This is a genomic window from Orbus hercynius, from assembly GCF_003634275.1.
In the GTDB taxonomy this organism is placed as follows: Bacteria; Pseudomonadota; Gammaproteobacteria; order Enterobacterales; family Orbaceae; genus Orbus; species Orbus hercynius.
In genome coordinates this window covers 230,686-288,356 of sequence record NZ_RBWY01000003.1, presented here as the reverse complement: position 1 = coordinate 288,356, position 57,671 = coordinate 230,686, and the positions used below count along the sequence as shown (strand labels likewise).

Annotated in this window: 55 protein-coding genes, 3 pseudogenes, 1 riboswitch and 1 other annotated feature (1 of these 60 running past the window's edge); of the genes and pseudogenes, 19 read left to right on the top strand and 39 right to left on the bottom strand. The window is 40.2% G+C overall.

Going from position 1 to position 57,671, the window contains the following annotated elements; genetic code table 11:
* Positions 1-175, bottom strand: the beginning of a protein-coding gene (gene recO / locus DES39_RS08970) for a DNA repair protein RecO (RefSeq protein ID WP_121145437.1). The gene continues 518 nt to the left of window position 1, outside the view; the window shows 175 of its 693 coding nt (coding positions 1-175); its start codon is at positions 173-175; its stop codon lies off the left edge, out of view.
* A 153-nt stretch (positions 176-328) separates the two neighbouring features.
* Between recO and DES39_RS08965 the strand changes: the two genes are divergently transcribed.
* Complete coding sequence (locus DES39_RS08965) at positions 329-1,969, top strand: Na+/H+ antiporter (RefSeq protein ID WP_121145436.1); 1,641 nt, start codon at positions 329-331, stop codon at positions 1,967-1,969.
* A gap of 47 nt (positions 1,970-2,016) precedes the next feature.
* The gene (ubiT, locus tag DES39_RS08960; RefSeq protein WP_121145435.1) at positions 2,017-2,508 is read left to right on the top strand and encodes a ubiquinone anaerobic biosynthesis accessory factor UbiT; all 492 of its coding nucleotides are present in this window, start codon (positions 2,017-2,019) and stop codon (positions 2,506-2,508) included.
* A gap of 64 nt (positions 2,509-2,572) precedes the next feature.
* On the opposite strand, the gene DES39_RS08955 is transcribed toward ubiT, so the two are convergent.
* The 4 genes from DES39_RS08955 to DES39_RS08940 all read right to left on the bottom strand — a co-directional run bounded on the left by DES39_RS08955 (position 2,573) and on the right by DES39_RS08940 (position 6,286).
* A complete protein-coding gene (locus DES39_RS08955) occupies positions 2,573-2,836 on the bottom strand; it encodes an SWEET family sugar transporter (protein ID WP_245959590.1) in 264 nt (87 codons plus the stop codon).
* 152 nt (positions 2,837-2,988) lie between these two features.
* Positions 2,989-4,371 carry a heavy metal sensor histidine kinase gene (locus DES39_RS08950; protein ID WP_121145433.1) on the bottom strand — a complete coding sequence of 461 codons (1,383 nt, stop codon included), beginning with the start codon at positions 4,369-4,371 and terminating at the stop codon, positions 2,989-2,991.
* Positions 4,368-5,048: a heavy metal response regulator transcription factor gene (locus DES39_RS08945; protein WP_121145432.1), complete on the bottom strand. Its 681-nt coding sequence runs from the start codon at positions 5,046-5,048 to the stop codon at positions 4,368-4,370. The genes DES39_RS08950 and DES39_RS08945 overlap by 4 nt, the downstream gene beginning before the upstream one ends.
* 116 nt (positions 5,049-5,164) lie before the next feature.
* Positions 5,165-6,286, bottom strand: coding sequence for a multidrug effflux MFS transporter (locus DES39_RS08940; RefSeq protein WP_121145431.1), 1,122 nt, complete (start codon positions 6,284-6,286; stop codon positions 5,165-5,167).
* Positions 6,287-6,392: 106 nt separating this feature from the next.
* Between DES39_RS08940 and DES39_RS08935 the strand changes: the two genes are divergently transcribed.
* Positions 6,393-7,169: an AraC family transcriptional regulator gene (locus tag DES39_RS08935; protein ID WP_121145430.1), complete on the top strand. Its 777-nt coding sequence runs from the start codon at positions 6,393-6,395 to the stop codon at positions 7,167-7,169.
* Between the two features lie 623 nt (positions 7,170-7,792).
* Positions 7,793-9,424, top strand: a complete 1,632-nt coding sequence (locus tag DES39_RS08925) for a GIY-YIG nuclease family protein (protein ID WP_121145428.1) — start codon at positions 7,793-7,795, stop codon at positions 9,422-9,424.
* Between the two features lie 71 nt (positions 9,425-9,495).
* Here DES39_RS08925 and DES39_RS08920 read toward each other — a convergent pair whose 3' ends face one another.
* Together DES39_RS08920 and DES39_RS08915 are read right to left on the bottom strand one after the other, a co-directional pair.
* A complete protein-coding gene (locus tag DES39_RS08920) occupies positions 9,496-10,560 on the bottom strand; it encodes a GTP pyrophosphokinase (RefSeq protein ID WP_121145427.1) in 1,065 nt (354 codons plus the stop codon).
* 311 nt (positions 10,561-10,871) lie between these two features.
* Positions 10,872-11,591 (bottom strand): JAB domain-containing protein, encoded by a 720-nt coding sequence (locus DES39_RS08915; RefSeq protein ID WP_121145426.1) that lies wholly within the window; start codon positions 11,589-11,591, stop codon positions 10,872-10,874.
* A gap of 439 nt (positions 11,592-12,030) precedes the next feature.
* On the opposite strand from DES39_RS08915, the gene DES39_RS08910 reads away from it, so the two are divergent.
* Positions 12,031-12,600, top strand: a complete 570-nt coding sequence (locus DES39_RS08910) for a MarR family winged helix-turn-helix transcriptional regulator (RefSeq protein ID WP_121145425.1) — start codon at positions 12,031-12,033, stop codon at positions 12,598-12,600.
* Positions 12,601-12,792: 192 nt separating this feature from the next.
* Here the strand turns inward: DES39_RS08910 and DES39_RS08900 are convergent, their stop codons facing one another.
* Together DES39_RS08900 and DES39_RS08895 are read right to left on the bottom strand one after the other, a co-directional pair.
* The gene (locus tag DES39_RS08900) at positions 12,793-13,242 is read right to left on the bottom strand and encodes a hypothetical protein (protein WP_147405432.1); all 450 of its coding nucleotides are present in this window, start codon (positions 13,240-13,242) and stop codon (positions 12,793-12,795) included.
* A gap of 81 nt (positions 13,243-13,323) precedes the next feature.
* Positions 13,324-13,845 carry a DUF6630 family protein gene (locus tag DES39_RS08895; RefSeq protein WP_121145422.1) on the bottom strand — a complete coding sequence of 174 codons (522 nt, stop codon included), beginning with the start codon at positions 13,843-13,845 and terminating at the stop codon, positions 13,324-13,326.
* Between the two features lie 215 nt (positions 13,846-14,060).
* Between DES39_RS08895 and DES39_RS08890 the strand changes: the two genes are divergently transcribed.
* The 3 genes and pseudogenes from DES39_RS08890 to DES39_RS11245 form a co-directional block, all read left to right on the top strand.
* Positions 14,061-14,780, top strand: a complete 720-nt coding sequence (locus DES39_RS08890) for a JAB domain-containing protein (protein ID WP_121145421.1) — start codon at positions 14,061-14,063, stop codon at positions 14,778-14,780.
* A 246-nt stretch (positions 14,781-15,026) separates the two neighbouring features.
* Positions 15,027-15,986 carry a hypothetical protein gene (locus tag DES39_RS08885; protein ID WP_147405431.1) on the top strand — a complete coding sequence of 320 codons (960 nt, stop codon included), beginning with the start codon at positions 15,027-15,029 and terminating at the stop codon, positions 15,984-15,986.
* A 1,120-nt stretch (positions 15,987-17,106) separates the two neighbouring features.
* Positions 17,107-17,250, top strand: a pseudogene (locus tag DES39_RS11245) (RtcB family protein); the annotation flags it as partial.
* A gap of 445 nt (positions 17,251-17,695) precedes the next feature.
* On the opposite strand, the gene DES39_RS08870 reads toward DES39_RS11245, so the two are convergent.
* The 6 genes from DES39_RS08870 to DES39_RS08845 all read right to left on the bottom strand — a co-directional run bounded on the left by DES39_RS08870 (position 17,696) and on the right by DES39_RS08845 (position 26,185).
* Positions 17,696-18,043, bottom strand: a complete 348-nt coding sequence (locus DES39_RS08870) for an immunity 8 family protein (protein ID WP_121145418.1) — start codon at positions 18,041-18,043, stop codon at positions 17,696-17,698.
* A gap of 2 nt (positions 18,044-18,045) precedes the next feature.
* On the bottom strand, positions 18,046-19,638 hold the full coding sequence (locus tag DES39_RS11015; protein WP_211324672.1) for a hypothetical protein: 1,593 nt from the start codon (positions 19,636-19,638) through the stop codon (positions 18,046-18,048).
* A 339-nt stretch (positions 19,639-19,977) separates the two neighbouring features.
* A complete protein-coding gene (locus DES39_RS08860; RefSeq protein WP_121145417.1) occupies positions 19,978-23,133 on the bottom strand; it encodes an efflux RND transporter permease subunit in 3,156 nt (1,051 codons plus the stop codon).
* Complete coding sequence (locus DES39_RS08855) at positions 23,130-24,395, bottom strand: efflux RND transporter periplasmic adaptor subunit (protein ID WP_425463990.1); 1,266 nt, start codon at positions 24,393-24,395, stop codon at positions 23,130-23,132. Before DES39_RS08855 ends, DES39_RS08860 begins: the two co-directional genes overlap by 4 nt.
* Positions 24,396-24,448: 53 nt before the next feature.
* A complete protein-coding gene (locus DES39_RS08850) occupies positions 24,449-24,793 on the bottom strand; it encodes a copper-binding protein (protein ID WP_121145415.1) in 345 nt (114 codons plus the stop codon).
* A gap of 27 nt (positions 24,794-24,820) precedes the next feature.
* Positions 24,821-26,185, bottom strand: a complete 1,365-nt coding sequence (locus tag DES39_RS08845; RefSeq protein WP_121145414.1) for an efflux transporter outer membrane subunit — start codon at positions 26,183-26,185, stop codon at positions 24,821-24,823.
* Positions 26,186-26,392: 207 nt separating this feature from the next.
* On the opposite strand from DES39_RS08845, the gene DES39_RS08840 reads away from it, so the two are divergent.
* On the top strand, positions 26,393-27,028 hold the full coding sequence (locus DES39_RS08840) for a DUF421 domain-containing protein (RefSeq protein WP_121145413.1): 636 nt from the start codon (positions 26,393-26,395) through the stop codon (positions 27,026-27,028).
* A gap of 98 nt (positions 27,029-27,126) precedes the next feature.
* On the opposite strand, the gene aroD is transcribed toward DES39_RS08840, so the two are convergent.
* From aroD to cmk, 8 genes are all read right to left on the bottom strand, one after another.
* Positions 27,127-27,891 (bottom strand): type I 3-dehydroquinate dehydratase, encoded by a 765-nt coding sequence (gene aroD, locus DES39_RS08835; RefSeq protein ID WP_121145455.1) that lies wholly within the window; start codon positions 27,889-27,891, stop codon positions 27,127-27,129.
* 102 nt (positions 27,892-27,993) lie between these two features.
* Positions 27,994-28,866 carry a shikimate dehydrogenase gene (locus DES39_RS08830; RefSeq protein ID WP_121145412.1) on the bottom strand — a complete coding sequence of 291 codons (873 nt, stop codon included), beginning with the start codon at positions 28,864-28,866 and terminating at the stop codon, positions 27,994-27,996.
* A gap of 90 nt (positions 28,867-28,956) precedes the next feature.
* Positions 28,957-30,153 (bottom strand): MFS transporter, encoded by a 1,197-nt coding sequence (locus DES39_RS08825; RefSeq protein WP_121145411.1) that lies wholly within the window; start codon positions 30,151-30,153, stop codon positions 28,957-28,959.
* A 303-nt stretch (positions 30,154-30,456) separates the two neighbouring features.
* Positions 30,457-30,972, bottom strand: coding sequence for a shikimate kinase AroL (gene aroL / locus DES39_RS08820; protein WP_121145410.1), 516 nt, complete (start codon positions 30,970-30,972; stop codon positions 30,457-30,459).
* Positions 30,973-31,255: 283 nt separating this feature from the next.
* Positions 31,256-32,086: a shikimate dehydrogenase gene (aroE, locus tag DES39_RS08815; protein WP_121145409.1), complete on the bottom strand. Its 831-nt coding sequence runs from the start codon at positions 32,084-32,086 to the stop codon at positions 31,256-31,258.
* Between the two features lie 449 nt (positions 32,087-32,535).
* Positions 32,536-32,820: an integration host factor subunit beta gene (locus DES39_RS08805; protein WP_121145407.1), complete on the bottom strand. Its 285-nt coding sequence runs from the start codon at positions 32,818-32,820 to the stop codon at positions 32,536-32,538.
* A 142-nt stretch (positions 32,821-32,962) separates the two neighbouring features.
* The gene (gene rpsA / locus DES39_RS08800) at positions 32,963-34,645 is read right to left on the bottom strand and encodes a 30S ribosomal protein S1 (protein WP_121145406.1); all 1,683 of its coding nucleotides are present in this window, start codon (positions 34,643-34,645) and stop codon (positions 32,963-32,965) included.
* Positions 34,646-34,742: 97 nt separating this feature from the next.
* On the bottom strand, positions 34,743-35,429 hold the full coding sequence (gene cmk, locus DES39_RS08795; RefSeq protein WP_121145405.1) for a (d)CMP kinase: 687 nt from the start codon (positions 35,427-35,429) through the stop codon (positions 34,743-34,745).
* 475 nt (positions 35,430-35,904) lie between these two features.
* Here cmk and dusB point away from each other — a divergent pair, with 475 nt between their 5' ends.
* Together dusB and fis are read left to right on the top strand one after the other, a co-directional pair.
* The gene (dusB, locus tag DES39_RS08790) at positions 35,905-36,855 is read left to right on the top strand and encodes a tRNA dihydrouridine synthase DusB (protein WP_281271088.1); all 951 of its coding nucleotides are present in this window, start codon (positions 35,905-35,907) and stop codon (positions 36,853-36,855) included.
* Positions 36,856-36,879: 24 nt separating this feature from the next.
* Positions 36,880-37,176, top strand: a complete 297-nt coding sequence (gene fis, locus DES39_RS08785) for a DNA-binding transcriptional regulator Fis (protein WP_121145404.1) — start codon at positions 36,880-36,882, stop codon at positions 37,174-37,176.
* A 52-nt stretch (positions 37,177-37,228) separates the two neighbouring features.
* Here fis and DES39_RS08780 read toward each other — a convergent pair whose 3' ends face one another.
* From DES39_RS08780 to thrS, 10 genes are all read right to left on the bottom strand, one after another.
* Positions 37,229-37,882, bottom strand: coding sequence for a 7-cyano-7-deazaguanine/7-aminomethyl-7-deazaguanine transporter (locus tag DES39_RS08780; protein ID WP_121145403.1), 654 nt, complete (start codon positions 37,880-37,882; stop codon positions 37,229-37,231).
* Between the two features lie 52 nt (positions 37,883-37,934).
* Positions 37,935-38,603, bottom strand: a complete 669-nt coding sequence (gene queC, locus DES39_RS08775) for a 7-cyano-7-deazaguanine synthase QueC (protein ID WP_121145453.1) — start codon at positions 38,601-38,603, stop codon at positions 37,935-37,937.
* A 25-nt stretch (positions 38,604-38,628) separates the two neighbouring features.
* Positions 38,629-39,111, bottom strand: a complete 483-nt coding sequence (queF, locus tag DES39_RS08770) for a preQ(1) synthase (protein ID WP_121145402.1) — start codon at positions 39,109-39,111, stop codon at positions 38,629-38,631.
* A gap of 2 nt (positions 39,112-39,113) precedes the next feature.
* Positions 39,114-39,158, bottom strand: a riboswitch (PreQ1 riboswitch).
* A 47-nt stretch (positions 39,159-39,205) separates the two neighbouring features.
* Positions 39,206-39,499, bottom strand: coding sequence for an integration host factor subunit alpha (locus tag DES39_RS08765; protein WP_121145401.1), 294 nt, complete (start codon positions 39,497-39,499; stop codon positions 39,206-39,208).
* A gap of 5 nt (positions 39,500-39,504) precedes the next feature.
* Positions 39,505-41,892, bottom strand: a complete 2,388-nt coding sequence (gene pheT / locus DES39_RS08760) for a phenylalanine--tRNA ligase subunit beta (protein ID WP_121145400.1) — start codon at positions 41,890-41,892, stop codon at positions 39,505-39,507.
* 16 nt (positions 41,893-41,908) lie between these two features.
* A complete protein-coding gene (pheS, locus tag DES39_RS08755; protein ID WP_121145399.1) occupies positions 41,909-42,892 on the bottom strand; it encodes a phenylalanine--tRNA ligase subunit alpha in 984 nt (327 codons plus the stop codon).
* 85 nt (positions 42,893-42,977) lie between these two features.
* Positions 42,978-43,094: a sequence feature (Phe leader region), on the bottom strand.
* A 64-nt stretch (positions 43,095-43,158) separates the two neighbouring features.
* Positions 43,159-43,512, bottom strand: coding sequence for a 50S ribosomal protein L20 (rplT, locus tag DES39_RS08750; protein WP_024496189.1), 354 nt, complete (start codon positions 43,510-43,512; stop codon positions 43,159-43,161).
* Positions 43,513-43,534: 22 nt separating this feature from the next.
* Complete coding sequence (rpmI, locus tag DES39_RS08745; protein WP_039104146.1) at positions 43,535-43,732, bottom strand: 50S ribosomal protein L35; 198 nt, start codon at positions 43,730-43,732, stop codon at positions 43,535-43,537.
* Between the two features lie 89 nt (positions 43,733-43,821).
* On the bottom strand, positions 43,822-44,361 hold the full coding sequence (gene infC, locus DES39_RS08740) for a translation initiation factor IF-3 (RefSeq protein WP_121145452.1): 540 nt from the start codon (positions 44,359-44,361) through the stop codon (positions 43,822-43,824).
* A 44-nt stretch (positions 44,362-44,405) separates the two neighbouring features.
* Positions 44,406-46,334 (bottom strand): threonine--tRNA ligase, encoded by a 1,929-nt coding sequence (gene thrS / locus DES39_RS08735; RefSeq protein WP_121145398.1) that lies wholly within the window; start codon positions 46,332-46,334, stop codon positions 44,406-44,408.
* A gap of 326 nt (positions 46,335-46,660) precedes the next feature.
* Between thrS and DES39_RS11230 the strand changes: the two are divergent.
* The 6 genes and pseudogenes from DES39_RS11230 to manA form a co-directional block, all read left to right on the top strand.
* Positions 46,661-47,039 (top strand): annotated as a pseudogene (locus DES39_RS11230) (PTS sugar transporter subunit IIA); the annotation flags it as partial.
* Positions 47,040-47,104: 65 nt separating this feature from the next.
* A pseudogene (locus tag DES39_RS11225) lies at positions 47,105-47,635 on the top strand (PTS sugar transporter subunit IIB); the annotation flags it as partial.
* Between the two features lie 15 nt (positions 47,636-47,650).
* Complete coding sequence (locus tag DES39_RS08725) at positions 47,651-48,451, top strand: PTS mannose/fructose/sorbose transporter subunit IIC (RefSeq protein WP_121145396.1); 801 nt, start codon at positions 47,651-47,653, stop codon at positions 48,449-48,451.
* Positions 48,452-48,468: 17 nt separating this feature from the next.
* Positions 48,469-49,380: a PTS system mannose/fructose/sorbose family transporter subunit IID gene (locus tag DES39_RS08720; protein ID WP_121145395.1), complete on the top strand. Its 912-nt coding sequence runs from the start codon at positions 48,469-48,471 to the stop codon at positions 49,378-49,380.
* Positions 49,381-49,456: 76 nt separating this feature from the next.
* Positions 49,457-49,831 carry a DUF956 family protein gene (locus DES39_RS08715; protein WP_121145394.1) on the top strand — a complete coding sequence of 125 codons (375 nt, stop codon included), beginning with the start codon at positions 49,457-49,459 and terminating at the stop codon, positions 49,829-49,831.
* 39 nt (positions 49,832-49,870) lie between these two features.
* Positions 49,871-51,067, top strand: coding sequence for a mannose-6-phosphate isomerase, class I (manA, locus tag DES39_RS08710; RefSeq protein WP_121145393.1), 1,197 nt, complete (start codon positions 49,871-49,873; stop codon positions 51,065-51,067).
* Positions 51,068-51,127: 60 nt separating this feature from the next.
* Here manA and DES39_RS08705 read toward each other — a convergent pair whose 3' ends face one another.
* Both DES39_RS08705 and DES39_RS08700 read right to left on the bottom strand, forming a co-directional pair.
* Positions 51,128-51,484 carry a succinate dehydrogenase/fumarate reductase transmembrane subunit gene (locus DES39_RS08705; protein ID WP_121145392.1) on the bottom strand — a complete coding sequence of 119 codons (357 nt, stop codon included), beginning with the start codon at positions 51,482-51,484 and terminating at the stop codon, positions 51,128-51,130.
* A gap of 9 nt (positions 51,485-51,493) precedes the next feature.
* On the bottom strand, positions 51,494-51,952 hold the full coding sequence (locus DES39_RS08700) for a succinate dehydrogenase/fumarate reductase transmembrane subunit (RefSeq protein ID WP_121145391.1): 459 nt from the start codon (positions 51,950-51,952) through the stop codon (positions 51,494-51,496).
* A gap of 249 nt (positions 51,953-52,201) precedes the next feature.
* Between DES39_RS08700 and dapD the strand changes: the two genes are divergently transcribed.
* Positions 52,202-53,026 carry a 2,3,4,5-tetrahydropyridine-2,6-dicarboxylate N-succinyltransferase gene (gene dapD / locus DES39_RS08695; RefSeq protein WP_121145390.1) on the top strand — a complete coding sequence of 275 codons (825 nt, stop codon included), beginning with the start codon at positions 52,202-52,204 and terminating at the stop codon, positions 53,024-53,026.
* 56 nt (positions 53,027-53,082) lie between these two features.
* On the top strand, positions 53,083-53,574 hold the full coding sequence (locus tag DES39_RS08690) for a YajQ family cyclic di-GMP-binding protein (protein WP_121145389.1): 492 nt from the start codon (positions 53,083-53,085) through the stop codon (positions 53,572-53,574).
* 77 nt (positions 53,575-53,651) lie between these two features.
* Here DES39_RS08690 and DES39_RS08685 read toward each other — a convergent pair whose 3' ends face one another.
* Genes DES39_RS08685 through dppB form a run of 4 tightly spaced genes read right to left on the bottom strand, consistent with a single transcriptional unit; the run spans position 53,652 to position 57,587 of the window.
* Positions 53,652-54,647: a peptide ABC transporter ATP-binding protein gene (locus DES39_RS08685; protein WP_121145388.1), complete on the bottom strand. Its 996-nt coding sequence runs from the start codon at positions 54,645-54,647 to the stop codon at positions 53,652-53,654.
* On the bottom strand, positions 54,640-55,614 hold the full coding sequence (gene dppD, locus DES39_RS08680; RefSeq protein ID WP_121145387.1) for a dipeptide ABC transporter ATP-binding protein: 975 nt from the start codon (positions 55,612-55,614) through the stop codon (positions 54,640-54,642). Before dppD ends, DES39_RS08685 begins: the two co-directional genes overlap by 8 nt.
* 12 nt (positions 55,615-55,626) lie before the next feature.
* Positions 55,627-56,553, bottom strand: a complete 927-nt coding sequence (gene dppC, locus DES39_RS08675) for a dipeptide ABC transporter permease DppC (protein WP_121145451.1) — start codon at positions 56,551-56,553, stop codon at positions 55,627-55,629.
* A 14-nt stretch (positions 56,554-56,567) separates the two neighbouring features.
* Positions 56,568-57,587 carry a dipeptide ABC transporter permease DppB gene (dppB, locus tag DES39_RS08670; protein WP_121145386.1) on the bottom strand — a complete coding sequence of 340 codons (1,020 nt, stop codon included), beginning with the start codon at positions 57,585-57,587 and terminating at the stop codon, positions 56,568-56,570.
* Between the last annotated feature and the right edge of the window lie 84 nt (positions 57,588-57,671).

The following is a 57,671-nucleotide window of genomic DNA, read 5'->3' as shown; positions in this document are numbered from 1 at the left end:
GAATAATCAATGGTGTAAAGGGTTGCAAAATACCTTTTAATGATGAACGCTTACGCCTTGCACCTTTAGCAATTGTAGTCACTTTCCCTTTCGACTCAATAAAGAGATCAACGAGTAAACTTGTCTCACTGTATGCCCGATTATGCAAAACAAATGCACGCTGCCAATTTTTCATGTAATAACTATTTATGATTTAAGTTAAAAATATTTTATCGAAAGATAAATTTTATTTAAAAAAGAGCATTAATTTCAACAAATTCGACTGAATTAGATAAATAATTAAGCTATAATGACCAGATCCTAATATATAAAGTATAAATTCGAAATCATGGAATTATTCTCAACTATCCTTATCCTTATTTTACTTGTTTCCATTTCCGGAATCTTTGTAAAACTGTTTCCGTTTCAGATTCCTTTGCCACTGATGCAAATCTTACTGGGATGTATTTTAGCAGCTTTTCATGTTTATGAAGAGCGATTTGATCCCAATTTGTTCTTGCTATTATTTATTCCGCCACTACTCTTTGATGATGGGCGAAAAACGGCAATTAAGGACTTTGTGCACAATGTCCGCGAGATTGTCGGCTTAGCGTTAGTATTGGTCATTATTACCGTTGTGGCATTAGGCTATATCCTGCATTGGATTTTACCTAATGTATCACTTCCAGCAGCCATGGCGCTTGCCGCCGTCTTATCACCAACCGATGCCGTGGCATTAAGTGGTATTGTTGGTAAAGGGCGCATTGAAAAGAGTAAAATGGAAATTATTGAAGGTGAAGCATTAATGAATGATGCTTCAGGCCTTGTCAGCTTAAAATTTGCCATTGCCATTGCCATTGGCGCAATGGAATTTAATATGCTAAATATCTCGTTAGCATTCTTTGTTTCAGCGATTGGCGGCCTTGCTGTGGGTGCAATTTTTACTTGGGGTTATACTCGAGTACTGCGTAAAATCAATAAGCTGACCAATAACGATTCAGCTATCCAAATTGTATTGCTCTTTTTACTGCCATTTGCGGTTTACCTAATTGCAGAACATTTTTTTCATGCATCAGGAATTTTAGCAGCAGTCAGTGCGGGTATGACAGTCAAGCAATCAGGGATTATGAGAAATGCCCCGCTAACGACCCGCTTACAATCAGAAAGTACTTGGTCAATGCTAACATTCGTCTTTAACGGTGTGATTTTCACCTTATTAGGGCTGCAATTACCAACCATTATCACCGATACCTACGTCACTAACCAAACCGATACCTCAATTGAACTTTGGCAATTAATATTAGTAGTCTTTTTTGTCTTTGCCGTCTTAATGGCAACGCGGTTTTTATGGTTATGGGTGATGAAACATTTACCTTCATTACCGTTTGGTGCCAAAAGGCCATTAGCCTTTAAAAGCTATACCACTCGTGATCTGTTAATTGCAACCTTTGCTGGCGTGCGCGGAGCGATCACATTAGCCGGTGTATTATCCATTCCAATCACGACCCAAATACCAGGGCGTTATGAACTTGTTTTTATCGCAACAGGCGTAATATTAGTCTCGTTAATTACGGCGGTATTCATTTTACCCCTGTTACTAAAAGGTAAAGTCATCTTAGAAAACAGCGCGATTAATAACGAAGCGTTATACGCCAAAGGTTACATGGCTGAAGAAGCAATCAGTAGCTTAGAAAAGATGCAAGGCAACTTATTATTAGACACCACCGATGGCATCGATGCGGATATTGTTAATGAAGTGGGTTCACGCGTTATCGGCTCTTTAAGGCGCAGAACAGGTCTTAAAGATCTGGAGAAGAAATCGCTTGAGGCTGAAAGATTAGAAAGGCGTATGCGTTTAGTGGCAATTGGTAGTGAACGTGCCGCGCTTTATCAACTCAAAACGCGAAATGAGATCTCAGATGAAATATTTGATCGTTTAAGTACCGATCTTGATATTTACGAAACCTTGCTATCAGATGAGCATCAATAACGTATAACAAATATTAGTATCGAAATCATAACGAAAAGAGAGTAATTATGTTAAGTAAAATGCATTCAATGCTAGTTGCTAAAACACCGATGGTTTTAAGTAAACCATTACAATGTGTGCCATTTTCATTAAAAAAGAAAATCATTGAACAGCTATTGCAAGCACAATTTGAACGTTCTCTGGCCGATGGTGATCTGGATTTTTTAGAGAATCGTTGGCTCAAAATTGAAGTTCGAGATTTACAACTCGTTTGGTTTATTAGCAACGTCAATAATAAACTGGTTGTCAGTCGAGTCCAAATCCCCGATGTCAGTTTTAGTGGCGATACCAATGATTTGATCTTAATTGCCACGAGAAGGCAAGATCCCGATACGCTATTTTTTCAGCGTCGATTGATTGTTGAAGGTGATACGGAATTAGGGCTATGTGTTAAAAATTTAATGGACTCGATTGATCTCGACTCCATGCCAAAATTCATTCGCCTTGGCCTTGAAAATTTAGCCAATTTTATCGAATCCAGTCCGCAAGAGACATTATAATCGATTAGGATTAGCAATACTGAATCAGCCAAATAGGCCTTCAGTATTGCCATTCTGATTATTGTTATAATGCGCTAAAAAAGGCAATCAGCCCAAATACCACGCCCGGCGAGTTTGCAATGGCAATTGGCCAGTCTTTTTCTTCCTTCAATAACCCATAACATACCCATAAAAAGCAGTTAATCGCCGCGGTAATTGGCTGAGTAGGATTAGTCTTTATACCATTAAGGTTATCAAGAATCTGTGGAATATAAGAAACATACATCAAAAATGCAGTAAATGTTGCGATCCACCCCAAATAATGTATGTGCTTTTTAGTCGAATTCACGTTTACCCTCCTTGTTGCCTCCATAAATGAGACTTAATCATAGCAAAAAAGCGCTGAATTGTAACTTTTTGGGGTAAATAGCGCTTAAGAGCGATCAATAACCATCAAGGTTCACCACCGATTTAGGCTATCGGTGGTCAATACTGTGCGCTTTAAGATTGGTTTAATATAATGGTGAAGCACGTTACATGATGCTGTGATGATGCCGTAATTGTGCCTTGATGCGCAGCAATAATTGCTGCAGTAATCGCCAGTCCTAGCCCAACCCCATCGCTAAAGTGTGTTCTGGCCGTATCGACCCGATAAAAACGTTCAAAGATATGTGGCAAGTGCTTTGGATCGATGGTCTCGCCTTGGTTTTGTACCACAATATGAACTTGCTCACCTTGCTGCGCCACCCGAATGTTAACAGCAGAGTTCGCATAACCATAATGAATGGCATTAGCAATTAAGTTACTTAGTGCTCGGCGTAACAACGTGCGATCAGCCGTAATTTGTGCCTCACCTTCTTGGTGAAGTGTTACGGCTTTTTCTTGCGCAATATAACCATAAAAATCAAATAGACTACTGATTTCATCTGCGATGGCAAAGGTTTGCATTTGCGGGCTCATTAAACCATTTTCCGATTTAGCAATAAACAGCAGGTCCGTCACCATACGAATGAGATGATCAAGCTCCTCGGCGCTTTCAACTAACGCTTGCTGATACTCCTCAACACTACGCGCGCGCGACAAAATCACTTGATACTGCATCTTAATTGTCGTTAATGGCGTACGCAGCTCGTGCGCCAAGTCTGACGAAAAACCGCTTAAACGGTTAAATGCTTGATTCAAACGATCGAGCATGGCATTAAACGTTAACGTCAGTTGATTGATTTCCGAATACGTATTCACCATCGGCAGGCGAGTATCAAGATTATCTACCGTAATATTCTCGCTCTGGGCGACTAAAGTATGCAATGGCCGCAGTCCATGATTAGCTGCCAAACACGCACCAATCCCCATGATTAAAGCGGCTATGGCAATAATTAGCCACATGGAATAATGAAACGAAGTTAAAAAGCTTTCATGATGCTCAATATTTAAGGCAATAATAAGCACGCCATTTGGCGCAATCGGCATATCAACTGGCTGAATCAATACGCGATAATGGTAGTCCCCTTCATACAAGGTGATTAAGGTTTTTTTGCTCACCTGGCTAATATTCATCAACGCCTTTTCTAACGCGAAATCGCTTTGGCTATCATATAGCGGTTGATGATTATTTAAAAGCAACACCACACTACCATGCTCTCCGGTCATATTATGCGATAAAGACTGCATCTGCTGATGCAATTCATCCATATTCGCCACATCACCAAGGGCATGCACAAGGTGCCCGCTCTGCGCGTTAAGCACCATACGATCTTGCGCAATAAAATGCTGATTAACCGCATAAACCACCACAAACCCGAGCAATAACAACACAAGCATCGACGATAGCGAAAACATCAACGCTAAGCGAAACGCCAGTGAGCGGAAAAAGTGTGTTATCATCCACGATCCTCTAACACATAGCCCATGCCGCGGATCGTATGCAGCAGCTTTTTAGCAAAATCATCATCCACTTTGGCCCGCAAGCGGCGCATCGCAACATCAATCACATTGGTATCGCTATCAAAATTCATATCCCAAACTTGCGAGGCAATTAACGAGCGTGATAACACTTCCCCCTGCCGATACATTAATAATTCCAGTAACGAAAACTCTTTTGCCGTTAAATCAATGCGCCGACCGGCTCGCATCGCATAGCGTTTTTTACTGTCTAGCTCTAAGTCATCAATCTTCATCATCGACGATTCACTCACGTGTTGTAGCGAGCGGCGTAATAATGTTCGAATCCTGGCCAGTAATTCTGAAAAGTCGAAGGGTTTCACTAAATAATCATCAGCGCCCATCTCTAAGCCATTCACCCGATCGGCCACTTGGTCACGCGCCGATAATAGTAAAATAGGCATCTCTTTATTGGCATGGCGAACCGCTTGTAAAATCGCCAATCCATCAAGCTTAGGTAACATAATATCAAGAATTAACAAATCATAATCCGCACTTAACGCATAGTGCAAACCATCCACCCCATCATGCGCTAAATCAATCGTATAGCCTGACTCTGTTAAGCCTTTTTTCAAGTAATCGGCAATTTTTAAGTTATCTTCAATAATGAGTAGTTTCATTGCTGCCTGTATTTATTGTTATAAAAAGATGCATACGGCAAATTGTATCACAGTCACCGCAAATATAATCAATTGCGTTAATCACTTAACCAACAATGACCTGCATTGCGTATGATTTACCCCCGCCCCCTTATCCCCCAAGCAATCAGGGCAAAGGCGGTGAGGGTTGGGCCGAGTTGTTGTATGAGTGCGGCGATGCCTAGGAGGAGCCCTAGGAGTAAATAATAGCTTAAGCCAAATAGTGCGCTGGCGGTGCCGGCGTGGCATTGGTAATGCCGTAGGGCTTGGCTTAGGATGTTGGGGATGGCAATGGTGTAGGCGATGGCAATGCCCGCAATGGCAACGAGAATCCAAGGTGAATGTTGTAATCCCCATGCCAGTAATCCCGACAACAGCGCGAGCAGGCAGGCATAATGGACCAGTCGCTCAGGCTGAACGCCTCGCCCAAGTAAGCGGCGATTTAGCAAACTGGCAAATAATGAAGCGGCGGCAATGAGCCCACCGGTCCAGCCAAACGCGCTGGCGTCCCAATCGAAGCTGGCAAATAAAAATGGTGCTAAACTGTAATAACTAAACAGCATGCCGTTAAATAAAGCGATCAGCAGCGCATGACGCCACAGCGCCCCATCGCGCCCCATGCGCCAGGCAAGCGGGCCAATTTTTGACTGCGTCGCTGGGGTCGGCCGAGTTTCCGGCAGGCAGCGCATGGTTAGCAGCATCAGCAACCCCGCCAATCCAGTAAGGGTGATAAAAACCCCTTGCTGACCGTACTGGCTGACTAAGCCGCCGCCAATCACTAAACCAAATACCGGACTGACCGAAAGCGCGGCCCCCATGATCGAAAAAACCGCTGCCAGCTTAATCGACTGATAGCTATCCCGCAGCATAGTTTGCACCACCACCGAGCCGGCCGCCGCGCCCAGTGCGGCAATCATGCGCGCTACTAACAGCCCATTAAAATCGCGCGTTACTAGCGCCATCACGCTGCCCAGTGCATAACACAACAAGCCGGCTAACATCGCCGGTCGCCGGCCAATCTGGTCACTTAACCGACCCCATAATGCCACGCCAAAGGCAAAAGCGACAAAATAGACCGACAGCGTTTGCGCCGCTTGCTCGTGGCTGACCTTAAACGACGCGGCAATATCCGGCAGCGCCGGACTGTAAATGGTTTCGACCAACTGAGGAAACATGATCAATAAGACCAATAACCACAACGGCGGGATTTTGTTATTCATGATAATCCTTCATTTAATATCACTGACAATGGGCGCCATTATTGCTCAATTCAGCCTGTTTGATTACAATGATTATGACTAAATATATCAAATATCGGACAACATAATGGAAATTACGCCAGACCAAGCGTTTAATGCGGATGACTTTAGCGCGCCGGTGGTCGGTATCGCCGCTAAAATGGGGCAGCATGATTCGGGACGGCACAGCCACCAGCGTCACCAATTGCTGTTTGCCGCATCGGGTTGTATCACCATTGAACTGGCAGACACCTTGTGCTTATTGCCGCCGAGCCGCGCCGCGTGGATCCCAGCGAACACCATGCACCGCGCCATGATGCGAGGGGTGATGGACTACCGCTCGTTATATTTTACTCCCTCGTTGCCATTGTCGGCGTTACCGCTGCACATTGCAGCGGTTAATCCGCTGCTGTTTGCGGTGATTGAGCGCATGGCGTTTTGGCCTTGGGATATGCCCGCTGATCAGCAGCAGAGCCTGCTGACGGTATTCACCCAAGAGATACAACAGGCAAGGCATGAAAACTGGCGCTTATCTTACCCACGCGATCGCCGTCTACAAGGCTGGCTCATTAACGTACACCAAGGCGGACTGCCGCCACGGTTACAGCAACTGGCGCAAAAAATCGGCGCCAGCGAACGCACCATTAGCCGTATTTTTATTCAAGAAACTGGCATGAATTACCAAAGCTGGCGTCAACAATGGCGTTTACTCAAAGCCATTGAACTGCTTGCCGATGGTGCGGCGATCCATCACGTGGCGCAGCAGCTGGAGTTCATTAGTGACAGTGCTTTTATCTGTTTTTTTCGCCAACACACCGGCGTCACGCCAATGCACTATGCGCGCGAACACTTAAGCATCCGTTAATCCGCACAGCGGTAGCTCAGCTGTTTTGATTGAAATGGGGAGTATTTCTGCAAGAAATTTGCAGGGATTTAATGATAATGTTGGTGATGATTCGGTCGCTGAAGCATCACGGCGTTGGGCTTGAGATCGTTGCCTGCGCCCGGCCAAGGGAATGCCGCATTCCCTTGGCAATCCCGCTCCTGACCTGAAAAAACGGATGACGTCGTCATTCCCCGCCTCACGCCGTCGTCGGCCGTTTTTAACGGTCGAGGTAAGGTCAAGTGAGGTGGTTTTGCGAGATGTCTTACAAGATTATGATAAAGAAAAAGTTTAATTGCGAGCTGTCTCACAAATTTAGCTTAAATATTGCCGATAGTGATAAATATGGATACTGGATTGCCAGGTTATAAGATAGTTAGGAGCAAGTACAAAATAAATGGATATGTCCTAATCCTGTACTCAAGAATCACTTCAATTTTCCCTCCTTTTGGTTAAAACTAATTGTACTAATGTGAAAGCCAAAAATGGGATAGATTCTAAGAAAAATATAAATCTGTAACGGTGATATATATAAAAAGAACAGAATATATTTAAAATAGCGATACAATAATGCTAAGTCTAATTTTTTTGAGGAAAAAACTATCATGAATACTCATTATAATAGAATGAAAACTATTGGTTCAATGGCTATTCCACCTAAAGGCACTTATGCTAGAGAGATCTATGAAAAAATAGTATCTTCTCGAATGGAAGATACTGCGATTAAAAAGAAAATTGATAAAATCATTAAGAAAGCTTATGCATTATTAGAAATACAACAAAAAAATGGCTCAGAATTACCTATAGATAAACAAATACGAGAGTTTAATCTTGAATACAACGGCAGAATATTTAATGGTGGTTTATATGATATGCCTACATCGTTTAATGTTGTTGAGGCATTCAATCAATTTATTCCAGAAACTTCCACATTTAAAATTAGAGATGAATTAGATTATATATTTTCTTTTGATGATTTTATTGATTATATTACAGCTAACAATGTTAAAGATGAATTTGAATTTCTTGAAGAAAGGAAAATATATTCTTTTACCTCTGATGATATATCAAATCAAATTGACTTCACAACTTCTAACAAGAAAAAATATGAATTTTCAGCAATATCAATGATTAAATTTGGCAAAGAAGTAAGTATTATTCTATTTGCTGGACAAAAATGTAATATTGAAGAAGAAACGGTAAAAATAAAAAAAACATTTTTGGATAAGTTTAATTATGAAATAGCCCCAGGAAGAGAACATATACAACCTGATAAAAAAAGAGAATTACGAGCCGAACCTTTATATGAAGGAGATAACAGTTTATGGAAAACAATAATTCTTGTTCGCTTTGACCTAAAGACCAAAACGATAGATGCTCGATACGTTTTACAGGATCACGGGAAGTCCTATGTGATCATAACTGATAATGTAGATTCCTATCTAAATAATGATGGTGAATTTATAAATGATAAATTTAAGTCAGCGTATGAAAATAATAGGAAAAAAATTGAATCCTATTCTGCTCTTTTTGAATTATGTAAAAATTGTCTTCTAATTCCCTCTTATATGAAAAAATTTGAAGATGATATAGTTATTGAAAGACACCCAACTCAATATTTAGAATTTCAGAAACAATTAAAAAACCGTAAAATAATATCGGAAGTAGATTCTAAATACCTCATAAGCTATCGTAATATATCAAGAATACCAAGTAGAAATAAACAATCTTCAGAAGACATTGTTTTATTGTCGCCGGATTATAAAATTGAAACAAGCGGTTACTGGAAAAAATTAGATCATAGAGGTGTAGGTAGAGATAAAAATGGACAACCAATACATGGTAGAACATGGATTAATCAAACATTATCATGGTTTGAGGAAAAAGAAGAAAATAATTACTTAAATGTCAAAAGAGAAAATATAAATAAAAATCAAGGGACTATATATATAATGCGCTCTGCTGCGCATGATAAAAATATTTTTAAGATAGGTCTTACAAAGAGAAATACAACTATTAGGGCTTTAGAACTATCAAGAACTACCAGCTCACCAGATAAATTTTTAATTGCTCATGAGCGAGAAACAAAAGACTGTATACTTGCAGAAAAACTTATCCACGAAAAATTGTCTGCATACAGAATTAATCCTAAAAGAGAATATTTTAAAATGCCATATAGTGAAATTTTATCCGTTGTAGAGTCTGTTATAAATAACATAGAAAATATAAATACATAAAATGTACTGCACGCATTGAAATATATTAACACATACTTAGACTCTGTTTATTCTGGCAGATGATTAGTGTATTAGCTATTCTGCCACGATTCAAATCTTTGTTTAGCCTCATTTGTTAGTATATTTTCAAATACCTGTTTGTTGCCAAGAAACAGACAATGCCGTATTATGGTGTATGGGTTTAGTGTGTCATTTGGATTTGCTTGTTCAAAATACCGTTGATAGCTCTTAATCTTAGATATATTTTCTTTCATATAAAAATTAAATTCACCCCTACTAATGTTTGGTTTCATGCCGACTACTTCCTGTGTGAATCCATCGACTTTATGTGGTTCAAATTCAAAATCATTAAAAAAATGATTTGCGATTTTCAGAAAACTAAAAGCATTTAGCTTTGACACTAGGGACTTTTTACCTTCTTGCTGACTTTGACTATCATTAGTTTCTTGTGAAAGTATATCGTCTGAAATCTCCTCTTTTTTAATTTCTTCAAATGTTGAATCTCTAATATTACGAAATTCTTGATCTGCAAGCTCAAACAGAGCTGCGAGTGTATTTATGCGACGTTTTAACCTAGTGGGAATTGACTTTTTATATTTGATCTTATGATCTAGCACACTCCAAGAATCCTGAATAATTGTTCGGACCTGGATCTCGAATCTAAATTCAGAATATTTAGTGTATTCCGGTAAATTCATTCTCTGTTCGTTCAGCCGTAGATCCAGATGAAGTCCTTTGTAACCAAAATGATCTTCAGTATTTTCTATCTGTGCAGTTTTGTCCGTTTTATCAATTATTTCAAAATGTTCAGATAGACATTTCTCGATTTTATTTATGTCATCTTCATACAAACATACAACTCTTAGCCCTATAAGATCAGTGATGTACTCTCGGATACTATAAGCTGTTGAATTTGATTCAAGATTTGTTCGGTATTTGAGATTAAATTTTTTAATACACTCGGCTTTCTCTTTAACACGACCATCAATTTTTGCAATAGCTATAGAACCAACATGAATCAATAATGCGTTTGTAAGAGCAACAAAAGAATCCTTTGCATCCTCAAGTAACTTATGCTTTAAAGCATAAAAGTCTAAGAATTGTGCCTTTTCTTCTTCATAATTTAAAGATGCCATGAATACCTCTTGTGTAGTAGTTAGTGCTATAAATCAAACAGCAAGCGAAATATTTAACGGGTTAATTTTTTATCAGTTCTTCTTGTTAGAGGCTAAAACATTTATCCACGCAACATTCTGAAAAATTTTCATTGCTCCCTAGACAACATAAATCATTTTAACCAGATTTTATAAATTATATTTATATGCATTCAGATTATCGTTTTAAACTTGTGAAATTTTCATTCAATTCTGCGCGTTACCTCGCAAAATACCAAATTGAAAACATAAAAAATGCGAGCAAGCTCGCATTTTTTGAAACTGGTTACTCATTACTCTTTAGCTTTGGCCGTTTTCTTCCTCAGAATCTTCTGCACAGCTTTAACGTCAATTTCCATAATTTTAGCAATCGTTTCAACATCAACACCTTTGTTGAGTAAGGCGGTTGCTAATGCTTTGGCTTGTGCTAATGCAGCTTCTTTTTGTTCTTTCTCTGCCCTTGCCTTTTCCTCAGCCGTCTTGGTTTTGCCCTTCTCCACCGCCAATTTCTCTTTAGCAATCGCTTTTTCTTCTTTTCGAATTTGCGCAACCACTTGGTAGGTTGGCACGTATTTTAGGCTTTGTTCAAGCTCGTTCATCAGTTCGATTTGGCGAAAGCTGAGGTAGTGTTCGGGGGTGATGATGAGGTGGTCAATCAGGGCGATGTTTAAGATGCGTCCGACTTGGATCAGGCGGTCGGTGATGTCTTTGTCGGCGTCCGACGGGATCAAGCTGCCAGCGGGGTGATTATGCACGGCAATCACGCGGGTGGCGTTTTTCATCACCGCTACGCGGAAAATATTCATCGGTTCAATCGGCACACTGCGCACCGTGCCAAGGGCAATCAGCTCGATATAGAGGATAAAACCGGCTTCGTTCATGCCGATGATCCAAAAATGTTCTTTATCGCGGTCGATTTTGTTTTCGCGCAGTAAGATGCGCTGCATAATACTAAACACGTCGTCGGTGCCTTCGATATATTTTTTATCATTTTTGCCGAGTTTAATATCCATCTGCTCACCTAACCGTTGTTGATTGACAGCAAAATATAGCACAATTCCCACTTAAATTAAAACGTAAACCGATAAACTGCGCCGATTTTTGTTGATGAATTTTCAAGATGTTAGCATTGTTAAATTGCATTATTTTTTGCGAGGCAGATCGCAAAATTGACCGATAGCGGTTGACTTGATTTGTTTAAAAATCATGCAGTCAGTTTGACTTCTTACCGCGCAATTCATGCGCGCAAACTGAACTTTATGGCAAGTCAGCCTGTACTCATCAGGCTTTGCGGCCCGATTCCCGTCAGGATAAATTGGTCATTTGCCTTGAAATTAATAAGGTACCTAAATAACTTGACAAAGATAATAAGGTACCTTATCATTCGTTTCCATTAGGATCCTAATCTTATTAATTCATTATTGTTATAGGATATTTTTATAAGGAGTGATTATGACAACCCATTTTTCCGGTAAACTTTACCACCAATTACATTACTGCACCAACCTACTGCAACGCGGTCATGGCGCAAAAAAAAATCAGCGTCAGCCAGATATGCATCGCGGGCAAGGTCGCACCCTGTCGTTAGTCAATCAAAATAATGGCATTAGCCAACGTGCGTTAGCGGAGTTATTGCACATCCGCCCACCGTCACTCGGCGAACTGTTAACCAAGCTCGAAGCCAATCAGTTGATTGAACGCCGTCCACACGACACCGATCGTCGCATCAGTAACGTGTTTATCACCGAGGCAGGCCGTGCTTCCGTTGCCGAAGTGGAAGCCCTGCGACAAAGCTACGTTGATGCACTATTTGCCGGCTTATCAAGCGAGGAACAGCAAACCTTATCGGGTTTACTCGATAAATTGCTCGACACCCTGAAAAGCAATCTCGGTGAACTTGACGACGATGAAAGCCATGATGATGACCATGGGCACCGCCGCCGCCATCATCATTACGAAAAGCATGGCAGAGGCGAGCGCAGAGCAAGGCACCGTGATGAGCGGCAAAAAAGTGATGTTTAAGGCACACCTATTCAAATTCAATCTTAACAGACAAGCTTGGATTCCTAACGGCGCTAGCATCTGTAAAAGCGGCATGAAGCCGCTTGGATTGAAATTGGTAATGTTTCTTAAAAGAAGTTCACTGGTTGAAATAGCAATAAGATCAATTTATCGCCATAGCAATATTAAGTGATTTGACAAAGATCAGCATAACTAGTACGCGACACAATTATTACCTTCATACTTGTAGCTCACTACGCGATCATGTTCAAGCCTAAATGTTGTTAAACACGAAAACGTCGTTGTTGATTGGGGTTGAAAATCATATGTTAGCGAATTGTTACTCACCTGCTTAATGGTAAGCTTTGCCGGCTGATTAAAATTAGTATGCTGATAATAGTTCATAATGGTCTCAGCTTTTTGTAATAACTTGCCCTGACTATACACTTGCTTATGCGCAAACTCGGTTACCGGTTCCCCCCATTCATCGATCAACTGTTGCTTTGACATTCCGACAGAGCGCTGTAATTTTCGCTGATAACCCGCTTCAGTCACACAGCCGGCAAGTAACCCTATCAAACTAACAAGTACCACAATTTTAATTTTGACCGCATCAACCCGATTGCCTACATTGATATATTGACGCGATTTAAAAAATATCATACTCACCATTACCCTCATCAATTTAGTTAACATGCGTTTTTAGTAAAGTCTATCTGCAATAATGAATCAATGATAATAAAACTAGGCAAGTTCGGCGCCCAATTGACTCATTAACTGTTCGACTTGGCTGTGTGCAGTGGTTGGGTAGACGATGATCCAAACATTATCATCACCCGAGATAATATTAGCCAGATTAAAGCCTTGTTTTTTCAGTTCTCGATTAAAATCGCCTAACACTCGTTCATCGGCAATCGTCGTACGGTTATCGTAATGGCGCATATTGGGGAATGATGCCCGATTGACCCCAAAATTGCTGAGTAACAGATCTTCAATCCCGGCTTCAAGCTGGTCAACGCCTTCGTTCCAATCGATTTGCAGCATAAATTCCGGTTGTAAGAGGTCACCGATGATCTCAACTTGGCGAAACGCGATCAGCTCTTCGTCACTGACTGGATACGCCGGTTCAAATTCATCGTGCTCAGCATCATTCCATTGGTAATGATCAATCATCTCATTCATCCATTGCAAATCAGGACGATTAGTCAACAGCGCCACCAATTGTTTTAAATCTTGCCTAAACGCATCCGTCATCACCCACTGCATACACTGCTCCTTACTGTTTTGATTGGTTTTTTATGATTAAAATCACCGCGGTTATCATAAAGGAAATCACCTAAAATGAGAATGCTTAACGGCTAGAATTCGTGCCAACCAATATCGATTTTGTGCAGTCTCTCGCATTATCGGTTTGATTAACTACTGCCAAGCGCAGGCGGAATATGCTATAGTGTTTTCGGGTACGATGACAGGGTGAAAAGATGGATATTAAGCTAGGCAAAAATGATAAACGCTATATTGAAGGCACGGATGATGTGTACAGCATTATGCAGCGCATCTTGCTGCGCGAAAATAAAATCGACCGCGATAAAGAACATTTTTGGATCATCGGCATGAACGAAGCCGGTTTTATTTTGTATATCGAACTGATTGCCCTTGGCACGGTGCGCAGCGTGCCGATTGAACCGATGAACATTTTCCGCGTCGCGGTGATGAAAAACGCCACCCGCGTCATTGCCGTACACAACCACCCCGCTGGCAGCTTGATCCCCTCAGACGCCGACAAAGACATCACCGACCGCCTGATTCAAGTTGGCCGCATCTTAAATATCGACCTCATCGACCACTTCATCATCACCCCCGAACACTACCTCAGCTTTCGCCAAATCGAACTCATGCAACAGCTCGAGCAAAGCCTAAAATACGTGCCAACCTACCAAGTGGTTGAACAAATTCGCAAAGAAGAAAAAGCCATTGCCAAAGAGAAATTGGCAGTTGCGAACGATAAAGTAAAAACTGCTGAGGAAAAAGCTAGAACTGCAAAACTGGTCGCAAAACAAGAGCGAGAGCAAAAAGAAAGGTTAGTACATGCACTATCTCAAAAAGATATTTCCATTGAACAAATAGCCACAATTATGGAAATTGATGCTAAAGAAGTACAAAAGATTCTGAAAAAGAAAACGGTGAAAGCTCAAGAGTAATAAGTATCAAAAATGCGAGCAAGATCTCATTTTTGATGTTTTAAATCTTATTAAAATGATATTTATCCAAAAATTGATAATGGATTAAAAAAATCAATGCCAAAAAATTGCAAGAAAAAAAATTGTATTGTTGACATAGAACTGATCTATCGTTTTCGTTCAACGATCAATGCTAATCAGAATTTTTTCTTTTCACAATATTCTTATCGTAACAATAAAAATCAATGGAATCTAATTTGTAGTTGTATGGATTGGATCACTGTTGCTGTTAATTATATAAATGAATTTCCACCACTTTCGAAAAATATTAATGTTAAATGTATGCAAATTTATTCATATATTTCATCAATAGACATAATTTATGAAGGTGTAAAACAATTACACCGCAGCATAAATGACTCTAAAAATAGAAAATCACCATTTGAGAATGAAAATCAAATATTTAAAAGTGGTTGTGATGATAAATATTTTAAAGAAATTAGAGCTCGTTTTGGAGCACATCCAGTTAACCTTGATGGACAGAGTGGTGAAAAATTATATGCCAGTTGGCCATATGAAGATCGATTTGGCGATTATGATTTGAAAATAAGATTATACAGTAACCTTGTTGAAAAAGAAGATACTACGTTTAAAATAAAATTGAGTGAATTAAACGAATATCTCATTGTTCGATATAATTATTTAGAAATTTTAATCGAGAAACTGAATGATCAATATCAACAATTTTGTTGTGAGCAAATTAATCGAGAAATTGAAACATCGGATAATATTAATCAACAATTACAAATATTATTAAAAGAATCAAAATTACGAATATTTGAAGAGTATACTCATATAATTGAAACACTAATCATTATATTTAATACTACGACAGGAATTGAATCACTTAAAATAGAAGAGGAAAATTTTAAAATCTATCTTTTTCCTTTAATTAATGAAATTAGAAATAATTTACAAAATATGTCACTAGCTGATTTAAATAACAATATTAGATTACAATCAAATAAACTAAATAAAGAATTTTCATATGAATTACCAAAATTGAATATTTGGATATTTACAGATAATGGAGATCCATTAGTAGAGTTCTATTTAAAAAGATTGAATGAGTATAGTAACTTTAAATATCAGTTTGATGTAAAAAATAATAAGAAGGTTATTTTATTAAAACTACAGTTATTGTTTTATTTCTTCAATAATGAGTAGTTTTAATAAAATAACTGTAACTATCCTCAGTAGATAAACATAGGTGAGACATTGCTATTGAGTACCTCACAATTTAGTCGAATATTTTGTAAAGGCTAAATATGAGAGTAACTTCTGGTATATTTAGATAGTTAAGGCATTAAATAGTTATAACAACTCATAATTTATAGTGAGGTAATAGAAACAGTTAGGGAAATTTTGACTCTAAGATGAATGTAAAATATTTACTATACTACGTATGATTTTTTAGATAATGTTTACAAACACAATATTCGCGTAGATTTAACAAAAAATCAGTAATAAGTTCATCAGCTACGCTATATATATTATGTAACTCTTCCATCGTATATCTCTCGCCTACCACTGAAGAACTTTCACCTCCATGGGCTACTGCATTTCGCCTTTCTCTTAGTGTGTTAATTCGAACAATGGATACTTTAGATACAGTAAAATTGCTTGCACCAAAAAGCTTTAGGACCCAAGACATCGTATTAGCATCAACATTTTGTAAACTACCTGCTAGTTCCCCTTAGAGTGCCATCACTCAATGTGGCTTGAAATAAGGACACTGATTTATCAAATATTTTATTCTTTCCACATTCATTTATAGATTTAATTTCATTAGAGTGAAATATACTATGAAGAGATACAATACAATCTATGCTTCGACTATTAGCCTATCAATGCACTAAAATACAATAAATCAGCCAAATATCCGCCCTACGCCCCACGCGCAGTGGAACGGGGAGCCGGAGGGGTTGGTTGGAACCCCTCGGTCGCCTAAGCACCTAATGTGATAGATTCCCCCACACGTTTAAAGGCGAAACCGATGGCACTAGCATATAAAAAACTTACAGATATCTTTACTATAACCTATCCATTACATAAAAATCTGCGAGCCACCTCGCAAAAATCACCACTTCTGAACCTTTACACGAAACTCATGTCATTAGCATATCAATGCACTAAAATACGATAAATCAGCCAAATACCCGCCCTACGCCCCACGCGCAGTGGAACGGGGAGCCGGATGGGTTGGCTTGACCCCTCGGTCGCCTGAGCACCTGATAATGCGAGCTAAAAACTTAACCACCGATAAGGCGCATTTACCTTGGCAGTGTGCATTACCTTGAAAGAGGAACGTTTGCAAGAAGAAGCACCGGTGGCCTACAAAACCATTACGCCCGTGATTTAAGCCCAAGAAAAAGCGAACTTGATTCAATCGGTCGTCAGACTGAAACTGTGGATCACCTTTAAAGCTTAATGTCATCAATAGCACAAACCAACATTTGTGTTATTGATATCTAGACAGGAATATATGGAAAAACTTAGGCATCAAAACAGGTAAATATTATGATTCAATAAACTGCTCATATTTAAAGTCGATAGTAATTTTAGCGTTTTCAATATCGACAGTAATAATACAACCAATCCAAGCTGGTAGCCCGTTTATTAAATTATTATCAATACTGCCTGAGTTCTTTTACTGTATCACTTAAAGGGTTTGTAATATTACTATTAGGTAAACACCACTCTAATTCATTATTTTTATAATAAAAATCAAATAGAAAGGTTGAAAAATCCATTTCTAGTGTACATTCTAACTGAGCTATTATTTTTTGCTCCATCAGGAGAAGATTTAAAAATTAATTGCCCAATTTTAGCATTTCACTCATCATATGTTTTGGTCATTTTACCTAATCTAATTCCTATACCGAGTAGTCCTCAAATTCCCATGCAAAATAGCGTGAAAGTTTTTCGGCGGTTTCCATCCATGTATCACAATGACATTTTTCAATATAACTATTTATCGTTTCGGTGATCTCATCTAAATCGTATTTTCTAACAATCAATGTATGGCGTAGTATTTCAGGAATCCATTGATGTTGACACAGCCACTCAGGGCTACACACAAATAAATCAAAGTAGTCAGCACCATTGCTTTGAGATGAACCTATAGATAAAGTCAAAGCTATGGAAAACGCTTTTTTATCTTCAGGGATATATGTTTTAGGGTCATGATCAATTGATCCAATTGATTTTAATACAGCTTTCATTATTAATCCTTAATATTCAAATGAGCATTACCTATTTTAAATTTCTTTCCAAGCTCATTAAATTGATATGTTTCAAAATTAGCTTGGATGCCTGTTTCAGCAAATAGACTGTCTTTATCTGAAGGGAAACGATATCCTCTAGTCCTATCAGCACTTATTAACCCGCCATGGCTATCGACAAGATAACCATCCCCAACCCATATTTTGCCTAGCCTATTAGCTTCTTCACTCGTTGCCGTTCCAACGCCATAGTTAATTTTTCCATTATCACCTTTAACAACTTTTGCGAGTATTGGCTCGTTCCAAGACATATTACTTACATTTTGATTTTCAAGTTGTTTAAGTAATTTATCATAATTAGCCGCATTATGATTTTCATAATAAGCAGCCTTAAGCTGATAATGAACTTTGGTTTTAACCTCGGGCACCATCCATTTAATTTTAGCATATTTTAAAGCACGTAATGAGTGAGCAAAGGGTTCAACAAGTGCGCCAAGCAGTAATCCTTCTAAGGCGTTTTTTAACCGTCCTTCCGCTGCACTGTCATCTGGGCTTGCCTGCAAATATGCAGTTACCGGATTTTGCAATTCATCAAATGATTGAACAAGATTTGATAATCGCTCTTCATGGGGCGCAAAGACCGCAAAATCAGCCACACCACCGGCAATCATGTTTTGGGCGAGTCTGCCCATTTTCTTGATGGGTTTGATAAATTTGAGTGCTTTAGCGGCAGGAATAAAACCAACTAAAAACTGACTTATACCATGCGTAAGTGCGCCGGGTATGGTGTCGGCGGCGGCGACTTTTGCCAATTGAACGGGATTGGCCACTTCGATGTCAAAGTCGCGCCGAATGGTTTGTTTAATCGGCGTGGCATCCCAAACTAAATCAAGCACCGATTGACCCGCATCACGCATACCGGCAAGCATCTGTAATGGCATGTCATAATACCATGGCCGATACGCTTGCTGGTTATCAAAGACAATATCGACATACTGCGCGTTAACCGGTAAATCAACATAAGCATAGCCGTTATTATCTAAGTGGCCCTGCTTAACGATTTTTTGGCTACCATGATTAAAGAGGGTAAAGGGCTGATTGGGTAAATCGTTTACGGTGATTTCAATCCAGTTTTTTTCGTTACCATACCTTGCAAGTTCGCAAGCTGTAACTTCATCAGGGGTTAACCTACGCGCTATTTTATTGTTCGGTAATGTTAAAAAGTCGCTTTGTGGCGGAAGCATTCCCGAGCAAGGCTCAACGGGCATTTCAATTAATATCGCGCGCTGCGATGTTAAGGCTTCTTTTAGTGCCGCACTGAATTTAATATCATCTTTATGATAGGTATTGTTGCCATAATATAAACCGAGCTGTTCAAGGGTTGAATATAGATTTTTACACGTATCTTGATATTTCACGCAGTGCTGAATAATCTCATCCATCTGATGGCTGTAGTGATAGCGGACGGGTTGCAACTTAGCATAATCAACCACACTTTGTGGCATGAAAGGACTACGAGGGAAGAACGCATTATCATCAAGCGGTTGTTGTAACGCTTGCCACTGCCTTGTGGTCACTAATAGATAATATTTCACCAGTATTTATTATTGTTATTTTATGAGCGGTAACGATAATCTATTTAATAAGAAATAACAAGATTTATAGCATTATGCGATAGGATTTTAGCGTGGGATGAAGAAAAGCGTTATCAATTCTTATCTATTAATCGAGAATAGTTTATTAAAGCTGACACAGGGACTTATTATGATGAAGAGAGTTTATTGAGTTTTTTTGCTATAAAATTAGAATATTATTTAAAGTTCAATGAAAGTAAAACAATAGTGATATAAAAAAGCTAGCAATCCCCATCAATCGATGATGACAGGTTTTGCCAGCTACCATTTTGCAACACGCTTGCTTTTCGCTAGTCTACGTTACTCCTGCTCAATCTTTGGATGTTTAAATCGCCGACGCTGAATCAATTTATAGGCAGCCGGGATCACAAACATCGACAGCAGTGGCGCGGTGATCATGCCGCCGACCATAGGCGCGGCGATGCGGCTCATCACTTCGGAGCCGGTGCCGGTGCCAAGTAAAATCGGCACTAACCCGGCAATAATCACCGCCACCGTCATCGCTTTGGGTCTGACCCGCAGCACAGCGCCGTGGAAAATCGCTTCATCGAGTTCGTCATCAGTCAGCTCAGTTTTGCCCAATTGCTGTTGGCACTCTTCGATCGCGTGGCGCAAGTACAGCAGCATCACCACACCAAATTCTGCCGAGACGCCGGCCAGCGCAATAAAGCCGGTGCCGGTCGCCACCGATAAGTGATAGCCTTCAAAGTAGAGGAACCAAAAGCCACCAATTAAGGCAAACGGAATACTGGTAATAATCAGTAGCGCTTCATCAATGCGGCGAAAGGCGATATACAGTAAGGTGAAGATAATGAATATCGTCATTGGGATCATCATCTGTAAACGGGCACTGGCGCGCTCAAGCAGTTCAAACTGACCGGTATACGACACGCTAATGCCGGCACTGAGTTTGACGTCTTTATTAATTGCCGTTTGCAAATCATGCACCACCGACACCATGTCGCGGCCACGGGCATCAATGTAGACCCAGCTGGCCGGCCGGGCGTTTTCGGTTTTGAGCATCGGCGCGCCCGGTTTTACCGCGACATCAGCCACGTCCGCCAGTGTAATGTACTGGCCTTTTGGCGTTAAGATCGGCAAACGGCGTAAGCTGTCGACATTATTGCGGTAATCTTGCGGATAACGCAGGCTGATCGGGTAGGTTTCAATCCCCTCGATAGTGTCGCCAATCATCTGGCCACCAATCGCGGCAGAGACAAAAAGCTGCACATCATCAATGTTCATGCCATAACGGGCGCTTTTTTGCCGGTCGATATCAATATCGATATAACGGCCACCGGTTAAGCGCTCAGCTAAAGCCGAGACCACGCCCGGCACGGTTTTGGCGATCCCTTCGATTTGCTCGGCATACTGATCAATTTCGGCCAGATTGGTGCCCGACACTTTAATACCAATGGCACTTTTCACCCCGGTTGATAACATATCGATGCGGTTACGAATCGGTGGTACCCATAAGTTAGCCAGTCCCGGTAAGCGTACGGTCGCATCAAGCTCGTCAATGATTTTATCCAGCGTCATGCCCTTGCGCCACTCCGATTCCGGTTTTAAGCGAATGGTGGTTTCGATCATCTCCATCGGCGCCGAATCGGTGGCGGTTTCGGCTTTGCCGACTTTACCAAATACGGTGTCGACTTCCGGCACGGTTTTGATCAGTTTGTCGGTCACTTGTAAAATATGCGACACCTGCCCTGACGAGACGCCCGGTAAGGTCGATGGCATATACAGCAAGTCACCTTCATTAATGCGCGGTAAAAACTCGCCACCAATGCGGCTTAACGGCCAAACCAGTGACGCTAATAGCACCACGGCAATCACTAAGGTCAGTTTGGCATGTTTTAACACAATGTGAATCAAGGGGCTGTAAATATGGATCAAAAAGCGATTAAGCGGATTGGCTTCTTCTTTAGGGATTTTACCGCGGATCCAAAAGCCCATTAAGATCGGGATCACCACAATCGATAAGGCGGCGGCACCGGCCATGGCGTAAGTTTTGGTAAAGGCGAGTGGCGCAAACAGTTTGCCCTCTTGCCCTTCTAAGGTAAACACCGGAATAAAGGATAAGGTAATAATTAACAGGCTGATAAACAGCGCCGGCCCGACTTCCACCGAGGCCTCGGTAATCACCTGCCAGCGGATCTTGCCGGTCATGGTTTGCGCGGGGTGATGATGTTGCCACTGTTCAAGCTTTTTATGGGCGTTTTCAATCATCACCACCGCGGCATCGACCATCGCACCAATGGCAATGGCGATGCCGCCAAGTGACATAATATTGGCATTGATGCCTTGGTAATACATCATAATAAAGGCGATAAATAAGCCCAGCGGCAGTGAAATAATCGCAACGAGTGCCGAGCGAACGTGCCATAAAAATACCACGCACACCAGCGCGACCACGATAAACTCTTCCAGTAATTTGCCGGTTAAGTTATCTATCGCGCGATCAATCAGTTGGCTGCGATCATAGGTGGTGACAATTTCGACCCCCTCTGGCAGGCTATTTTGTAAGGTGGCCAGTTTGTCTTTGACTTGGCTAATCACCTCTCTGGCATTTTCACCCGAGCGCAAAATAATCACGCCGCCGACCACTTCGCCTTCGCCATTGAGCTCAGCAACCCCGCGGCGCATTTCGGGGCCTAATTGCACGCGTGCCACATCTTTTAGGTAGACCGGCGTGGCATTATCATCGGTTTTTAATACGATGTGATTAAAATCGTCAATCGACTGTAAGTAACCGGTGGCGCGCACCATGTATTCGGCTTCGGCCAGCTCGACCACCGAGCCGCCCATCTCTTTATTGCCGTTACTGACCGCTTGTTTAATTTGCGACAGGGAGATGTTGTATTGCGCTAACTTAAGTGGATCGACCACGATTTGGTACGCTTTCACCACGCCGCCAACGGTGGCCACTTCCGCCACATTGGGGATGGTCTTGAGTTCAAATTTTAAAAACCAATCTTGTAATGAGCGCAATTGGGCAAGATCGTGTTTACCGCTGCGGTCAACTAACGCGTATTCATAGATCCAGCCAACCCCGGTCGCATCTGGCCCGAGCATCGGCACCACGCCGGACGGCAATTTGTTTTGTACCTGATTTAAATACTCTAACACCCGCGAACGCGCCCAATATAAGTCGGTTTTGTCATCAAAGATAATATAGACATACGATTCACCAAATGATGAGAAGCCGCGCACCGTTTTTGCGCCCGGCACCGATAACATGGTGGTGGTGAGCGGATAGGTCACTTGGTTTTCGACAATTTGCGGCGCCTGACCAGCATAGTTGGTGCGAATAATCACTTGCACATCGGACAGATCCGGCAGCGCATCAATTGGCGTTTTATAAGTAGTCCACGCGCCCCATACCGACAGGAGTAATACCCCCATCATCACCAATAATCGATTGGCGACTGATTTTTGAATAATCCATTTAATCATTGCGCCGCCCCTTGATCGGTTGCCATGTTACTGTGTTCGGCAGGCTGCTCACGCATCCGCTCCAGTGCGCCGTTGATATTGGCCTCGGAATCAATCAAAAACAGCCCCGATGTGACCACTTTGTCACCGGCTTGCAGTCCGGATAACAGCGCGGTTTTGCCACTGGCTTCGGCATAAATTTTCACTTGTTTTGGAATAAAACGTCCCTGACCATCTTGCGTGATAACGCGCTGCTCATCGCCGGTATTGATAATCGCTTGTGACGGGATCAACAAATAAGGCTGACTCTTGGTTGCCAGGCTCACGGTGGCACTCATACCCGGTTTAAGCAAGTGATCGGGGTTGCCCACAAACAGTCGTAAACTTAACGTACGGGTATTTTCTTGGGCACTGGATAACACTTGCCATTTTTGCACCTCAAAGTGCTGACCCGGTAGCGCCGCGGCGGCCACGGTTAATTGTGTGTCCGCGGTGATAAAATCGGTCAGCGATTCCGGCATGGCGGCAACCACCCAAACCGGATCGATGCCTTGAATGGTGGCAATGATTGCCGCTTTACTGACCGTCATACCACTGCGCAGTTCAAAACTGGTTAACACGCCGCTAATGGGCGCGCGAATGGTTAAATAACTCTGAATTTGGCGCGTTTTACTGAGTTGTTCAATCAATTCGTTGGGCATGCCCGCAAGGTACAAACGCTCACGCACCCCTTTGAGTAATTCTGCCGGTGCCTGCGTTTTGAGTAAGGTTAAATATTCGCTTTGCGCAGCCACCCAGTCCGACACCGTGATATCAATTAACGGATCGCCTTGTTTGACATAATCGCCCACCGCTAACGGGTAGCTTTTTTCCACAAAGCCGGAGGCTCTGGCATGAACGATTTCATACTGATATTGATTAAAGTCGACATTGGCCGGTAAACTTTGTTGATAGGTTAACTGCCCCATGGCGGCAATGTCGGTGCGTAAGCCTAAATTCTGGACTTGGGTTGGGCTAACGGTGACGCCGGCCACTTCGTCACTGCCTTCATCGGCGTATTTTGGCACTAAGTCCATGTCCATAAAAGGCGACGGGCCCGGTTTATCAAATTTGGTGGCGGGATACATGGGGTCATACCAAAACAGGACTTTGCGTTCACCGGCATCGACTGCCGCCTCGCTCGTTGTCGAGGTAAAGCGAGGAAGAATAAAGGCGGTAGCGAGTGTGCCAAGCGCGATCCCTAGCGCAATGAGCCCGAGAGTTTTATATTTTTTAGCGATCATGCGAGTTCCTGTTTTGGTCATTCCAACATCCATTTACTGACAATGCGTGCCGATTACTGAGTGACATGAATGCTGCGCAGTAGCGATACATTGCCTTGTTGCACAAACGTAAAGCTAACTTTGTCGTTCGGTTTTAAATTTTCGATTAACGCCGCATTGTCAGCGGTAAAGCGCATGGTCATTGCTGGCCACTTTAATACCGCAATTGGTTCATGGCTGATGGTGACTTTGTTATTGGCCAGATCGAGGCTTTTGACCACCCCTTGCGCGCTAATTAGCTGCTCGGTTTGTGACGTCGCCATGGATTGATGATTGTCGTGCGACATCTCGGCCGCGAGCACTGCTTGACTTGCTCCTAAAATGACGGTTGCGGCAAGGATAATTGGCGTGAATTTCATAATATGTTTCCTTTGGTTGAGGGTGAATTATTCTTGCCAACCGCCGCCAAGGGCAACAAATAGGCTGACTTGGTTAGCAAGGGTGTTTTGTTTTAAGGTTAATAAGGTTAATTCGGTACTAAATACGTTACGCTGCGCATCAAGAATATCTAAATAACTCGCTGAGCCACTTAAATAGCCTTCTTGCGATAAGGTTAACGCGGTTTGTTGGGTAGCAAGGTACTGCTGCTGTAAGGTGAGTTGCTGACCATAACTTTGCGCTAACACCAGTAAATCCGCCACTTCTTTGAAGGCGGCATGTAAGGTTTTTTCGTATTCAACGCCGGCTTGTTGCTGGCGAATATTGGCGATCTCCAGATTCAACTGATTTTGCCCAGCATTGAAAATCGGTAAACTGATTTTTGGCACAAAGTCCCATAACGTTGCGCCACTGAGCAAATCAGACAGCTCAGTGCTGCTATTGCTCAGGCTGCCGGTTAATGATATCGACGGGAAGAAGGCCGCTCTGGCCACACCAATATCAGCATTACTGGCTTTGAGTTGATGCTCTGCTTGCATGATATCAGGGCGCGTTAATAAAGCACTGGATGGCAAATTAGGCGGAATGGTAAGCGTTATCACCTGCAAAGCATCAACCGGCTTGACGGTAAAGTCATAACGATTGACCAAATTTTGTAAGGTATGGTGAGCCAATTGTTGCTCTTGTTGCAGTTCAACCCGGCTCACTTTAATGCTTTCCAGCATGCCTTTGGCTTGCTGATAATCCAAATAGCTCGATTCGCCCGATGCCAGTCCCGCTTGGGTGAACGTTAAGGCTTGTTGGTAATTGGCCATTTGCCGATCGGCAGTTGCCAATTTTTGTAAGACAATTTGTTCATTAAAATAGGCTTGTGCCACCTGCGAGACTAATAACATATAGACATTGCGCTGCGCCTCTTCGGTGGCAAAGTAAGCTTCTAATTGTGATTCACTTAAATTTTTTAAGCGACCAAACAGATCGAACTCAAAACTAACTGTCGCGCCAATGCTGTACTTTTTGCTGGTTTCGGTGTGATTTTGCCCGGCATAGTCAACCGATGATTGTCCGGTCACTAGTGGGTAACGATCAGACTGAGCAACGCCATACTGTTTATAGCTTTCCAAGGTTTTGAGTGCCGCCAAACGCAGATCGCTGTTATTGGCGAGCGCCATATCAATCAAATTCACGAGCTGCGGATCATTAAAATAGTGCCGCCAACCTAAGTTACTGATATTCACTGCGGTTTTATCGCTCGATTGACTTAAATATTCCGGTACCGGTGCAATCGCCACATCGCTATTTTGCGGCGCTAACGAGATACAGCCAGTGAGCATAACAATTAAGGGAATAGCGATGAACGGTAACTTAGTCATAATCTCTCAGCGATGTTTTATAGATAAACCAAGAGTAAGCTACTGGCGTAACATCAGCGTGACATCAATATTACAATTTTTGTCATGCTGGTACACATTAATGATCCTAACGGTTATAGCTCAATTTAAAAGTCGTTTCAATATTGCTAATATCGCGATTGTTGATTACAGTGTTTAAATTAAATAACGGTATGAAGGAAGCGCAAAATGGATTCCATTTATCTCAATATTATTATCAAAATGGCTGCTGCGTTTTGTATTTTACTAATTTACATCAATCTATCGGGTAAAGGTTCTCTTGCACCGATTTCAGCGCTTGATCAGGTGGGTAATGTGGTGCTTGGTGCGATCATTGGTGGGCCGCTTTATAATCCTTCCATTAGTCTTTCGCTATTAGTTATTACCGCCAGTATCTGGGCCGGACTGCTACTTTTGGTGCGTTATTTGTCATTCAAACGCAATTTTGTCAAAAATGTGATAGATGGCAGGTCCATTGCGCTGATGAAAAATGGTCAAATTCTGTCAGAAAATTTTGCTCAGGCAAAGCTTTCGACGCGTGATTTTATCATGCTCCTGCATCAACGTGGTCATTCTAATATTAATGAACTCAGTAATGTCTGGTTTGAATATAATGGCCAAATGACCGTAGTGAAAAAAGGCGATGTGGATATGGCGGTCACCGTTATTGAAAATCATACCATTGATGAGAATAATCTTGATAGTTTATCGCTAACAAAGGAATGGTTAATCAGTGAAATCACCCAGCAAGGCTACGTATTAGACGATATCTTTTTAGCCGAATTACATAATCATCGGCTATGGGTCTATCCTTATCACCAATAATAACCCATATGCTAGATGGTATTAATTATCGGTAATAATGTCATCATTTGGCATGATAATTAGCCTATTACATGCCAAATGATAACCGTGTATATTGATTACGCTAAACTTTGATGCAAGATGTTTAGCATCTGCCGTAAATCTTTCACATCAAGTTGACCGGGTGCCGATGCGTTTTTTGCCGCACCGAACGTTAAATCAGATCCAAAAGTTTCGCCGGCAATGCGGCTAATCGCCCCTTTAGCGGCCATAGACATGGTAATTAACGGTACTTTAGCGTGCACTTCTTTCATTTCAGCCGTTGCCGCTAGCAGTGTTAACACATCGCTAGTTGAACGCGGCATCACGGCAATTTTAGCAATGTCAGCCCCTAAGTCCTGCATTTTACATAAACGGGAGACAATCTCATGTTGACTTGGGGTTTTATCAAAATCATGATTAGAAGCGATGACAATCACCTGATGTTGGTGCGCAAAGCGCACCACCTCTTTCACCTGTTCATCACCAATAAATAGTTCAATATCAACTAAATCAATTAAGCGGCTTGCGATCATCTGGCGATTAAGATTAAGGTAAAACTCGGTAGTTGCCGGGTAGACGCCACCTTCATTTGCCGTACGAAACGTCATCAGTATCGGTTTATCGTGCATAATCGCTTTGATTTGACTCGCCGCTTGTTTGACTTGTTCAATATCGGCGACATCTTGGAAGTGGTCAACTCGCCACTCTAATATATCAAAATCAATATTCTGTAGAAAATGCACTTCCTCAAGCAACGCGGCGTAAGTTTTACCCACCACTGGCACAATAATTTTAGGCGCGCCAGCGCCAATTTCTAAATCGTTTACTGTAATTGTTGTCATGCGATCACCCATTTTCGTTCTCATACCGGCAAATGGATGACGTTATCATTTGCCTACCATTATGTGCCTATGCATCAAATACGCAGTTTGCTTATCAGCAAATCAGTCATTAAAGCCCATTTTTTCTTTGACATAGTCGATTGGCGCATCTTGACCAGTCCAAATTTTAATTTGTGCGTGTCCTTGCCATAACATCATACCAATACCATTTAAAATCTTACACCCTTGTGCCTGCGCCAGTTCAAGTAATTTGGTTTTTCTGGGGCTATAGATACAATCGGTCACCACTAAGTCAGGTCTTAGCAATGAGGCATCGGTGATTAGGCTTTGTCCTTCAAGCGGTTTCATGCCAACGCCGGTTGCATGGCAAAGTACCACGCTTTCGGCGATTTCTTGACGTAGCTTAGTTTGATCATTTAAATCATAAATACGGGCTTGGCAATCTGTATTGTCATTAATGCGTTTAACAATCTGAGCCATTTTGTCATAACACTCATCTTGCTGATTAAAAATCGATATGCTTTTCACACCATCAAGCGCTGCTTGTACGGCAATTGCACTCGCTGCCCCACCTGCGCCAAGCAGTGTCATTTTTTGACCAATCACCTTCACGCCGGCTTCTTTTAGTGAGCGCATATAACCCATGCCATCGGTGTTATAACCGGTTAAAATGCCGTCATCATTGGATATCGTATTGCATGCGCCAATTAATTCAACCGCAGGGGTGAGTTTATCTAAATATTGGCACACGGCCTGCTTATTTGGCATCGAAACCGCGCTGCCTCGTAGCCCCATTGCACGCAGGCCTTTTACGCAGTCAGCGAGTTTATCTTGGGTCACTTCAAAAGCCAAATAGACATAAGGAATATCAAGTTTAGCATAAATAATATTTTGCATCTTAGGCGATAAACTGTGCCTGATAGGATAAGCCATTAATCCAATTAATAAAAAATGGCCATCAATATTTTCTCGCATTCCTTTGTTCCTATATTTAAATATTTACAACTCATCGTGTCTGTTTAACGCAATTGATGCGCGCCCCTAAATTCAATATTGAGTTAATCTTTAGATTTTATTCATATCAATCACTTTTCTAAAGCGTAAATAGACAACAAGTCCTAATATAACGCTAGCTAATGCCATCACCAAGTCGACTAAAATGGCATAACTGACTTGCTCGATAACCAGTTTTGGCACAATCAAAGGAATCACAATAAATGATAACCCGCTCATGGTATACATCGTACCGACAGCAAAACCTTTGCGATTAGGAAATAGCTGCTGCATCACCACTAGCGTTAATTGTAGTACGCCTCCGGCCGCGGTGAACCCCATACCAATGGCAGCAATTAAGCTCATTTCAGCAGTAAGATTACATAAAAAAACGAGCAATATCGCCGCAGATAATAACGGCAGAATAATAATACAGTATATCGGTTTTAGGATCTTTTTAACCACATAAGCGGTGATAAAAACGGAAATAATTGAGGCAATACTGTAATAGCTAATTAACTGTTTTGATTGCATCGCATCCATGCCAATTCCCTGTTCAGCGATTGCCGGCAGCCATTGCAATATAATGACAAATGTCGCCGTTGTGGTAAAGCCCATTAGCATTAAGCACACGCCTTCAAACCAGATATTAGGCCGACCAATATAGTAATGATTATCGCCAACATTGCCGCAAATCACGGTATGTTTGGATGGGAATATTTTCGATGATAATACTAAGCCGTTAATGAGCAGATACACCACAAAACCAATAAAAGCATATCCGAACCAAATGTCTTTATTATGAAAAAAGGTGACAATAAACGGTAAAATTAAGGTACCCATCGAGATAAAGGATTTAATTAAGACACTTGCCGTTCCAGCCGAACGAGGAAAACACTCCGTTAGGGCTGGCATTGATCCGGTATCTAAAAATGAGTTGCCCGCGCCAATAAACATCGCCAGTACAAATGCTATATGAATATTGTCACAAAATAACATACCGATAAAGAAAACCAGATAACAACACATACCGACATAAATAAACGGTTTACGGCCAAATTTATCAGAGAGCACGCCCCCTGCAAACATTAAAAAGATTTTGCCAAACCCAATTCCCGAAGCAACATAACCAATACCGATTAAATCGGTATCAAGTTGCCTTGATAGATCGATTGAAAACTGGGTAATAATGACTAGTGCAATGCTTTGAATAATATAATTTGCATAAATAGAACCAGCAATAGCATAACACCCCTTGTTATTGTCCATTATCGATATACTCCATTATCAATTTCGTTTTACAAAATACGCTGATTGCCTGGGCATAATTTATTACACAAAAAAGACCTTATTCAGGTCGATGGTTCATTAAAAAGTAAAATTCACTTTCAAACGAAAAATTCAAGCTATAAAGGCACTAATTGACCTTTTCGATGTAATAGCAAAATCAGCAAGCGATGAATGATCTATTTTTTATCTTATTAATTTCATCATATTAAGTATGCTAGCGTGCTAGCATATTACTGTTAATATCGCATAAAACCCCATATCGGGTTATCTCAACGTCAACAATTACACCCGTTTTAATGCCGTTAATATCTGACTTAAAATTTGCGCCTCTTCACAATCCACATTGATCACATGATCGGCAGAGTGCATGTACAAATGATGACGATCAGCTAACACTTTTTCAACTTCCTCAATAATCGATAAACCGGTTAATGACGGACGCTGAGCAACATTGGGATCTTTCATCAAGCGTGCGGCTAGCACCTGAGCTGGCGCAGAGAGAAAAAGCACCGTACCCATTTTCGCCATAAATTGACGATTTTGCTCAGCAAGTACCATACCGCCACCTGTCGCAATCACACGGCGCGGTAATGACACCTCTGTGAGAACATGACTCTCACGCGCTCTAAAACCTTCCCAACCTTCTTTTTCAACAATCTCGGCAACTGTTTGTTTGGTCGACTCAAGTAAATAAACATCAGTATCAATGAATGTGTAATTCAATTTTTCAGCAAGTAACCGACCCATCGTCGTTTTACCGGCCGCTCTTGCGCCAACTAAATAAATCGTGTTATCCATGATTGATTCTCGGAAAATTTAAAAAATAGGACTATCATCTTATTGATAATAGTCAGAATTGCAACCAATATTTACAGTCAAGGATTAAAATTTAATCTTGTTTTTTTTCATGTAGATAGAAAAAGATTACGTAAAGATAGGTTTACACTTGGATGCAGATACATTAACGTGTGCACATTGATACATTTCAGCTTGGCTGCAAGCGTAATCAATGTGTAGGTTTAAAATATGTTAAATAAGCTATTAACGAAAATTGTCACTGCTATAAACGACTTAAGCCTTGCTATTTTTTTGCTAACGCATCAATAACTGCTTGTTTAGCATTAGCAGAAAGATCATTGCCAGTCCAGATTTTATACTGTTCATTCGCTTGCCCAAGAAACATGCCAATACCTGAAATTGACTGCCAACCGGCCTTTTCAGCCTCTAATCGAAATCGAGTATCATTAGGGGTATAGACAATATCATAAGCCACGCCTTTACCTTTAAACCACTCGGCATTATATGGTGTATCTGCCTCAAATTTACCCAACATACCAAGTGGCGTTGAATTAACAATAATGTGTGCTTCAACTTGACCACGTTCATGCCAAGGAATCGTTTTTAAATTAAACTCTTGCGCTAAAGTGAGTGATGAATGATAAGTCATATTAGCAACGGTAATATCGGTATAGCCTAATAGCTGTAATCCAACCACGGCAGCTCTAGCTGCACCGCCAGCCCCCAGTAATAACACTTTTTGATACTCGTTTGGTAATGGCTCTCGCTCTAACGGCGCCATAAAACCTTTCACATCGGTGTTATCGCCACATAATTTATCACCATCCCAATATATTAAATTCGCTGCACCAACTTTTTTAACACGATCAGTAACTTCATCTAAAAATGGGATCACCGTTTGTTTATGAGGAATCGTCACACAGCAGCCACGAATATTGAGTAACCGAACTGATTTAATAAAACTTTCAACTTCATCTGGTGGGGTTGGCCATGCAATTAATACCGCTGGGATATTGTGATCTTTGAATGATGTAGTATGAATGAGTGGGCTAAGCGTTTGCCCTAAAGGGTAACCAATGATGCCATAAATGTTATAAGGTTTGAATTGACTCATATAAATATTCCTTTTTTATCAAAATGTCGCACACCATCATGCTTGCCAATAGAACCGGCGCATAGGATTAAGCCCCTTTAGACTATGGTCACGGCCAATTTTAACAATATTACGCTTATAATATATTCCTAGATAACGATGATAATGCCATATTTGTGTTAAGTAGTCATTCGGGCTATTTATCGGTTCTACATTATACGCTGCATTGAAATAGCCTAATGCCGACATCTTTGTTCATTGAGTTATGGAGCATGACTAATGTGATTGCTTAATAGATATTTCTGTTATAGGTAGCGTTTTTAACACTATTTATACCATTTAACAACAGCTGATTGTAAAAATACGCCTAATCTTAAGGCAAGGCATAGAATAAATCATTGACTAATAATACAAACAAAAAAGCACTACCTACGCAGTGCTCTAATTTAAAACATCGTTATTAACCAAGATTATTTACTTTTGTTAACGCGTTCTCTCAGTTCTTTACCTGATTTAAAGTGAGGAATATATTTTTGTTTAACCTCAACTTGCCCACCTGTTCTTGGGTTTCTTGCCTTACGTGGAGCTCGATAGTTTAAGGCAAAGCTACCAAATCCGCGAATTTCAACGCGATTATTAGTTTCCATTGCAACAGTAATTTGTTCAATGATGTCGCGTACCGCTTCATCAACTAATTGAACAGGAAGATGTGTACGCCAGTTTGCTATTTTTTCGGTTAAATCTGATCTGTTCATGAAAGCTCCTTTATTTATATAATTTAGTAAAGCGACCAAAATTATACAATCGTCTGACTCATTTTATAACAAAAACAAAAGAGGGCAAGCCCTCTTTTAATTTAATATACAACGAACCGTATAAGGTATCTAAATCGAACAATTATTCAGATTTAGATGCAGCCTTAAAGGCTTCTGCCATTGCATTAGAGAATGATGAATCGTCTTGAGCAGGCGTATTATTAACTGCCGCTAGCGCTTCTTTTTCATCAGCTTCATCTTTTGCTTTAACAGATAATGAAATTGAACGCGTTTTACGATCAATGTTCACAATCTTCGCTTCAACTTCATCGCCGATGCTTAATACTGTCGATGCATCTTCAATACGCTCACGAGCAAGATCTTGTGCTTTTAAGTAACCATCAACGCCTTCAGCAATTTCAATTGTTGCACCTTTTGCATCAACTGAGGTTACTTTACCTTTAACAATCATGCCTTTTTTGTAGTTACCCGCAAAATTATTAAACGGATCTTCTTCTAGTTGTTTAACACCTAAAGAGATACGTTCACGTTCTGCGTCAACTTGTAACACAACAGCTTCAATATCATCGCCTTTCTTATATGCTTTAACCGCTTCTTCACCTGGCATATTCCAAGAGATATCAGAAAGATGAACTAGACCATCAATACCACCATCTAAACCGATGAAGATACCGAAATCAGTGATTGATTTGATTTTACCGCTAACTTTATCATTTTTGTTGTGTGATTCAGCAAATTGTAACCATGGGTTTGCTTTACATTGTTTAAGGCCAAGCGAAATACGACGACGTTCTTCATCAATTTCAAGTACCACAACTTCAACAACATCACCTAGGCTAACAACTTTAGATGGATGAATGTTTTTGTTAGTCCAATCCATTTCAGAAACGTGAACTAAACCTTCCACACCAGTTTCGATTTCAACAAAACAACCATAATCAGTAAGGTTAGTCACTTTACCTGTTACGCGTGTACCTTCTGGGTAACGTTTAGCAATTGACACCCATGGATCTTCGCCTAATTGTTTTAAGCCAAGCGAAACACGTGAACGCTCACGATCAAATTTTAATACTTTAACAAGAATTTCTTGTCCAACTTCAACCACTTCACTTGGATGTTTAACACGTTTCCAAGCCATATCGGTAATATGAAGTAAGCCATCCACACCACCAAGATCAACAAAGGCACCGTAATCAGTAAGATTTTTAATGACACCTTTAACTTCTGAACCTTCTTGTAGTGTTTCAAGAAGTTGTTCACGTTCTGCACTACTTTCAGATTCAATAACAGCGCGGCGTGAAACCACAACATTATTACGTTTTTGGTCTAATTTAATGACTTTAAGTTCGATTTCACGGTTTTCAATATGAGAAGTGTCACGTAATGGACGCACATCAACTAATGAACCCGGAAGGAAGGCACGAACGCCATTTAGATCAACCGTAAAGCCGCCTTTGACTTTACCATTGATAATACCTAATACAGTCGCTGCATCTTCAACAGCTTTTTCTAATGTTAGCCACGCTTCATGACGTTTCGCTTTTTCACGAGAAAGGATTGTTTCGCCAAAGCCGTCTTCAATAGAGTCTAGGACAACATCAACTTCATCGCCCACTTGAACTTCTAATTCGCCTTGTGCATTTTTAAACTGCTCTACTGGGATTGCTGATTCAGATTTTAAACCAGCATCAACTAACACTACATCTTTATCGATGGCAACGACAGTACCACGGATCATATTACCAGAACGCGTATCAAGTTGATTTAAAGACTCTTCAAAGAGTTGAGCAAAAGATTCAGTCATATTATTTACTTTAAGGTTATATTAACGTCCATCTAGCTTCATGCCCAATGGGGTTGTTCGCAATACTCTATCAAGTCCTATGATAAAGCTTAAAAAATTATTTCAGTTCAATTTTACTTTTAATAAACTGCAATGCTTGCTGAAAGACTTGCTCAATCGTTAAATTAGTTGAATCAATCAAGTAGGCATCAGCTGCAGGCTTTAACGGCGCAACGGCTCGAGTACGATCACGTTCATCACGCTCGGTAATTTCTTGCAAAATTTCGCCGAATTTAGCACAAATTCCTTTTTCTTGCAACTGTTTCATTCGCCTTTCTGCTCTAGAGTGCGCGCTAGCCTCAAGAAAAAGTTTGACAGGGGCATCACAAAATACTACGGTCCCCATATCACGTCCATCAGCAACCAATCCTGGTAAGGTTCTAAAATCACGCTGCCTTTTGAGTAGCGCTTCTCTGACTTTCGGTAGTGAAGCAATTTTTGAGGCTGCTTCACCCATCTCTTGCATGCGAATTTCGCCAGACACATCAGTTTTATTAAGTAATATCTGCACGCAATCATTAACCGTTTTAAATTCAAGTGGTAAAACTGATGCATGTTGTGCAAGTGCCTTCTCATCATCTAATGCAACGTGATGATGAATTGCCGATAAGGCTAAAACACGATAAATCGCTCCCGAATCGAGCAGATGCCAATTTAAATGCTGAGCAAGTGAGACAGATAATGTACCTTTACCCACGCCACTTGGGCCGTCCACGGCAATAACAGGAATTTGTTCTAATGTCATTGTATTACCATTATAGTTAAAATTGATTGTGAGGTTATTTTATATCCAACTTAAGTGCAGCACATGAGGTCAACCGCAGTCACCGTTTGTCCTGATGCAATATCATACCAGCAATTGTAAATAACCCACCGGCAAAATCAACATCTATGCTAATAATTATATGACAAAAGTAACAAATATCATAATAATGGCAACACTAAGTCGCGCGATAATGAGACGCTAATTGTCATTTAATAATAGGCAACTGATTGTATTTTTTGTTATTACCTCAGTTAAAAATTTTGTCACAAGCCACTACAAGTTCACATTTAAATCGGATAAAGCTGATAAAAAATACATTACAAATCATGTAAATAATAAAAAAATATCATCAAAATTAAGTTATTTTAACTTTACCCTCTTTTCAGTTCAAAAAAAAGTGCGTAATATACGCGCCCTTAAAGAGGACTTTTGTGTGCTATCTGAATCATTCAATATTGCTAATTTAACGATTAAGAATCGTCTGATTGCTGCCCCAATGGCAGGAATTTCTGATTTACCTTTTCGTTCATTATGTTATCAGTTTGGTGCAGGTCTGGCATTTTCAGAGATGTTTTTGGCTAATTCGCAAATATGGAATACTGAGCAGTCTCTACAAAAAATGGCCAGCACAGAGGAATTAGGAATCAAAGCTGTCCAGATTGTCGGGAGTGATCCTGATGAAATGGCTAAGACGGCGGTGCTCAATGTCAATCAAGGCGCACAACTGATTGATATCAATATGGGTTGTCCGGCAAAAAAAGTGAACAAAAAACTAGCAGGATCAGCGCTATTACAATACCCTGAACTAGTAGAAGCTATTTTGCTAAAAGTGGTACAATCAGTTAATGTTCCCGTGACATTAAAAATACGTACTGGCTGGGATAAGGCTCACAAAAATTGTATAAATATCGCACAAATTGCTGAAAAGTGTGGTATAAAAGCCATCACCATTCATGGCAGAACCCGAGCGTGTTTATTTAAGGGATCGGCTGAATATGATTCAATAAAAGCGGTAAAAGAACACGTTACAATACCGGTTATTGCAAATGGGGACATAACGAGCCCAGAAAAGGCAGAAGAAGTTTTTCAATATACCAATGCAGACGCTATCATGCTTGGCCGAGCGACGCAAGGCAGGCCGTGGATATTTGAAGATATCGCGTTTTATTGCAAACATGGAAAACTAAAGCCAGAAAAAAGTATTGATGAAATCAAGCTAATTACTATACAACATATTAAATATCTCCACCAATTTTATGGGGAAAGGAAAGGATTGCAGATTGCTAGAAAACATGTTTTTTGGTATACCAAAAATTGTGAAAATAGTGATCATTTTAGGCGCTTATTTAGTGCAATTGATGATGCTGAGCAGCAGATCGATGCACTAGAAGCATTTTTCGTATAATTACAGTTAAGAGTCAAAAATACTATGTCAGATATTCGTGTTACAGCTGAAGCATTAAAATTTACAACGGTAAATTCTCAAGAACAGATCACTCAAAAACCATTAAGAGATTCTGTTAAACAAGCCCTTAGAAATTATTTATCGCAGTTAAATGGCCAAGATCCAACCGATCTTTATGAACTTGTTTTAGCAGAAGTTGAGCAACCCTTTCTTGATATGGTCATGCAGTATACTCGTGGGAATCAAACTCGTGCTGCAAATATGCTAGGAATTAACCGAGGTACATTACGTAAAAAATTAAAACAATACGGAATGAGTTAATAGCAGATTGTAGATGTTATATTATCAAAATGGGCGCAGTTAGCGCCATTTTTTATGGCGCAATTTGATGGTTTCTTGATAATTTATTTAATAAGAAATTTAGCAAAACACCATATAACGGCAAAAAGAAAAGCCCACAGATTAATAATTTAAACCCATAATCTAAGCAGGCAATTTCAACCCAGTGGCTTGACATAAATTCATCACTACTACGATAAAATGCAATACTAAAAAAGATAAATGTATCAATCGCATTACCGGCAACCGCTGCGGCAGATGGTGCAAGCCACCACCGGCTATTACGTCGTAAATAACTAAACACCGTAATATCCATAAGCTGTCCGACAAAGTAAGCGGCAAAACTTGCTAACGCGATTCGAAAGACAAATAGATTAAAATCAGCTAGTGCTGACATACCTAACCAGTGGCCATCGAAAAAAAGTACGGATACCGCGTATGATAATAATAAAGCAGGCATCATCACAAAAAAGATAATTTTTCTTGCTAAACTCGCCCCGAATATACGAATGGTCAAATCGGTAGTTAAAAAAATAAAAGGAAAGGTAAATGCTCCCCAAGTAGTGCTCATACCAAAAATAGTAAAGGGAATCTGCACTAGATAATTGCTTGATGCAATTATGAGAATATGAAAAAAACTTAATTGATATAGCGCTGTTTGCTTTTGTTTAGCGGTAAATAAATACATATATTATCCTTTTTTATCAACTATGGGGTTAGGGAACCCATAAAATCCATTACTAATTGTTACGTTTTTGTTGTAAATACTCGCTCAGACCTTGTTGCCGTAATAAACAACTTGGGCAGTGACCACAACCATTAATTGTCCCGTTATAGCATGTATGCGTATTGTGCTTCACATAATCTAAATAGCCCAAGTCATCAGCAAGTGCCCAAGTCTGAGCTTTAGTGAGGTACATTAGCGGCGTAATGAGATTAAATGGATAATCCATTGCTAAATTCATCGTGACATTCATTGATTTTACAAAGATATCCCGGCAATCAGGATAACCACTGTAGTCGGTTTCACAGACGCCAAGAATAATATCATGTATCCCTTTTTGCTTAGCATGGCACCCGGCTAATAATAAAAATAAGGCATTGCGTCCATCAACAAACGTATTGGGATATTTTTCATCGTCTTTAGCTGCTGAAACCTGGCATGTATTATCAAGTAAAGCATTATGCGTTGTCTGTTGTAATGTGACTGTATCAATAATTGTGTGCCCAACACCGAAGTGTTTTGTAATAGCAACCGCACACTCTAACTCAACTTTATGCCGCTGACCGTAATTAAAACTGATCGCTTCAACTTGGTTAGCTCCATAATGCTTAATGGCTTGTATTAGGCAAGTAGTCGAGTCCTGACCACCAGAAAAGATCACTAAAGCCTTTTTATTTTGTGTCATCATATTATCACGGTAGTAAAATGAATTAACGATTATCAATATTCTCTGGATAGAGATCGTGATTGGCTAATCGGTTTACAGCAATATCTTGCCAGCGCGTATTAGGCTTACCATAATTGGCATAAGGATCGATTGAAATACCGCCTCGAGGTGTAAATTTACCCCAAACTTCAATATATTTAGGATCCATCAACGCAATGAGATCCTGCATAATAATATTAATGCAGTCTTCGTGAAAAGCGCCATGATTACGAAAACTAAATAGATAAAACTTTAATGATTTACTCTCCACCATTTTGATATTCGGAACATAAGCGATGTAGATAGAGGCAAAATCAGGTTGTCCTGTTACAGGACAAAGGCTGGTGAATTCTGGGCAATTAAATTTGACAAAATAGTCATTATTTAAATGTTTATTATCAAAAGTTTCTAATACATCAGGGGTATAATCAATTAAATAACGGGCTGACTTATCGCCCAATAAAGCTAGATTGTGATGGGTACTCATAGTGTTCCTTAGTTTTTTTATGTGGGGGGATTACGAACCACAGATCAAAAAAAGCACTAATAATATCAGTGCTTTCCAATAATTATAACAACAATTAAGCTTTCAAGTTCTGTTCAATACGTTCTCGAAACTTAATGCCGGGACGAAACGTGACGACTCGACGAGCTGTAATAGCAACATTTTCACCCGTTTTAGGATTTCGGCCTGGGCGAGAGTTTTTATCACGAACAGTAAAATTTCCAAATCCAGATAATTTCACTATTTCACCTTTTTCTAAGGCAACTCTAATCTCCTCGAAGAAAAGCTCAACAAGAACTTTGGCTTCTTGTCTATCTATATTAAGTTTCTCTGTTAGACTTTCTGCGATATCCGCTTTCGTTAATGTCATAGTTATTATTCTCTTAATAAGGCTTTAAAACGATTCTGTAATGCAGTGATACACTGGCTTACAATATTATTTATATCTTCATCTTCTAGTGTACGCGTTTTATCTTGCAATATCAAACTGATAGCCAAACTTTTTTGACCTTCTTTGATGTTGCTTCCTTGATACATATCAAATAAATTAACATCAACTAGCTTTTCACCACCGATGATTTTACAGGTATTTAAAATATCAGCTGCGCATACACACTTATCAACAATAATTGCAATATCTCGTCTGTTAGCAGGATACTTCGAAATATCACCGGCTGACGGAACTTGCTTATGACTAATTTTATCTAAAATCAATTCAAACACAAGCGCTTTACTATTTAAACCCAATTTATTTTCAATCTCTGGGTGCAATACACCTAAATAACCCACTAATTCGTTTTTAATATATAAAGCCGCATTTTGCCCTGGATGTAAAGCCGGATTTTGGGATTTCTTGAACTGGATCGATTCATTAATCCCTGACATTGCCAAAATCGCTTCAATATCGCCCTTTAAATCAAAAAAATCAGCTGGCTGTTTAGGAATCGACCAATGTTCATCATATAGATTACCCGTAATTATACCCGCTAGCATAGTTTCTTGTTTGATACCGAGGTCAGCATGTTCATCAGGCACAAATCTAAGTCCGGTTTCAAATAAGCGTACGCGTTGTTGCTGCCTATTTTGATTGTATATAGCCGCACTCAGTAATCCGCTCCAAAGTGATAATCGCATCACTGACATCTCAGTTGAAATAGGATTAGGTAATCTCATTGCATCTTGACTTGGATGTAATAATGATTGAATTTTTGGATCCACAAAGCTATAAGTCACCGCTTCTTGATAGCCACGATCAACCAATAAATCTTTGACACGTTTTAATGGAATATTCGTTTCAGAGTTTGGTTGCATCACGATTTCAATATTCAAATTCTGATTTGGAATATTATTGTAACCATAGATTCGCGCCACTTCTTCAACCAAATCTTCTTCAATTTGAATATCAAATCGCCAAGTTGGCGCAGTCACTTGCCAAACGTTATCGTGTGATACCACGTCACAACCTAATTTGGTAAGAATATCTTCAATACGGTGGCCATCAATATGGTAGCCAATTAATCGATCGATTTTGTCACGATGTAGTGAGATCGTTGCTTGCTGCGGCATTGAGTTTGGTGCTGTGACATCAATGATCGGTCCAGCTTCTCCACCACACATCGCTAAAACTAATTCCGTTGCTCGCTCCATGGCTTTATGTTGTAAAGCCGGATCGACGCCGCGCTCATAACGATGCGATGCATCAGTATGTAATCCATATTCGCGCGCTTTACCAGCAATAACCAACGGTGAAAAGAAAGCCGCTTCAAGTAAAATATCTTGCGTATCAGATGATACACCTGACTCTTTTCCACCAAATATCCCCGCTAACGCTAGCGCTTTTTGATCATCCGCAATCACTAAAGTATTGGCTTTAATCTCAATTTCATTACCATCAAGTAAGGTTAATTTTTCTTGCGGATTACCATATCGGACCGTAATACCGCCCGTAATCTTTTGCAGATCAAAAGCATGCATTGGGTGACCCAATTCAAGTAAAACATAATTGGTAATATCAACGACCGCATCAATTGAGCGAATGCCACTGCGACGCAGTTTCTCTTTCATCCATAATGGCGTTGCCGCTTTAACATTAATACCTTTAACTACGCGACCTAAATATCTTGGTGCAGCTTCAGGTTCCAATACTTTGATACTAATTTGATCATTAATGGTGGCCGGTGAAACTTTAAACTCAGGCTCAGTAACATTGATATTATTAACGGCAGAAATATCACGCGCGATACCGATAATACCAAAACAATCAGCGCGGTTAGGCGTCACACTAATTTCAATTGCGTTATCATTGAGTTTTAAATATTGGCGAATATCTTCACCTAATGGTGCATCTTCCGGTAATTCAATAATACCATTATGATCATCGGCAATACCTAATTCTGAGTAGGAACACAGCATTCCTTCCGAAGGCTCGCCACGTAATTTGGCCGCTTTAATCTGAAAATCGCCCGGCAAAACTGCGCCAATTGTGGCACAAGCAACCACAAGCCCTTTTCGACAATTTGGTGCACCACAGACAATATTCAATAAGGTGTCTTGACCAATATCCACTTTGGTAACACGTAATTTATCGGCATTTGGGTGCTGCTCACACTCAACCACTTTACCAATAACCACACCGCTAAAATCGCCGGCAATTTTTTCAATGCCGTCAACTTCAAGACCTGCCATTGTTAGCTGATCCGATAATTGTTCGCTACGAATATTTGGGTTTACCCATTCACGTAGCCAGCTTTCACTAAATTTCATGTTTGGTTCTCCCTGATTAATTAAATTGTTTTAAAAAGCGTAAGTCATTTTCAAAAAATGAACGTAAATCTGTCACGCCATAGCGCAGCATCGTTAAACGCTCCATTCCCATCCCGAAAGCAAACCCGCTATAAACATCAGGATCAATACCAACATTACGTAATACATTAGGGTGCACCATACCACAACCAAGCACCTCTAACCATTTACCATTCTTCGCTTTAATATCCACTTCAGCTGAAGGTTCGGTAAAGGGAAAATAACCGGGTCTAAAACGAATTTCCATGTCATCTTCAAAGAAACAGTGAAGAAAATCATGTAATAGTCCTTTTAAGTGAGTAAAGCTAATGTCTTTATCAATGAGCAAACCTTCCATTTGATGGAACATTGGCGTATGAGTTTGATCATAATCATTGCGATAAGTACGGCCAGGCGCAATAATACGAATTGGTGGCTGCTGCTTTTCCATTGTACGAATTTGTACGGTTGATGTTTGCGTACGAAGCAGCCGATTGGCATCAAACCAAAATGTGTCATGATCAGCACGAGCAGGATGATGCGCAGGAATATTTAGTGCATCAAAATTATGGTAGTCATCTTCAATTTCAGGACCCGTTTCGACCACAAAACCGAGTTTACCGAAGAAATCCACTAAGCGATTGATAGTCATTGTAACCGGATGCAAGCCGCCAGCCGCCATTTTTTTACCAGGTAATGTCACATCGATTGTTTCATTCGCTAATTTAGCATTTAGAATTTCTTGCTCGAAATAGTTTTTTTTATGGTTTAATGCAGTAACAACGTCTTGTTTAGCATCATTAATTTTTTGCCCAACAGCAGGTCGCTCCTCAGCAGGTACATCACGTAGTGAAGCCATTTGCAATGTAAAATAGCCTTTCTTACCTAAATACTCGACACGAATTTGTTCGATGGTATTAATATCTTTTGCTTTTTCAATCGCCAATTTGGCTTTGTCTACCAATTCAATTAACTGAGACATAGCATCCTCTTTATATTAATTTGGGTTACTCTTTTTATCGAGTGATCTTGATTTAACTATTTGACTTAATTTATAAACGTTTGATAAAAAAAAAGCCTCTAACTGAGGCCTTTACAATTCGTTTTCGTTTTCATTCTGCCTCAAAATGAACTCATTTCATTAAGCTAAAAAAGAAACGAAAAAAAACTGCATTCATATAATCAACTAGTCCACATTTATTATCAAAATAAAATTGAGGCCGAAATAACTCGGCCTCAATCCAAACACTATAATGCTGCTTTTGCTTTTTCAACAAGAGCGGCAAAGGCATTTTTATCAAATACCGCAATATCAGCTAGAATTTTACGATCAATTTCAATTGAAGCTTTCTTTAAACCATTAATAAAACGGCTATAAGATAAACCACATTGACGTGCTGCTGCATTGATACGTACAATCCATAATTGACGGAATTGACGTTTACGTTGACGACGGTCACGATATGCGTATTGACCAGCTTTGATTACAGCCTGGAATGCAACACGATATACACGTGAACGTGCACCATAATAACCTTTTGCTTGCTTTAAAATCTTCTTGTGACGTGCACGAGCAATAACTCCACGTTTAACACGAGCCATAACTATCTCCTTAAAAAATTAATTAAACGTGTGGAATACACGCTTTGACTAAACCTAAATCACCCTTTGAAACCATGGTAAGACCACGTAGATGACGTTTACGTTTTGTCGATTTCTTAGTTAAGATATGACTCTTGTTTGCTTGCTTGTGTTTAAACCCACCAGAAGCTGTTTTTTTGAAGCGTTTTGCTGCGCCTCGTACAGTTTTAATTTTTGGCATAATATACTTCCACATCCGCATTGTTAATGATATAAAATAAAAGGTGTTACAATTATCAAAAAAATAACAGTAAACTTGCTAAAACCTTATTATTTCTTCTTCGGTGCAAGCACCATAATCATTTGACGTCCTTCAATCTTAGTTGGAAACGATTCAACGACAGCCAAATCAGCTAAATCATCTTTAATGCGATCAAGCATTTCAGCGCCTAGCTGTTGGTGAGCCATTTCACGACCACGGAATCGTAGTGTAACTTTGGCTTTATCACCATCTTCAAGAAAGCGAATCAGGCTGCGGAGTTTTACCTGATAGTCACCTTCATCTGTACCAGGTCGGAATTTAATTTCCTTAACCTGAACAACTTTTTGTTTCTTCTTCTGTTCCTTTGTTGCCTTGCTCTTTTCATAGATGAATTTGCCGTAATCCATAAGACGACAAACGGGTGGTTCGGCATTAGGGCTAATCTCGACCAGATCTAAAGAAAGTTCTTCAGCCTGTTTTATCGCTTCATGTAAACTAACGATACCGAGCTGTTCACCTTCGACACCCGTCAATCGGACTTCCTGTGCAGCTATTTCATCATTGATCTTATGTGCACGAGTTGTTTGAATACGTTTACCAGCTTTAATACCTAAATCCTCCAATCAAATAACAATAATAAAATCAAATCAGCCTATTCACCGATTTGATCCAAAGAACGAGTACGAATTTCGTTTTGTAGCAATTCTACAACATGTTCGACTTCAAAGCTACCAAGATCTTTACCTTGGCGTGTACGAACTGAAACTTTTCCGGTCTCAACTTCCTTATCACCACACACCAACATATAAGGAACACGTTTTAAAGTATGCTCACGAATTTTAAAACCCATTTTTTCATTTCTGAGATCAGCCTTGGCGCGAATACCTGCTTGCTGTAGTTTCTCAGTTAACGTTTTAACATATTCCGCTTGATTATCAGTAATATTAATCACCACCACTTGAGTCGGTGCCAGCCAGGTAGGGAAAAATCCTGCACAGTTTTCAGTTAAGATACCGATAAAGCGCTCCATTGATCCCAAAATAGCTCGGTGAATCATTACTGGAGTATGTCTATCATTATCTTCACCAACATAGTTGGCGTCAAGGCGATCTGGCAACATGAAATCTAACTGAACCGTACCACACTGCCAAGCACGGCCCAAGCAGTCGTGAAGTGTAAATTCAATTTTTGGACCGTAAAATGCACCTTCACCGGGAAGATACTCAAATTCAATACCATTTTCAGTTAAGCACTCAGCTAAATCTCTTTCCGCAATATCCCACGCTTCTTCACGACCAATACGTTTTTCAGGGCGAGTAGATAACTTAACAGTAATATCTTTAAATCCAAAAGTGCTGTACATATCATAAACCATCTTAATACAGCTGTTCACTTCTTGGCGAATCATGCTTTCTGTACAAAATATATGGGCATCATCTTGCGTAAAGCCACGAACACGCATTAAGCCATGTAAAGACCCCGATGGCTCGTTACGATGACAGCTACCAAATTCAGCCATTCTTAATGGTAAATCGCGATATGATTTTAAGCCTTGATTAAAAATCTGGACATGACCAGGGCAGTTCATTGGTTTAATGCAATATTCGCGGTTCTCCGATGATGTGGTAAACATTAGATCTTTATAATTTGCCCAGTGCCCGGTTTTCTCCCACAGCACACGATCCATCATAAATGGACCTTTTACTTCCTGATATTGATACTCTTTTAACTTTAAGCGTACAAATGCTTCAAGTTCTCTAAAGATAGTCCAACCATCATTATGCCAAAACACCATGCCGGGTGCTTCTTCTTGCATATGATACAAATCAAGTTGTTTACCAATACGGCGGTGATCACGTTTAGCGGCTTCTTCTAAAAATTGCAGGTATGCATCAAGTTGTTTCTTATCCGCCCATGCCGTACCATAAATACGTTGTAACATTTTGTTATCACTATCACCCCGCCAGTAGGCACCTGCAATTTTTTGTAATTTAAAATGATGACAAAAACGCATGTTAGGCACGTGAGGACCGCGACACATATCAATATATTCTTGATGATGATATAAAGCCGGCGTTGCATCTTTAGCAATATTCTCATCTAAAATAGCTAATTTATAAGGCTCATTACGCTGTGTAAACACATCATATGCCTCTTGCCACGTTACCACTTTTTTCACAACATCATAATTTGTTTTAGCCAGTTCCAACATACGCTTTTCAAGCGCATCAAGATCTTCTTGTGTTAGCGTGTGATCTAAATCAACATCGTAGTAAAAACCATTATCAATCGTTGGACCAATGGCCATTTTGGTATTTGGCCAAAGTTGCTTGATAGCGTGCCCGAGCAAATGAGCACAAGAGTGGCGAATAATTTCCAGTCCGTTATCATCTTTAGCGGTAATAATGGCAAGTGTCGCATCTTGGTTAATTAAATCACAAGCATCTTTGCGCTCACCATTAACAACACCCGCGATGCAGGCTTTAGCAAGCCCAGCTCCAATGCTTTGAGCAACTTCAAGAATAGTAACTGCTTGTTCAAATTGACGTTGACTTCCGTCAGGAAGAGTAATAATTGGCATGGTAATTCCTTAACGATTTACTACAGTGGTGCGCCACACGAAAGCGCACATATAATAAGCTCAGTTTTAAATTCTGTTGAATACAAATTTTATGACCGCGCAGTATAGCACTTATTTTACAGTATTTAAATAGCCGTTTTATGACATAGTTAACAGCATTTTAACTTTTAAAAGAGTATATTATAAGTATAAGTTGTGAATCTGTTGTAAAAATGGCGATGCCATATTTAAAGCTGTACAACAAATACTTTTATTAAAGTCATCACAATTTTGAAATTCAGACAATTTACACCGCCAATCGGTGATGTGTATAAATAGGAGGTAAAATGGTAGGAATAATCCTGGCAAGTCATGGTGACTTTGCTGATGGTATTCTACAATCAGGTTCAATGATATTTGGTGAACAAGAAAACGTTAAAGCCGTTACTTTACACCCAAGTGATAGTCCTGAAAGTTTAAAAGAAAGAATGAAAGATGCAATCGCAACTTTCGATAATCAAGATGAAGTGCTATTTTTAGTTGATTTATGGGGAGGAACGCCATTTAATCAGGCTAATGGTTTGTGTGATTCACACCAAGGTAAATGGCTTATTGTTTCTGGTTTAAATCTCCCGATGCTTATCGAAGCTTATTCCGCTCGGCTTTCATCTGAATCAGCACTTGAAATTGCAACACAAATTCTGGAGCCCGCAAAAGACGGTATTAATACTAATGCAGTTATCGCAAAGAGTGATAAATCCGCAACCAATAAAGAACGTGCATCAACGAGTACCGTTGTTGGTAATGGTAAAATCAATATCGTACTTGCTCGAGTCGATTCTCGTCTATTACATGGCCAAGTCGCAACCGCTTGGACAAAAGCAACCAATCCAAATCGGATCATTGTTGTATCCGATGGCGTGGCAAAAGATACTCTGCGTAAAAAATTAATTGAAGAAGCGGCCCCCCCAGGCGTAAAAGCTAATGTCGTTCCAATTAGTAAAATCATTGAAGTTGCCAACGATCCGCGTTTTGGCGCAACAAAAGCATTACTATTATTTGAAAACCCGCAAGATGTGGTACGTGCAATGGATGGTGGCCTTGAAATTAACGAACTTAATATTGGATCAATGGCGCACTCTGTTGGTAAAGTGGTGGTAAGTAAAGTGATTTCATTAGATAACAATGATATTGCTGCTTTCGAACAACTCAAACAAAAAAATGTGAAATTCGATATTCGTAAAGTACCCAATGACTCACAAGATAATCTTGATGAATTATTGAAAAAAGCGAAAACGGAATTAGCTGAGCAAAAAAAATAACTCAAGAGGTTAATTATGGATTTATCAATTATTTCAATTATATTGGTTATATTTGTTGCCTTTTTAGCAGGAATGGAAGGCATCTTAGACCAATTTCAATTCCATCAGCCACTCGTTGCGTGTACCCTAATTGGATTAGTCACTGGCAATCTTACCGCCTGTGTTATCCTCGGCGGTACATTACAAATGATTGCCTTAGGATGGGCTAACATTGGTGCCGCTGTCGCGCCCGATGCTGCACTCGCATCGGTTGCCTCGGCCATTATTTTAGTATTAAGTGGTCAAGGTGTTGCCGGTGTATCAACAGCTATCGCGGTTGCGATTCCACTTGCTGTAGCAGGATTATTCTTAACGATGATTGTGCGTACCATTGCGGTTCCACTCGTGCATATGATGGATTCCGCGGCTGAACACGGTAGTATTCGCAAAATCGAATTATTACAAATTTTAGCTATCTGTTTACAGGGATTACGTATCGCAATTCCGGCAACGGCACTCATATTTATTCCGGCTGAAGCGGTGCAAGCAGCACTAAATTCTATGCCAGAATGGTTAACAACAGGTATGGCTATTGGTGGCGGTATGGTAGTTGCTGTTGGTTATGCGATGGTAATTAACATGATGGCAAATAGAGAAGTCTGGCCATTTTTTATCATTGGTTTTGTTGTCGCGGCAATATCACAATTAACCTTGATTGCACTTGGTGCCTTAGGTATTGCTTTAGCACTTATTTATCTCAATCTTTCAGAACGTGGTAATTCATCGAACGGTGGCAACACTGGTGATCCACTTGATGATATTTTAAATGATTACTAAGAACTGGAGGATAAAAAATGGAACAAAAAATTAAACTAACTAAAGGTGATCGTCTGTCTGTTGCGTGGCGCTCAACTTTTTTACAAGGTTCTTGGAATTACGAACGCATGCAAAATGGCGGTTGGGCATTTTCTATGATCCCGGCTATTAAAAAGCTGTATAAAACACAAGAAGATCGCTCTGCGGCATTAAAACGTCACTTAGAGTTCTTTAATACGCATCCTTATCTTGCCTCGCCAATATTAGGTGTAACCTTAGCACTAGAAGAAGAGCGCGCGAATGGCGCGGCTGTCGATGATGTTGCCATTCAAGGGGTTAAAGTTGGGATGATGGGGCCTTTAGCCGGTGTTGGTGATCCGGTATTCTGGTTTACAGTCAGACCTATGCTTGGCGCACTTGGCGCATCACTTGCCATGAGCGGTAATATTATGGGACCCATTCTATTTTTCGTCTTATGGAATATCATTCGTTGGGGCTTTATGTGGTACACCCAAGAGTTTGGTTATCGTACCGGTTCTAAAATTACCGACAATCTGTCTGGTGGTTTACTGCAAAAAATTACTAAAGGCGCCTCTATACTGGGTATGTTTGTGCTAGCCGCTTTGGTACAAAGATGGGTATCAATTGACTTTAAGCCAATCATCTCGGTGGTGAAACTCGATCCCAAAGCAGTTATTGATTGGGATCAATTACCAGCAGGTGGTCAAGGGATACAAGATGCATTCCTGCAAGTTAAACAAGGTTTAGCGCTTACCCAAGACAAGGTCACAACCTTGCAAAATAACTTAGATCAGCTCATTCCAGGGCTCATGCCATTACTGTTAACATTTTTGTGCATGTGGTTATTAAAACGTAAAGTGTCACCGATCGCTATCATCCTTGGATTATTTATCGTCGGTATTGCAGGTCACCTAATTGGTCTTTTATAATTCATTAGTACCATAATAATATAGAGCCTAGTTTATCTAGGCTTTTTTATCGTCTTTATCATCAAAGTGAGTAACAATGGTTCAATCATTAAATACAAAAGTGGACTTGGTTATTAAAGGAACCGCTTTTATGGGCTTATCCGAATATGGCGAGATCATGGTTGGCGATCAGGCTTTTGAATTCTACCATAGCCGTGATAGCCGTAAATATATTCAAATCCCCTGGGAAGAAGTCGACTATGTTATCGCATCGGTCATGTTTGGTGGTCGATGGATTCCTCGTTACACAATTCAAACTAAACGCAATGGTTCATTTACATTCGCATCAAAAGAGTCTAAAAAAGTGCTAAGGGCAATCCGAGTTTATATTGAAGGCCCTAAAATGGTGAGATCATTAGGATTCTTTGATATCATCATTCGTGCCTTTAAAAAGAAAAAACCGAAAAATTAAGTGCCATCGCCATCTATTTCAATACTTATGGGGAATACTATGCAATATACAATGTGGAAATTAGATAACACCATAAAAAATTACGACTGGGGCTCTAAAACAGCATTGTCTGAGCTATTTAACATCAGTAATCCAACCAATCTACCACAAGCAGAAATATGGATGGGCGCACACCCTGCTGGCACATCAACAGCAATAAGCGCCGATGGTTCAAAAATAAAACTCGACCAACTAATTGCTGACGATCCATTAGCAATACTTGGCGCACAAACCTATCATCGTTATCATGGGCTGCCCTATTTATTTAAAGTGTTGTCTGCACAAATGCCACTATCGGTTCAGGTGCACCCAGAATTATCAAAAGCAAAACTCGGTTATCTCAAGGAAAACCAATTAGGTATCCCTTTAGATTCAGCTACGCGAAATTACAAAGATGCGAATCATAAACCGGAGTTAATCTATGCCTTAACGCCATTTTGGGCGATGAATGGATTTCGGCCAATAGCTGAAATTATCGAATTATTCACACAATTAACGATTCCAGTGCTTGAGAAATATATTCAGACCTTTGCAAACGATCGTACGGATAATGGGTTAAAGACGTTTTTTCATAGCATATTGTCTTTAAATTATGATGAGAAGCAACACGCAATATCCGCCTTGTTATCCAGTATTGAACATAAACATGAGATTGCGTTTACAACAATCAAAAACATGGCCTTACAATACCCAAATGATAGTGGGCTATTTTCACCTTTAATTCTCAATCTCGTTCGATTAGAACCCCATCAAGCGATGTTTTTAAAGGCGCAAACGCCCCATGCCTATCTGCAAGGGACTGGGCTAGAAATTATGGCCAACTCTGATAATGTACTACGAGCTGGGCTAACGAGTAAACATATTGATATTGATGAGCTGTTTGATAACACAACATTTCACAGCATTGTACCTGAGCAATTACTGACAACACCAGTTCAACAGGATAATAAAGTTGATTTTCCCGTGCCGGTGAACGATTTTGCGTTTGAAATCATCAATAGCGATGAGCAACAATGCTCACAATTCATTCGCAGTGCCGAAATTATTTTTTGTCTAGAAGGCAAAGTGACACTATCAACTGTAACTAATCGCGTGACTATCACGGCAGGAGAGTCAGTTTTTATTGCCTACTGTGCTGGTAAATTTGACTATCAAGGCAAAGGTTTGCTCGCCAGAGCATTCAATCATACCAATTAACATATCATCGTTAAACTGAGCTAAAGCAATACGCTAAGCAGCATTGCCAGATAATCACCTTTAGCTCATAAATAAAATATACCCGGCATGTAATGTCCATGCCAACGCTAATCCATAAGTCAGCAATTTTTCACGGTGCGGGTAAAGATTAAAATAATGTAAAACAGCTAACACGCGGTACAATCCATACCAAATCGGCAGGCTAATCATCAAGAACAAAAACAATTTAACCGCTGGCATGCCCATCAACTTTAAAATATAACTACGCGTCATCACATCGCCAAACGGAATAATAAAAGCAATAATAACAATCATCGCCGGCGCAAAAATCGCTGCCCAGAAGCCACAAAGTTTTAAGAATAAACTTGGGTCTGATTGATTGGGATTGGTTAGCTGTCGTTGCTTATTTTTCATCATACCTGTTCCTTATTTAAAATAACCAAAAACGAGCAAAAGCAATATTACAGACACAACGATGGCAAATAGCCATACAGATATTATCAATAAAATACTTCGTTGCTTGGATGCTGTCGGCTTTAGCAAAGACACATTCGGAAATAAATTGAACCACATGATTGAGTGATATAATGCCGCAAGTAACGCCAAACTATTGAGCACAACCACAATTGGGTTTTGTAAGAAAAAAATAAAGCGATAAAACTCGGTTTGCCCAATTTCATTGGGGCGAGCACAGATAACGCCAAACATCAGTATAATGCTGATCCAAAGCATAAAAAAAGCATTAGATTGCCCAATTAGATAGTATACATGATGACGTAATGCGGAATGTTTGATAAAAGCGGATTGCTCAACGGGTTTATCTGGCCGATTGTAACGCATTGAAGAGAGTTCCATTAAAATGATTCTTAACGCATATTGTAACATATGACAGCTGTAATTGCTTTATGCACGATCATATAGTCAGTTTTAAAAAACTGCTAAATAACAATATAAAATTTAAATTAGCCGTTAAATATAAAAAATAAATGTACATAATTATTTTCTATTATGATCTGCCAACTATTATAAGAAAAAAATGTGAATGATTAAAAAGTAACGTGTTTTATATTATACTATTAAGCTAGACTCACTAAACCCACGCAAACATCTTGCGTAGTAAAAGGATTAAGAACCATGCAACAATTACAAACTATCATTGAAGCGGCATTTGAACGTCGTGCCGACATTACTCCAAGCAACGTTGATAGCGTTACTCGCGATGCCATTAACCAATCAATCAATTTACTCGATAGCGGAAAAATGCGCGTTGCCGAAAAAATTAATGGCGACTGGGTTACCCATCAATGGTTAAAAAAAGCCGTGTTACTATCATTCCGTATTAATGAAAACCAACTTATTGATGGTGGTGAGACAAATTATTACGATAAAGTGCCATTAAAATTTGCTGATTACGACGAAGCGCGTTTTAAACAAGAAGGTTTCCGGGTTGTCCCATCGGCGATTGCACGTAAAGGTGCTTATGTTGCACGTAATACGGTACTAATGCCATCATACGTTAACATTGGTGCTTATGTTGATGAAGGGAGCATGGTTGATACATGGGTGACAGTGGGTTCATGTGCGCAAATTGGTAAAAATGTTCATTTATCAGGCGGCGTAGGTATTGGCGGTGTGTTAGAACCATTACAAGCTAATCCAACAATCATTGAAGATAACTGTTTTATCGGCGCGCGTAGTGAAATTGTTGAAGGCGTTATTGTTGAAGAAGGCAGTGTGATTTCAATGGGTGTTTTCATTGGCCAAAGTACCAAAATTTATGACCGTGCAACAGGCGAAGTTTTTTATGGTCGAGTGCCTGCTGGCTCAGTGGTGGTATCAGGTAACTTACCATCTAAAGATGGTTCATATAGCTTATACTGCGCCGTTATCGTGAAAAAAGTCGATGCCAAAACACGTGGCAAAGTGGGTATTAACGAATTACTTCGTACTATTGATTAATTTCGATCTTATCGCCATATTATATGGCGATAATTTAATTTACAGGAGTAAATCATATGCCTTCTTTTGATATTGTATCAGAAATTGATATGCCAGAAGTTCGTAATGGAGTTGAAAATGCGACGCGAGAACTGACGACTCGTTGGGATTTTCGCAATATACCGGCATCATTTGAATTGAATGAAAAAGATGAAAGCATCAAAGTATCGAGTGAATCAGACTTCCAAGTTCAGCAGCTACTCGATATTTTGCGCGATAAATTAGCTAAACGTGGCATCGATGGCGGAGCACTTGAGATACCAGAAGATCTCGAACATAGTGGTAAAACCTATTCGACAACAGTAAAGCTCAAACAAGGTATCGATAAAGAAATCGCTAAAAAACTGATCAAATTAATCAAAGACAGTAAAATAAAAGTGCAAGCACAAGTACAAGGTGAACAAGTACGCGTCACCGGTAAAGCACGCGATGATCTGCAAGCGACTATCGCACTAGTTAAAAATGCTGATCTTGAGCAACCCTTTCAATTTAATAATTTCAGAGATTAATATCCACTCACACTTAGCATGATTGTGCCATAACCATTACCTTTTCATGGTAATGGTTATACGTAATTGCCTAATTGCTAGCCGCGCTGCTCATCAATGTAAAAACAAGCAACTTGATGCTGTTGATAATCGACTAAGTGGGGTTGCTCTAGCGTGCACCTATCGAACGCTAAACGGCAGCGTGCATTAAATGCACAGCCTTTTGGGGGGGTCAATGGACTAGGTAGCTCCCCTTCTAACTTAATACGTTCTCGTCGTAACTCAGGGTTTAATCGTGGCGTTGCCGATAATAAGGCCTGAGTATAAGGGTGCTTAGGACTATCGTAAATCATGGCTTTTGTGCCCTGTTCAACGCAGCGCCCTAAGTACATCACCATCACCTCATCAGCGATATGCTCAACAACAGACAAGTCATGCGATATAAACACATATGACAAACCTAATTCATCTTGTAAATCCATCATTAAGTTCAATACTTGGGCGCGCACAGAGACATCGAGCGCAGACACAGGCTCATCTGCAACTAAAATCTCAGGCTCAAGCATCAATCCTCTTGCAATCGCAATACGTTGACGCTGGCCGCCAGAGAACATATGCGGATAACGTGAATAAAACTCCTCTTTCAATCCGACTTTCGCCATCATTGACAGCACTTTCGCTTTACGATCATCTTTTGATAAATCGGTATTAATCAGTAATGGTTCTTCTAAAATCGCACCGACTTTTTTACGCGGATTAAGCGATGAATAGGGATTTTGAAAGACAATTTGAATTTTTTGTCGACGTAATTTTTCGGCCTGATGATCGGATGTGAGTAAATTCTGACCTTTAAAATATAACTCACCCGATGTAGGGGTTTCAATCATCGTTAATAAGCGAGCTAACGACGACTTACCGCAACCCGATTCACCCACAATGGCCAGCGTTTTGCCCTTTTCCAGCGTAAATGATACGCCATCAACAGCCTTAACTTGCTGAACTTGTTTGTTAAATATACCAGTTTTAACTTGATAATATTTTTTCAAGTCTCTCACATCTAGTAATAATTGGTCATTAGTATCCATTTTATTCATATCTTGGCTTGCCTTCATCATTCAAGGGATAATGACATTTCACTTGCCGCCCTTGACCATCATCTTGTCGCATCGGTTCTTGCGTTTTGCATTTATCGTTAGCATATAAACAACGTGGATTTAATAAGCATCCTACCGGCCTGTCATACTTGCCGGGTACCACGCCAGGTAACGAATCAAGCCGAGCTTTATCTTGCGTAAATTCAGGCAAAGAGCGCAATAACGCTTGCGTATAAGGATGCCGAGGTAACTTAAAGATCTGATCAGCGCTACCCACTTCAACCACTTGCCCAGCATACATCACAATAATCTTGTCAGCTGCTTCTGATACTAATGCCAAATCATGGGTAATGAGCACCAATGCCATATTCTTCTCACGTTGTAAATTGAGTAGTAGCTCGATAATTTGCCCTTGAATCGTCACATCTAATGCGGTTGTTGGTTCATCCGCAATTAACAGTTTAGGATTACAAGCAATTGCAATAGCAATCATTACACGCTGGCTCATTCCCCCTGATAATTGATGTGGATAAACATTTAAACGATTTTCGGCATCGGGGATCCCAACACAATTAAGCAGCTCAATGGCTCGTAATTTTAACGCTTTTTTACTGCCACCTTGATGAATTTTCAATGCTTCAATAATTTGATAGCCAACCGTAAAGCAAGGATTTAAGCTAGTCATCGGATCTTGAAAAATCATCGCGACATCAGCGCCGACGATTTTGCGCCGCTCTTTTGCCGAAATAGTTTTTAAATTACGCCCATCAAAATGCAGCGCATGGGCATTGACTTTACCAGGCAAATCAATCAATCCCATAATAGCCAGAGAACTCACCGATTTGCCTGAACCCGATTCACCAACAATACCAACCACCTGTCCTTGCTCAACTTGGTAACTAATGCGATCGACCGCCTTAAACTCACCAAACTGTACAGATAATTCATTTATCTCTAATAAAGCCATGACTATCCCTCCCTATTGTTTCAATTTAGGATCGAGGGCATCACGTAAACCATCACCCATCAAGTTAAAGGCGAGCACTGTCATCAAAATTGCCAGTCCCGGAAATGCCACAATCCACCAAGCGCTTTGGGCATACTGCATAACATCCGCTAACATCGTGCCCCATTCTGGTGTGGGTGGCTGAGCGCCCATACCTAAAAACCCTAATGCTGCCATATCTAAAATCGCATTAGAGAAACCCAAAGACGCTTGTACAATAAGTGGGGCTAAGCAATTAGGTAAAATATTAATGAACATCTGTCTTAATGCGCCTGCGCCTGCTACTTTAGAGGCAATCACATAATCTTTATTGACTTCAGAGAGCATAGCGGCTCGAGTTAAGCGGATATAATGTGGTAAGGCAACAAATGCCAGTGCTACCGATGCATTAATAATCGAAGGACCAAATATCGCAACTAATACCAACGCCAATAATAAACTTGGTAAAGCGAGCATAATATCGACGACGCGCATGATCGCGTTATCAATCCATCCACCGACGTAGCCCGCAACTAAACCAAGGGTAATACCAATCGCTAAGGAGATAACGACTACCAAACAACCAACGAGTAAGGATAATCTCGCACCATAAATCAATCTTGATAAAATATCTCGGCCTACATCATCAGTGCCTAAAATAAAATGCCAACTCCCACCATTCATCCAAGCTGGTGGCGCCAGCAGCATATCACGAAACTGCTCAGAAGGTGAATGAGGGGCAATAAAATTCGCCAAAATAGCCACTAAAATAACGATAATAATATAGACTAGCCCAACGACTGCGCCTTTATTTTTAGTAAAATAAAACCAAAACTCCTGCCAAGGCGTCATCGCTTGAGGTGCATTACCCGCAACCTCTTGAGAAAGCGTTGCTTTTGTAACTAACGTTTCTTTATTCATCTGCATAAATACTCTTATTTTCTATGATTAATGCGTGGGTTAATCAGGCCATATAGCACATCAACCACCAGATTAACGACAATAATTAATGTCGCAATAATCAATACGCCGCTTTGTACAACGGGATAGTCACGTCGTTGTAGGCCTTCAATTAACCATCGGCCGATACCGGGCCATGAAAAAACAGTTTCAGTTAAAATAGCGCCAGATAACATGGTGCCCACCTGTAAACCGATCACCGTCACAACCGGAATCATGGCGTTACGTAGTGCATGCACTAACACAATACGCAAATGGCTAACCCCTTTTGCCCTAGCTGTACGAATATAATCTTCACTGAGTACTTCAAGCATAGATGAACGCGTCATGCGAACAATGACAGCTAAGGGAATGGTGCCTAGCACAATCGAAGGCAATATCAGATGCAAGAGTGCATCGGTAAAATCGCCGCTTTCCCCCCAAATAAAAGTATCAATTAGCATAAAGCCGGTTAATGGATTTTCATCATCAAGAAAAATAATATCACTCACTCGGCCGGAAACAGGGGTTAAGTCAAAGTGTACTGACACCAATAAAATCAGCATCATTCCCCACCAAAATATCGGCATTGAATAGCCAGTCAACGATAAGCCAACGGCGGTATGATCAAAAACCGAGCCGCGTTTGACCGCCGCTAAGACTCCGATAGGGATCCCCAAAACGACAGCAAAGATCATAGCGCCAATGCCTAGCTCCATCGTGGCTTTAAATCTTGGTAAAAACTCATCCCAAATAGGGACTTGGCTTTTAAAAGAGACACCTAAATCGCCATGTAAAATGCCGACTAAATAGTCAAAATATTGGACATAAAGCGGTTTATCAAGGCCTAATTGAGCGATGAGTTCCGCGTGTCGCTCTGGCGATAATCCGCGTTCACCCGCGATAATTAATACCGGATCACCGGGAATAAGATGGACAAAAATAAAAGTAAGAATCGTAATCCCCAAAAATGTGGGAATCACCAGACTTAAACGTTTGAGAATAAATTGCAACATAGGGACTTTGCTCTTGCTTTATTATTAATCATTTTACTTATCGTATTATTCAACTATCAACACGTTAAGAGTATATGAACCCTA

Bases quoted from the DNA above. Each gene is read 5' to 3' on its own strand.
- DES39_RS08965 (WP_121145436.1), top strand. From the start codon at position 329: ATGGAATTATTCTCAACTATCCTTATCCTTATTTTACTTGTTTCCATT.
- ubiT (WP_121145435.1), top strand. From the start codon at position 2,017: ATGTTAAGTAAAATGCATTCAATGCTAGTTGCTAAAACACCGATGGTT.
- DES39_RS08950 (WP_121145433.1), bottom strand. From the start codon at position 4,371: ATGATAACACACTTTTTCCGCTCACTGGCGTTTCGCTTAGCGTTGATG.
- DES39_RS08945 (WP_121145432.1), bottom strand. From the start codon at position 5,048: ATGAAACTACTCATTATTGAAGATAACTTAAAAATTGCCGATTACTTG.
- DES39_RS08940 (WP_121145431.1), bottom strand. From the start codon at position 6,286: ATGAATAACAAAATCCCGCCGTTGTGGTTATTGGTCTTATTGATCATG.
- DES39_RS08935 (WP_121145430.1), top strand. From the start codon at position 6,393: ATGGAAATTACGCCAGACCAAGCGTTTAATGCGGATGACTTTAGCGCG.
- DES39_RS08925 (WP_121145428.1), top strand. From the start codon at position 7,793: ATGAATACTCATTATAATAGAATGAAAACTATTGGTTCAATGGCTATT.
- DES39_RS08920 (WP_121145427.1), bottom strand. From the start codon at position 10,560: ATGGCATCTTTAAATTATGAAGAAGAAAAGGCACAATTCTTAGACTTT.
- DES39_RS08915 (WP_121145426.1), bottom strand. From the start codon at position 11,591: ATGGATATTAAACTCGGCAAAAATGATAAAAAATATATCGAAGGCACC.
- DES39_RS08910 (WP_121145425.1), top strand. From the start codon at position 12,031: ATGACAACCCATTTTTCCGGTAAACTTTACCACCAATTACATTACTGC.
- DES39_RS08900 (WP_147405432.1), bottom strand. From the start codon at position 13,242: ATGATATTTTTTAAATCGCGTCAATATATCAATGTAGGCAATCGGGTT.
- DES39_RS08895 (WP_121145422.1), bottom strand. From the start codon at position 13,845: ATGCAGTGGGTGATGACGGATGCGTTTAGGCAAGATTTAAAACAATTG.
- DES39_RS08890 (WP_121145421.1), top strand. From the start codon at position 14,061: ATGGATATTAAGCTAGGCAAAAATGATAAACGCTATATTGAAGGCACG.
- DES39_RS08885 (WP_147405431.1), top strand. From the start codon at position 15,027: ATGGATTGGATCACTGTTGCTGTTAATTATATAAATGAATTTCCACCA.
- DES39_RS08870 (WP_121145418.1), bottom strand. From the start codon at position 18,043: ATGAAAGCTGTATTAAAATCAATTGGATCAATTGATCATGACCCTAAA.
- DES39_RS08860 (WP_121145417.1), bottom strand. From the start codon at position 23,133: ATGATTAAATGGATTATTCAAAAATCAGTCGCCAATCGATTATTGGTG.
- DES39_RS08855 (WP_425463990.1), bottom strand. From the start codon at position 24,395: ATGATCGCTAAAAAATATAAAACTCTCGGGCTCATTGCGCTAGGGATC.
- DES39_RS08850 (WP_121145415.1), bottom strand. From the start codon at position 24,793: ATGAAATTCACGCCAATTATCCTTGCCGCAACCGTCATTTTAGGAGCA.
- DES39_RS08845 (WP_121145414.1), bottom strand. From the start codon at position 26,185: ATGACTAAGTTACCGTTCATCGCTATTCCCTTAATTGTTATGCTCACT.
- DES39_RS08840 (WP_121145413.1), top strand. From the start codon at position 26,393: ATGGATTCCATTTATCTCAATATTATTATCAAAATGGCTGCTGCGTTT.
- aroD (WP_121145455.1), bottom strand. From the start codon at position 27,891: ATGACAACAATTACAGTAAACGATTTAGAAATTGGCGCTGGCGCGCCT.
- DES39_RS08830 (WP_121145412.1), bottom strand. From the start codon at position 28,866: ATGCGAGAAAATATTGATGGCCATTTTTTATTAATTGGATTAATGGCT.
- DES39_RS08825 (WP_121145411.1), bottom strand. From the start codon at position 30,153: ATGGACAATAACAAGGGGTGTTATGCTATTGCTGGTTCTATTTATGCA.
- aroL (WP_121145410.1), bottom strand. From the start codon at position 30,972: ATGGATAACACGATTTATTTAGTTGGCGCAAGAGCGGCCGGTAAAACG.
- aroE (WP_121145409.1), bottom strand. From the start codon at position 32,086: ATGAGTCAATTCAAACCTTATAACATTTATGGCATCATTGGTTACCCT.
- DES39_RS08805 (WP_121145407.1), bottom strand. From the start codon at position 32,820: ATGAACAGATCAGATTTAACCGAAAAAATAGCAAACTGGCGTACACAT.
- rpsA (WP_121145406.1), bottom strand. From the start codon at position 34,645: ATGACTGAATCTTTTGCTCAACTCTTTGAAGAGTCTTTAAATCAACTT.
- cmk (WP_121145405.1), bottom strand. From the start codon at position 35,429: ATGACATTAGAACAAATTCCTGTTATTGCCGTGGACGGCCCAAGTGGC.
- fis (WP_121145404.1), top strand. From the start codon at position 36,880: ATGTCAGATATTCGTGTTACAGCTGAAGCATTAAAATTTACAACGGTA.
- DES39_RS08780 (WP_121145403.1), bottom strand. From the start codon at position 37,882: ATGTATTTATTTACCGCTAAACAAAAGCAAACAGCGCTATATCAATTA.
- queC (WP_121145453.1), bottom strand. From the start codon at position 38,603: ATGACACAAAATAAAAAGGCTTTAGTGATCTTTTCTGGTGGTCAGGAC.
- queF (WP_121145402.1), bottom strand. From the start codon at position 39,111: ATGAGTACCCATCACAATCTAGCTTTATTGGGCGATAAGTCAGCCCGT.
- DES39_RS08765 (WP_121145401.1), bottom strand. From the start codon at position 39,499: ATGACATTAACGAAAGCGGATATCGCAGAAAGTCTAACAGAGAAACTT.
- pheT (WP_121145400.1), bottom strand. From the start codon at position 41,892: ATGAAATTTAGTGAAAGCTGGCTACGTGAATGGGTAAACCCAAATATT.
- pheS (WP_121145399.1), bottom strand. From the start codon at position 42,892: ATGTCTCAGTTAATTGAATTGGTAGACAAAGCCAAATTGGCGATTGAA.
- rplT (WP_024496189.1), bottom strand. From the start codon at position 43,512: ATGGCTCGTGTTAAACGTGGAGTTATTGCTCGTGCACGTCACAAGAAG.
- rpmI (WP_039104146.1), bottom strand. From the start codon at position 43,732: ATGCCAAAAATTAAAACTGTACGAGGCGCAGCAAAACGCTTCAAAAAA.
- thrS (WP_121145398.1), bottom strand. From the start codon at position 46,334: ATGCCAATTATTACTCTTCCTGACGGAAGTCAACGTCAATTTGAACAA.
- DES39_RS08725 (WP_121145396.1), top strand. From the start codon at position 47,651: ATGGATTTATCAATTATTTCAATTATATTGGTTATATTTGTTGCCTTT.
- DES39_RS08720 (WP_121145395.1), top strand. From the start codon at position 48,469: ATGGAACAAAAAATTAAACTAACTAAAGGTGATCGTCTGTCTGTTGCG.
- DES39_RS08715 (WP_121145394.1), top strand. From the start codon at position 49,457: ATGGTTCAATCATTAAATACAAAAGTGGACTTGGTTATTAAAGGAACC.
- manA (WP_121145393.1), top strand. From the start codon at position 49,871: ATGCAATATACAATGTGGAAATTAGATAACACCATAAAAAATTACGAC.
- DES39_RS08705 (WP_121145392.1), bottom strand. From the start codon at position 51,484: ATGATGAAAAATAAGCAACGACAGCTAACCAATCCCAATCAATCAGAC.
- DES39_RS08700 (WP_121145391.1), bottom strand. From the start codon at position 51,952: ATGTTACAATATGCGTTAAGAATCATTTTAATGGAACTCTCTTCAATG.
- dapD (WP_121145390.1), top strand. From the start codon at position 52,202: ATGCAACAATTACAAACTATCATTGAAGCGGCATTTGAACGTCGTGCC.
- DES39_RS08690 (WP_121145389.1), top strand. From the start codon at position 53,083: ATGCCTTCTTTTGATATTGTATCAGAAATTGATATGCCAGAAGTTCGT.
- DES39_RS08685 (WP_121145388.1), bottom strand. From the start codon at position 54,647: ATGAATAAAATGGATACTAATGACCAATTATTACTAGATGTGAGAGAC.
- dppD (WP_121145387.1), bottom strand. From the start codon at position 55,614: ATGGCTTTATTAGAGATAAATGAATTATCTGTACAGTTTGGTGAGTTT.
- dppC (WP_121145451.1), bottom strand. From the start codon at position 56,553: ATGAATAAAGAAACGTTAGTTACAAAAGCAACGCTTTCTCAAGAGGTT.
- dppB (WP_121145386.1), bottom strand. From the start codon at position 57,587: ATGTTGCAATTTATTCTCAAACGTTTAAGTCTGGTGATTCCCACATTT.